Here is a 57231-nt window from a genome sequence, read left to right on the forward strand (position 1 = left end):
TTCGTTTCGATCCCGACATGAAGGCATTCTTCACGCGTCTCAAGCAGCAAGGAAAGCCCGGAAAGGTCGCACTTGTCGCCGTCATGCGTAAAATGATCATCATCCTAAATGCTAGAATGCGAGACGCCAACGCAACGGTGCTTGACGCCTAACACCGTTGCTTTTGTTTTTAGTCTTCGTCTGTCGCCATCTGGCTCAGCAATTCGCCTTTGCCGCGCTGGCGCATGATCATGGGGACGACGACTGCGGCAATCGCCAGTGCGATCAGCACAATCGATACCCAGGAATGGACCAGAGTCATCGGGTTTCCCTGGCTGATCTGCAAAGCCTGACGCAAGCTTTTTTCTGCCATCGGTCCGAGGATCAGGCCGACGACAACCGGCGCGATGGGATATGAGAAGCGTCGCAGCACATAGCCCAGCACACCGAATGCCAGAAGCAGGCCAAGCTCGAATGAGACCGGCAGGCCGAACAGCATGGAGGTGGAAGCATTTGCGCCGATTGTTCCAAGCGTTGCGAAAACCAGAATGCCTGCATAGAGCCAGTGGCGCGGGATGGTGAGCATCTTCACCCACAGGCCGATCAGCGGCAGGTTGAGAACCAGCAGCATCAGATTGGCGACGAGAAGGCTCGCCACCAGACCCCAGACCAGCGTGGCATTGGTCACGAACAGGAGGGGGCCGGGCTGCAGGCCGAACTGCTGGAAACCGGCGAGCATGATTGCAGCCGTCGCCGTGGTGGGCAGGCCGAGCGTCAGAAGCGGGACGAGCGTTCCGGCAGCGGAAGCATTGTTGGCTGCCTCTGGCCCTGCAACGCCTTCGATAGCGCCTTTACCGAATTCTTCCGGATGTTTCGAGAACTGTCGTTCCGCCGAATAGGAAAGGAAGCTAGATACATCAGCGCCGCCCGCAGGCATGGCCCCGATGGGAAAGCCGATGGCGGTACCGCGCAGCCACGGCATCCACGAGCGTTTCCAGTCGTTTTTGGTCATCCAGACGGAACCCTTGACGGCAATGACTTCATCTTCTGGCCGAAGCTTCTTCGACACGACCGCAAGGGTTTCACCGATGGCGAACAACGCGACTGCCAATGTGGTGACATTGATGCCATCGAGCAGGTTCGGCGTTCCCATGACAAGGCGTGCCTGACCGGTCAACTGGTCGATGCCGATCAGGCCGAGCCCCAATCCGATGAACAGGGATGTCAATCCGCGCAGCGTGGAATCGCCGAATGCGGCCGAGACCGTCATGAAAGCCAGAAGCATGAGCGCGAAATATTCGGAAGGCCCGAAGGACAAGGCGAATTTCACGACCCAAGGTGCTACGAAGGCGAGCGCCAGAGTGGCGATCAGGCCCGCAATGAACGAGCCGATGGCCGCCGTTGCAAGTGCTGGCCCGCCACGTCCGGCCCGAGCCATCTTGTTGCCCTCCAACGCGGTGACGATGGAGGCGCTTTCTCCCGGCGTATTCAGCAGGATCGATGTGGTTGAGCCGCCATACATGCCGCCGTAATAAATGCCCGCGAACATAATGAGGGAGCCGGACGGGTCCAGCTTGTAGGTAACGGGCAGAAGGAGCGCGACGGTGAGCGCCGGGCCAATGCCGGGCAGGACGCCAACGGCTGTACCGAGCGTGACGCCGATCAGCGCATAAAGAAGATTCGATGGTTCAAGCGCCACCAGAAGCCCGTTGGCGAGAAGTGCGACAGTATCCATGATGGCACTTAGCCTTTAAAGCATTTCCAGCAAAAACGCGAAGCGGCTTTGCGTAGGATAATGCGACAAAACAAGGACTTAGAGCATTTCCAATGTTTCAGTCAAAACTGGGAATGCTCTAAACGAATTGTTCGAGCCAGCCGGACGGCAGCGATAGCTGCAGGCCGCGCGCAAAGATGAACCAGATCACGAAGGCAAAGACGATGCCGACGGGAACGCTGATCCAGAATTTGCGATAGCCGAAGCCGCGTGCTGTTGCTGCGAAAAGCAGGCCGGTGGACAGGGAAAAGCCGACTGTCTTCATCGTCAGCATCTGGATAGCCAGGCCGCCGATGATCCATGCCATAGGGGCGATTTCCTGATGCTCACGCTCGGGGAAATCACCGCGAAGCGCTTCGAATACGGTCCATATGGCAAGGCCGAACAACCCGGCTGCAACGACATAGGGGACGGTTTTCGGGCCGACCGGCGAGTAGCTCGTCACGTCGTTGCCATAGGTTGTCGACCACGCAATGGCGATGGCGACAGCTGCAAGAACAAGGGCGATGACAAGAGCGGCGAAATCTGGCGCCGCCCCTTCCGGGCGGCGGTTTTCCTGCGGTTCTGATCCTGTCATTTGACGAGGCCGATTTCCTTGAGGATGGTCTCAGTCGCGGCGACGTCCTTGGCAAGCTGCTCCTTGAATGCCGGGCCAGCGAGATAGGTATCCGCCCAGCCCTTGTCTTTCAGGGCCTTCTGCCAGGATGCGGACTTCACCATTTTCTCGATATCGGCATTGATGGCAGCTTCCTGTTCGGCAGTGATGCCGGGAGCCGCACCCACCATGCGCCAGTTCTGGATCGAAACATCCACGCCGCCTTCCTTGAAGGTCGGTGCGTCGATGCCTTCCACGCGCTCGTCGCTCGAAATGCCGATGATGCGCAGCGTACCAGCCTTGATCTGGGCTTCGAATTCGCCGTAGCCGGAAATGCCAACGGTCACCTGATTGCCGAGAATGGCCGCCAGTGCTTCACCGCCGCCGGAGAAGGCGATGTAATTGACCTTGGTCGGGTCGACCCCTGCTGCCTTGGCAAAGAGGCCAGCGGTGATGTGATCGGTGCCACCTGCGGAACCGCCGCCCCACGAAACGGAGCCCGGATCAGCCTTCAGCTTCGCGGCAAGATCGCCAAGATTCTGGATGTCGGAAGATGCCGGTACGACGATGGCTTCATATTCACCTGTGAGGCGTGCAATCGGCGTGATGGCATCGAGTGTCACCGGCGACTTGTTGGTCAGGATAGCGCCGACCATGACATAGCCGCCGACGATGAGCTGGCTCGGGTCGCCCTTGTTCTGGTTTACAAACTGAGCGAGGCCGATGGTGCCGCCAGCGCCTGGAACGTTGATGACCTGAACGCTGCCGGAAATCTTTTCATCCTGAAGCGCGCTCTGCATCGTGCGTGCCGTTTGGTCCCAGCCGCCGCCCGGAGCCGCAGGCGCAAGCACCTTATAGTCTTCTGCGGAAGCAGAGCCTGCCATGGCCAACGCCGCCACCGACGTCAGGGCCAAAATAAATCTACGCATATGTCCTCCCAGATAGAATGTATGCCGCCTTCCGGCGGACCTCCCCAAAGTCCCGCTCCTCTAGCGGGAGTTGTCTACATGGATATTGCCAAAAACAAATTCAATAGGCCAGTATGTGCGACTATAGTTTGGCCGTAATTTAAGCGGCAGACTTTCGAATCACTTGAAATTGCAGGCCGAAACAGAGCGCGAGACGCGCTTGACGGCGGCGATATGCCAACGTAATAGTGTAACGACGGTTCCCCGACCGAGAGCGAAGGGGATTAATAGGGAACACGGTGAGGACGACCCGAAAAGGGGCCAAGACCGTGGCTGCCCCCGCAACTGTAAGCGGATTGCCGTTCATCCTAGTGACGTTCAAAGCGTCATGCCACTGTGCCGGAGAAGCGCGGGAAGGCAGATGAACAGCAGATATTCGTGAGCCAGGAGACCTGCCGTTTAGTGTTGTCCATTGTCACGGGCGGGGATGCCCGGAGCAGGAGCCGGTTATGACAGATTTCCGCGTCGCAGGACGCTTCCTCCCATCGTTATCGCATGATTTCGATATGTTCCCGGATATACCTGTTCGTCTTCCGCGCCGGACTTTATCCGCCGCCTGACAGGGCGTGTTTCTCTCATCATTTCGGGGACTTTCATGAATATTCTCGGCAAGATGCCGTTTCGCGCCGCCTTTTGCGCGGCTGCATTTTTTCTCGCAGGCGGTGTGGCCGCTCAGGCAGCGGAAACGCGATATCCGCTGACTCTGAAAAATTGCGGTCGTGACGTTACCTTCAAGCAGGCACCCGCCCGCGCGGTTGCAGTTGGCCAGAGCAGTACAGAAATTCTTTACAGCCTGGGTCTCGGCGACAAGGTCGTCGGCACGGCAGTGTGGTTCGGCCCTGTTCTCAAAGGCTTTGAAGAGGTGAATGCCAAGGTCAAGCGGCTTGCCGATAATGATCCGAGCTTTGAAAGCGTTCTGGCTCAGAAGCCGGATATCGTGACGGCAGATTTCCAGTGGCATGTCGGCCCGACAGGGATCGTGGCAAAGCCTGAACAGTTCGAGGAACTGGGCATTCCGGCCTATACTTCGCCATCCGATTGCGTTGGCAAGGACAATTCCGGCGGTGGCGACGGCGTTCGTACAGCGGCGTTCAAAATGGATATCGTCTATCAGGAAATTACCGAACTGGCGCAAATCTTTGATGTGCAGGACCGTGGCGAGAAACTCGTCGCCGACCTGAAGGCGCGCGAAGCGGCTGCGCGTGAAAAAATTGGGGCTGCGGACGGAAAGCTTTCGGCTGTCGTCTGGTTCTCCAGCACGCAGGTCGATGCCGATCCCTATGTCGCAGGCAAGTTCGGCGCGCCCGCCTATATTCTTTCGGCGCTCGGCATCAAGAATGTGATCGACAGCGAGGAAGAATGGCCGACGGTCGGATGGGAAACGATTGCAAAATCGAACCCTTCGATGATCGTGGCTGCAAAGCTGGATCGCCGTCGCTATCCGGCTGACGACATTGCCGTCAAGCACCAGTTCCTCGAGAACGATGCAGTTACGAAGCTGATGCCTGCGGTTAAGGACAAACATGTCTTCGACATGGATGCACAGTCGATGAGCACGTCGCTTCGCGTGATCGAAGGCATTGAAACGCTTGCTGCCGACATTGCCGCCTCGGGCCTGAACAAGTGACGGTTCGGGCGGCGACAACAGGCTTCAAACAGAAGGGAAGGGCACGCTCCGGCGTGTTCTTCCTGGCCTTTTCGCTTGTCCTGCTTCTTCTTGCTCTTTGGCTAGGAGCGGCGATAGGCGAAACAGCAATACCGCTCGATGTGGTTGCGAAGACCGTGGCCAATCGGGTGTGGAATGCCGGATATCCGCTCGAGCCCATCGATGAAGGGATCGTCTGGAGCTATCGCCTCAGCCGTGCGGTTATCGCGGCATGTTGCGGCGCGTCGCTCGCAATATCCGGTGTCATTCTGCAGTCGTTGCTCCGAAACTCGCTCGCCGATCCTTATATTCTGGGCATTTCCGCCGGCGCTTCGACGGGCGCGGTCGGCGTTGCCATTCTCGGCATAGGCGCTGGCGTGCTGACGCTTTCGCTGGGTGCGTTCATTGGCGCTATTGTTGCTTTCTGCCTTGTGTCCCTGCTGGCGTTGCGAGCCGGACGCGGCAGCAGCGCGATCATCCTCGCAGGCATTGCCGGTTCGCAGCTTTTCAATGCGCTGACATCATTCATCGTCACAAAAGCCGCAAATGCGGAGCAGGCGCGCGGCATCATGTTCTGGCTTTTGGGCAATCTTTCGGGCGTGCGCTGGCCTGATGTCACTCTTGCCCTGCCTGCCTGCCTGATCGGGCTTGCCATCTGCCTGTGGCATGCGCGTGCGCTTGATGCCTTTACCTTCGGAACCGAATCCGCCGCTTCGCTCGGCATACCGGTGCGTCGCGTCTATGCGGTGCTGATTGGTGTCAGCGCCATGATGACGGCGGTCATGGTTTCCATCGTCGGCTCTGTCGGCTTTATCGGTCTCGTCATTCCCCATGCGGCGCGCATGGTGGTCGGGGTCAGACACGGCAGGCTGTTGCCCGCGGCAGCACTCATAGGCGCGATCTTCATGATCGTCGCCGATATTCTGTCGCGTATCATCATTCCGGGGCAGGTTCTGCCAATCGGCGTCATCACGGCCTTGTTCGGGGCACCGGCCTTCGCCCTGTTGCTTGGACAAAGGAGGGCATCGTCATGATCCTCTCAGCACGCAATGTCGGCTGGTCGGCAGGCAATGTCGAAATTTTGCGCAATGTTTCGCTGGAAGTGGCGGAAGGTGAGTTTCTTGGCATCATCGGGCCGAACGGATCGGGAAAGACCAGCTTTCTCTCCCTGCTATCCGGCGTTCGCAGGTGCCGTGTCGGCGAAATCAATCTGTGCGGCGCGCCCATCGCCAGTTTCAGCCGCCGCGAGATCGCCCGGAAAATGGCGCTGGTCGAGCAGCAGGCAGGAACGGCAGAACGCATTACGGCGCGCCAGGCGGTCGAACTCGGGCGGACGCCCTATCTTGGCGCGCTGTCGCCATGGTCGGCAGAGGATGATGCTATCGTTGACCAGGCGCTGGTCAATGTCGATATGGCGCATCTGGCCGACCGCTGCTGGCATACGCTTTCCGGCGGTGAACGACAGCGCCTGCATATTGCCCGCGCTCTGGCGCAGGAACCGCAGATTTTGCTTCTGGACGAGCCGACCAATCATCTCGATATCGGGCACCAGATCGGGTTGCTCGATCTTGTCAGCCGCCAGAAACTGACGGTGGTGGCCGCCTTGCACGACCTGAACCACGCCGCAATGTTCTGCGACCGTATTGTGGTGATGGACAAGGGCAATCTCGTTGCGCTTGGCACGCCACGCGATGTTTTGCGGGCAGAGCGTATTGCCGAGGTTTTTGGCGTCGATGTCGATGTCGAATATCAGGGTATCAGCGGCTGTCACATCCGTTATCGGACGCCGAGCCGTCGCTCTCTGGAGCTCAGACATTCGGCGTGACCGATTATCTGCATTTCTTCTAATGAATTGGAAATAAATAGGACTATAAAATAGATATAGCTAATATAGATGCTATGAAATGTCGGGTAACGTTATGAGAATATGTAGTTCTTTCAAATTTTTCTCACAGTAATTTGAGCGGTTTTGTTGACAAACTGTTTCCGCCGCGTTGACGATTGGGTTATAAAAACTCAGCGCATCGGGACAGTGTACTCATCTGCAAGGCTGGGGCCTTTCTTGTTGAGTGCACCGCTGAAGGACAGAAGAGATCATTCTTTGATTTGTTCCGTCATTCACGGTCCTGATATGCGGGTCGTTCCGGTTTTCGGGAAGATCCGTTTTAAATAAAGAAACATTATTGGCATGTTCGCGTGAATGCGGTGTGCGGCGAATGCAGTTTTTTCAATGAATTACTATACTTATAAAGAGCGGCGGCTTTTCGTTTTGGAAAGCCGCCGTTGTTTTATCAAGGATATTGAGCGCCGGTGACGGTGAGATAGACCGCATAGAGCGACTTGGTCGCTGCAATGAACAGCCGGTTGCGGCGCGGACCGCCGAAAGTCACATTGGCGACCGTCTGCGGCGTCTTGATCTTGCCGAGAAGCGAGCCTTCCGGCGAGAAGCAGTGCACGCCGTCGCCAGCGCTGGTCCACAGATTGCCGTCAATATCGAAACGGAAGCCATCCGGCAGGCCGTTGTCGATGGTGCAGAATATGGCGCCGCCGGTAACCCGCTTGCCGCCGTCCACAACATCGAAGACACGGATGTGGCGCGGCGCATTCTCATCGTGGCTATAGGCGCTGTCGGCGACATAGAGCCGGGTTTCATCCGGCGAGAAGGCGAGGCCATTCGGCTGATGGAAGTCGGTTACGACGGCATTGATCTCGCCAGTCTTCGGGTCCAGCCGATAGACATTGCGCGACGGCTGTTCCGGCTCGGCCTTATAGCCTTCATAATCGGCCATGATGCCGTAGGTCGGATCGGTGAACCAGATTGTTCCGTCCGAGCGCACGATCACGTCGTTGGGCGCATTGAGCTTCTTGCCCTGATAACCGTCCGCCAGCACGGTGATGCTGCCATCCGGTTCCGTACGGGTGACGCGACGACCTCCATGCTCGCAGGTGACGAGGCGTCCCTCACGGTCGCGCGTGTTTCCATTGGAAAAATTGGACGGGCTGCGGAACACCGAAACGCTGCCGCCAACCGGGGCTTCCGGGACCCAGCGCAGGATGCGCTGGTTCGGAATGTCGCTCCACAGCAGGCAGTTCTGGTCACCGAACCACACCGGGCCTTCCGCCCAGCGGCAATCGCTGTAAAGTTCGTCCAGATCGGCGCTCGGCACGATCATCTGCTTGAAGCGCTCGTCGTGGATTTCGTAAATCGAAACAGTTTTTGACAAGGAAAGTTACTCCGAAGGAATTTAACGTTCGGCGCGTCGGCCACTGGCGAGGATAATCACCGCAATGATGGTGAGCCCGGTCAGGACAAGACGGACACCGGCGCCGAAGCCGTAGGTGTTGAGCATCGAAACTATGAGGAACATGAAGAGGGCGGCGCCCCAAATGCCGGGGATGTTGGAATCGCCGCCAGCAACCGCCGTGCCGCCGATAATGACAACGGCAATCGACATCAAAAGATATTCAGCACCCATGTTCAGCGCCGCACCGCCCGAGAAGCAGGCAAGCAGGAAGCCGCAGAGCGAAGCGAGCACTGCACAGAGCAGATAGGTGACGAAGCGCGTGCCATCGACCGGAACGCCCGCCATACGCGCTGCGAAGGGGTTCTGGCCGATTGCCGAAATCCAGCGTCCATAGATGCTTTTCTTCAGAAGCACCCAGCCGATGACCGACAGGATCAGCGCTACGATGGCGACGTTGGGAATGCCGAGCGTGGAGGATGTGGTGAACTGCGCGAGGCTTTCAGGCGGTTTTACGCGCAGGCCGCGATTGCTCCAGATGGCGGTGGACTGGATCAGGAAGCTCATCGACAAGGTGGCGATGATGGGCGGAATGCGTAGAAGCTTGATCAGCGCATAATTGCAGATGCCAATGGCAACACCAACCAGAATGGCAACGCCTAGCCCCGCCAGCACCATGCCGTCCTGGGTATCCATGAGCTTCAGCGCCAGCGTGGCGGCGAGCGTCATGTTGGCTGGGACAGACAGATCGATGTTGCCGGGGCCGAGCGTGATGACGAACATCTGCCCGAGGCCGACGATCACCGAGAAGGAGGCGAAAGTGAAAGCCGCGTGAGAGAGCCCATGTGCGCCTGCGCCCCCGGTAAAAAGGATGGTGATGATCCAGACGACGGCAGTGGCGATGAACGACCATATCCACGGGCGGTTGGTAAGGATAGCGAAACCGCTCATTGCTTTTTCTCCCTCTTTTCAAGGCGATTAAGGAAGAGGCGCAATGCCAGCACCACGATGAGAATGCCGCCTTGCGCGCCGATCTGCCAGTCTGGTGAAATGCGCATGAAGGAGAGGAAGGACCCGGCAAGCGTCAGAGTCAGTGCGCCGATAACGGCACCGATGGGGGAAACGCGTCCGCCGACGAATTCACCGCCGCCCAGAATGACGCCCGCGATGGAAAGAAGCGTATAGCGCAGTGCGATATTGGCATCTGCCGATGTGGTGAGGCCGACCAGCGCAATTCCTGCCAGCACTGCGAAGAAGGCAGCCAGTGCATAGGTTCCGGCGCGGATCATGGTGACAGACCAGCCTGCACGCTCGATGGAGCGGCTGTTACCGCCCGCGCCACGCATGAGCACGCCGAAGGTGGAGCGCATGACAATGAAATGCGTGACAACCGCGATCAGGATGCTGGCCACAATGGCCATGGGCATGAAAGGCGGCTTGGCGGTCATGACCCAGCGTGCCCAGTCCGGTGCCTGTCCGCCGGGCGAGGGCAGCAGCAGAACGGCAAACCCGCCCCAGACGAAGCTCATGCCAAGCGTGACGACGATGGAGGGCAGATTACGCAGGTGGATCAGCGCGCCAAGCGCAGCATAAGCTGCAATGGCTGCCACAAGGATCAATACCCCGATGACGGGCGTGGTGTTGAGATAGGTTGCGGCAACACAAACCACGAAACTCACGAAGGTGCCCATTGAGAGATCGAGATCGTTGACCGCCATGATGAGCATCTGGGCGATGGTCGCTAGCGCAATGGGGACGGCCAGATTGAACAACAGGTTCAGCCCGGTATAGCTCATGGCGCGCGGCTGCATGTAGAAGACGGCGGCAAGCAGCAAAACAAGCGAGAAAACCGGCGTCAGCAGGCGGATGGAGGAAGAGGAAAGGCGCATTATTCGTGACCTCCCTCAAAAGATGCTGCAAGCACGTTCTTTTCCGTAATGTCTTCGCCGGTCAGTTCCGCAACGATAGCGCCGTCGCGGAAAACATAGACACGGTCGCAAAGTTCTATTTCGTCCATTTCGGTGGAGTACCAGACGAATGTGCGCCCGTTTTCGGCCTCATGGCGCAGGATTTCATAGACTTCCTGCTTGGTGCCGACATCGACGCCACGCATCGGATCGTCCATCAAAATAGTGTTGGCGCTGGTTGCCAGTGCGCGGGCGAAAAGCACTTTCTGCTGGTTGCCGCCCGACAGCGACAGGATGCGGTTGCCCATATCCGGCGTGCGGATCTGGATGCGATCTTTCCAGTCACTGCCAAGGGCATCTTCCCGCTTCTGGTCGACGAGTTTCAGCGAAGACAGCCGGTCCAGCGAGCCGATGGTAAGATTGTGCAGGATGCTCCACAGCGGGAAAGTGCCGTTGAGGCTGCGATCGCCCGCAACGAAGGCGATTTCGCAATTGCGAGCCGGAACCCAGTTCGGCCGCCGTGCATAATAGAGATCGAGCAGCATCCTGGTCTGTCCGTGCCCGGCCAGACCGGCGAGGCCGATGACTTCGCCCTTGAAAGCCTCAAACGGCTTTATGTCGGTGGCGCGCTTGGCGAAGGACAGAACGGGCGTGCCGCTCGCATCGGTATTTGCGGTGCGGCGCGTGGCCTTTTCGCGCTCGACGCTGCCCATGGCTTCGACGAGGCTGCGGTTGGTGAAATCTTTTGCCGCGCGATTGGCGACCACCTTTCCGTCCTTCATCACCACGATGCGGTCGGAGGTTGAGAGAATTTCACCCAGCATATGCGAAATCAGGATAACGGCGCCGCCGGTGCCGACGAAACGGCGCACATAGGCCATCAGTTGCGCGGCAATGCCTGCATCAAGCGATGACGTCGGTTCATCGAGAATAACCAGTTTTGGCGCAGTGCCGGGCGCGGTAAAGTTGATGGCGATTTCGACCATCTGGCGCTCGGCAATGGAAAGCTCATCGATAGTCGCGGCGCAGTCGATCTTGTGGCCGGGAAAAATCTCGTCGAGCTTTTTGGAAATCAGTTCAACGGCCTTGCCGCGCCAGCCAGCGCCGGTCAGGTCGCGCTGCATGATGCGAACATTTTCGGCAATGGTCAGGTTCGGAAACAGCGACAATTCCTGAAAGACGCAACGCACGCCGTGCTTGCGTGCCATCGCCACGCCGTATCCTGTTTCCTCGTGATAGGAAACGCTGCCTTCATGCGGCGACAACCCGCCATTGATGACATTGACGATAGTGGATTTGCCTGCGCCATTGTGGCCGACAAGCCCGACACATTCACCTTCGCGGATCACGAGTTCGGCGCCATCCAGTGCTTTTACCGCACCGAACTGCACGCGGATGTTGCGCGCCGCGACGACCTCCCGTTTCTCTGCTGCTTCTGTCATATGCTCAACTGATTGCTGGAAATGCTGAAGAATAGGCGATGCAAAAAGGGCGGGAACGAAACCCGCCCCAATCGCTCGATTATGTGGACGCCCGGCTTATTTGGCGGCGTCGATGACCTTCTGCGCGTCTTCCAGCGAATATTCGACATTGGCGACGCCACCCTTCTGGGTGTTGGCGAGGTCCTTGTCGAGCGATTCCTGGCTGACGCTGAGGAACGGAACCACGAGGTCCTTCTTCACGTCCTTGCCGTCGAGAATCTGCTGGGCAACCCAGAAAGCAAGTGTGGAAACGCCAGGTGCAATCGAAACCGACATGGTTTCATAGCCGTTGGCGTCCTTTTGGCTCTTCCACCACTGCAGTTCGTCTTCACGGTTGCCCATGATGATGATCGGCGTTTCGCGCTTGGCAGCGGCGAAGGCCTGCGCAGCACCATAGCCGTCGCCGCCCTGCGTCACGACTGCGTCGATTTTCGGCAGGCTCGGGAGGATGCCAGCGACGGCACGCTGTGCCACGTCTGCGGCCCAATCGCCATTGACGGAGCCGACGACCTTGAACTTCGAATGCTTCTTCACACCTTCTTCGATACCGGCATGGATATTGTCATCAACCGAAACACCGGCAAGGCCGCGGATTTCAAGCAGATTGCCGCCATCGGGGAAGCGCTTTGCCAGATAGTCGATCTGGCCTTCGCCCATCGCCTTGAAATCGACCGCGATGCGCCATGCGCAAGGCTCCGTGACTGTGCCGTCAAAGGAAACGACCGTGATGCCTGCATCGCAGGCTTCCTTGATTGCGCCGTTCAAAGCGGTCGGCGAAGCGGCGTTGATGACGATGGCGTCATAGCCTTGCAGGATCATGTTCTGGATCTGGGCGGCCTGTTCTGTGGCCTGATTTTCAGCGGTCGTGAACGGGTCGGCAGCGGCCACCACACCAGCCTTCACGGCTTCCTTGGTGATCTTGTCCCAGCTCTCCAGCATGGCCTGGCGCCATGAGTTACCAGCATAATTGTTGGAGAATGCAATCTTCTTCGACGATGTGTCGGCGAATGCGCTGCCAGCGGCGAGAACGCCTGCCAGTGCTGCGGATGCGAAAAGGATTTTTGCGAGTTTCATTCATTCCTCCCGGTTGCCAGTATACGACCCGCAGCGCCCCGGCACTTCGGATCGTCTGAATTGATTGTGATGCGAGCCTCCCGCACCGCCGCTCCTCAACGGCACCAGTCTGCGCCTGACGCGATTTTACGCTCTTGTCTTGCGGGCAATTTTCTGGTGAAGCGAGGATGAAAGAAGAGAAGCCTTCTGTGAAGGCCGAATGAAGCAACTGTCTTGCGGGTTCCCGCAGCAAAATTGCGGGAACCCGCAAGACGCGCCAAGCATGTCACGGCGTATTATAGAGCTTCATGAGCAATTTGCGTTCTGGAGGAGAAGCGCTTGGCCGAACTCGCGCCCCAAAGGTTGCTCGACCACTATCTGAATATTTCCAGATTGCTGGCGGGACAGCTCGACTTCGATTCCATCATTCAGGCGGTGGCGGCGGAGATCACGCATATCGTGCCCTATGACCATCTGGACGTCTGCATCAAGATGCTGGATGGCAAGTTCCACATCGCCTATGAGAGCGGCATTTCGACGGCCTGGAGCCGCAATCCTCCCGCGCTGTTATCGGGCAGTCCCATCCGAACGGTGCTTTCCGGTGAGGTCGATCATCTTCTGACCGACGATGCGCGCACCGATCAGCGCTTTCATTTTGAAGGTTCCTTCTCCAGTCCGATCATCGAGCATGATCTGAAAGGCCGCCTGCATGTGCCCCTGAAAGCGCAGGGCGATATTATCGGCGCGCTCAGTTGTTCCAGCCTCATGCCCGCCTGCTACAAGCTGAGGGATGTGGAAAATGCTCAATCAATCGCTGATCTGCTTGCACCATACTTCTTTGCGATCCGCGCTGCGGAGCAGGCCAAGCGCTCCGCCATCGTGGAAACGGAAGCAAGAGCTCGCGAGGAGGGCTTGCGCTTCGGTGCGCTGAAACTGACTGAAGCCCTGGAGACCGAGCGCCATCGCATCGGTATGGATTTGCACGATCAGACGCTGGCCGACCTGACACGTCTTGCGCGTCATGTAGAACGGCTCACCCATGCCCCCGACCTCTCGGGCGAGCAGCTTGAACCGCTGTTTCGTGGGCTCCAGCATTGCATGCACGATCTCAGGCAAATCATTGAAGAAGCCAAGCCTTCGATCCTTCAGTTGTTCGGTTTTGTGCAAGCGACGGAAAACCATCTTGATCGCTCGGTGCGTGATAGCGGCTCATCCATCGAATGGACGCTGGATGATCACAGTGAGGGCATGGCTGACCGGCTGGAGGAAACGGTTGCGACTTCGCTGTTCCGCATCGTGCAGGAAGCGATCAACAATACGATCCGCCACGCCCATGCCAGCCGGTTGCGCGTAACGTTCCGCGACAAGGGCGGTCGCCTGCACGTCGAAGTCGCTGACAATGGCATCGGCATGGATCGCCAGGTGCAACGTTCCAGTGACGGGCATGGCGTCGGGCATGGGATCGACAATATGCGCACGCGCGCGCGGTTGATTTCTGCAAGTTTTGCTATCAGGAAAAATGGGGAAGGCGGTGGCACCAGCGTGACGATCCATCTGCCCGCGGAAATTTGCCGGGAGGCCGGAGAGTAAAATGCATGTTCTGATCGTGGAAGATGATCCGCTGCACCGCGCCTATCTTGGCGAGGCGGTGCGAGCCGCATTGCCTGAATGCAGCGATGTGCTGGAAGCCGACAACGGCTCGGCAGGTGAGAAGCTGGCCCGTCAGCACCGCGCAGCCCATATTGTCATGGACTTGCAGATGAGCGGGCGTAACGGCATTGAGGCGGCCCGTACCATTTGGAAGGAAAATCCCGAAACGCGCATCCTGTTCTGGTCGAATTACGCCGATGAAGCCTATGTGCGCGGCGTGTCGCGCATCGTGCCGGAAGGGGCGGCTTACGGCTATGTGTTGAAATCGGCTTCCGACGACAAGCTGCGGCTGGCATTGCGCAGCATCTTTGTCGAAGCGCAATGCGTTATCGACCGCGAGGTGCGCGGCTTGCAGCAAAAGAGCCTCGGTCATGCCAGTGGTTTCAGCGAAAGTGAATATGAAATTCTGGTCGATATCGCACTGGGGCTTACGGATCGTGTTATTGCGCGCCGCCGCAATCTGTCGCTGAGAAGCGTCCAGAACAGATTGCAGCAACTCTATGAAAAACTTGGCGTTTATCAGGAAAAGGGTGAGCCGGAAGAAGGGCGTTTCAACCTCCGGGCTCGTGCCGTGACGGTTGCGCTTTTGCGCAAACTACTGAACTACAGTGCGCTGGAACGCGCAGAAATCGAGCTGAACGAATGGCTTAGCCGACAGCTGCCTTCAAACGGTTCTGTGCGAGATTGAGGCCGAGTTCCGACGCGCGGGCAATGACCGGCGCGAAGCGGCGGCGCTTCTTTTCCTCATGGTTGGAAGCAATGTCTGCGATGCGGTGCTTGAGGAAGGGATTGAGAAACCGCTCCCGTACAGAAGCTACATAGGCTTCGGCCTGTTCGCCAAGGCCGTCCGCAGCAAATACCGGCAGGACTTCCTCACGCCAGACCGCTTCCAGCTCATTCCGGATCGTCTCGTCCTGCATGGCTTCCAGCACGATCTCGTCTTTCGGGCGGCTGCCGTTAAGCCATTGTTCCGCGATGAACGTATGGCCAAGGTTCAGCAAGTAGAGCTTCAGATGCTCATAGCGTGCAAGATCGTCGGTGACGACGATATCGTCGTGTTCGCAAGGGAGCGTCAGGCCATCGGCCTTCTCGATTGCCCAGAGCGCGTAGGGCTCGGCAACGGCGCCGATTGGCTCGATGGGTTCGGAAACGATGCGGTCGACAAGGCTGTTGGCGAACACGCACCGGGTTTGGATCCATTGCACGAAACCGTCCGGCAGTTTCCAGTCATGGGCCAGATCACTGAGGATCGAGCGCAGCTTGTCGCCATTGCGCGAGATCAGCTCGCAGGGAAAGAGCGACAATGGCGCATCGGGATTGTGCTGCCAGCGATGATACAAAAGCATCAGAAGCTTGGCCGGAAAACTCTTCGGCAATGCATCCGGATTGGCAATAAGTGAGCTGTCATCGCTTCTGTCGAGTTCATAGCCCTTGTCGCCGGTATTGGAGAGGATCACATCGACGCTGGCGCCAAGGTCGAGAATCGCTGCCCAGTCGTGATGTGCGGAATAGGCAACGGTAACGCCTTTGGCCTGATGTTCGGTCTCGGACGGCTTGCCGTCAACAAGCCCACGGATCATTACGGGATAGCTGCGGCTTTCGTTCAAAGCGGCAATGCGCTGGCTACTCTGCGGATTTGAAGTCGTCTGCACGACGGCAATTGTCCCGATGGCTTTCCCCTTTGAAAGTGCCTCCGAAACAAAGAAATCGGCATGAGCCAACAGAAAACGGCTGGTGCCGAACTGTAGGATCGCTGGCTTCTCGTGCATGACCTTCTCCCATAAATCGTTGGTTTTAACTAAGCGATGCACGGTAAATTGGTCAAGCCAGTAGGAATCTTTATCTAGGGATTGGTTCGGTTCCAGATGTGGAAATGTGCTTTTTGCCGCAATTCTTCGGGATTTTAAGCATATTGCGCTTCTATCCGGTTGGAAATATGGTAAGGCCAATTCGAGGAGAGGCGAATTTGGGAGCACAATGAGCGACTTTACGGCAACCGCGGAACCCCGCAGGCTTTATCAGCAGATTGCAGATCGGGTGAGAAGCCTTATCCAGGATGGCCAGTTTCCTGCTGGCAGCAGGCTGCCGGCTGAACGCGAGCTGGCGCAGCAACTTGGCGTGTCGCGGCCTTCGCTACGCGAGGCGCTGATTGCTCTCGAAATCGCCGGTAATGTCGAAATCCGCATGGGTTCCGGCATTTACGTCACGGCAGAGTCGGAAAAGCGTTCGCTTTCGCATGGCGCTTCCATCGGCGAGAGCCCACTTGAAATCATGCAGGCACGCGAAATGGTCGAAGGCAGCGTGGTCGTTACGGCCTGCGCGCGCATGACGCCTGAGACGCTGGCCGAATTGCGCGCAACGATTGATGCAATGAAGGTGAATGTCGATGCTGGGCGCAAGGCGATTGAGCTCGACAGGCAGTTTCATCTGCTCATTGCCGAGCAATCGGGAAATTCCGTGCTGGTGCGCATCGTGCGCGACCTTTTTGACGAGCGGCATAGTCCACTGACGTCGCATATCAGGACGCGCTTCGAGGATAACGATACATGGGCTCTGGCTCTGGCCGAGCACGAAGCCATCTATGCGGCGCTGGAAGCGAGGGATCCGCTTCAGGCGCAGGCAGCCATGCGAACGCATCTGGACCGATCCAAGCAGCGTTGGATGGATAACGAACCCAGCGAGTGATTAGCCGGGACGATTTGGGAGTGAGGTCAGACAAATGAATGAATCCGTTGAAACAGCGGTTGCGCCGGTTATTCTGCTGCATCCGTCGGATGATGTTGCGGTTGCGCGCATTTCGGTTCGTGCCGGTGATCCGATCGGCCTTGACGGGATCAAGGCCAGCGAGCTGATCGGACGCGGACACAAGGTTGCCATTCGCGATATTCCGGAAGGCAAGGAAGTCCTGAAATACGGTCAGGTGATCGGCGTTGCGACGAAGGATATTGCTCAGGGCGAGCATGTGCATTTGCAGAACCTCGCCATGCTGCCCTCCGAACACGAGCATCAGTTCTCCATCGATATCGATGAACGCGGTATGCTGCCCGAGGCGGAGCGTCGTCATTTCATGGGCTATGACCGGGGTGCTGGCGGTGTCGGCACGCGCAATTTCATCGGCGTGATTTCGTCGGTCAATTGCTCGGCTACGGTGTCGCGTTACATTGCGGATTATTTCAACCGCATGGGCGGTCTCGACGGTTTCGACAATGTCGATGGTGTCGTGGCGCTGACGCATGGCAGCGGTTGCGCGCTCAATACCAAGTCGGAAGGCTATCGTCTTTTGACACGCACTATTCAGGGCTATGCCAAGCATCCGAATTTCGGCGGCATATTGCTGATCGGGCTTGGCTGCGAAACCAACCAGATTGCGCCGATCCTCGAACATTATCGCATGGAGGAAGGCTCACGCCTGCGCACCATGACGATCCAGCAGCATGGCGGTACGCGCAAGACTATCGATCACGCGATTGCGGAGATCAAGGAAATGCTGCCGCTGGTCAATTCGGCGGTGCGCACCAAACAGCCTCTGTCGAAGCTGAAAGTGGCGCTGGAATGCGGCGGGTCGGATGGCTATTCCGGCATTTCGGCCAATCCGGCATTGGGTTATGCCTCTGACCTTATCGTGCGCAATGGCGGCACGACCGTTCTTTCGGAAACACCGGAAATCTACGGCGCTGAACATCTTTTGACCCGCCGCGCGGTAACGCCTGCGGTCGCCGAAAAGCTATTGCAGCGCATCGACTGGTGGCGTGATTACACGGCGCGCAATGGCGACGAGCTCAACAACAATCCGTCGCATGGCAACAAGCTCGGCGGGCTGACCACCATTCTGGAAAAGTCGCTCGGCGCCGTTGCCAAGGGAGGCTCCATGCCGCTCAAGGCCGTCTATGAATTCGCTGAAACCGTGACTGAACCCGGCTTCGTGTTCATGGACACGCCGGGTTACGATCCTGTCGCGGTAACCGGACAGGTGGCTGGCGGCTGCAACGTGATTTGTTTCACGACCGGACGCGGCTCGGTTTCCGGCTTCAAGCCTTCGCCTTGCATCAAGATCGCCACGAATTCCGAAATGTATGAACACATGAAGGAAGACATGGACATCAATTGCGGGGGTATCGTCACCGGCGACGAGACCATAGAGCAGTCCGGCACCCGCATTTTCGAACATATCATCGCGGTAGCATCCGGCGAGAAGACGTTGAGCGAAGTCTACGATTATGGCGACAACGAATTCGTGCCTTGGCAGGTCGGCGCCGTAACCTGATCCCCTTTCTCTAATGACGACTGACAGGAATAATTCGATGGTCAAAGCTCTGCGTATCGAGAGCGAAAACGTCACACGTTTTGCAGAAATCGACGAAGCGCCGTTGCAGGCCGGTCAAGTCCGTGTGCGGGTACGGCATGTGGGTCTGTGCGGCAGCGATCTGAACACCTTCAAGGGGCTTAATCCGCTGGTGCAACTGCCACGTATTCCGGGGCATGAAATCGGCGGCGAGATCATGGAAGCCGGAGAGGGCGTCAGTGCTGCCTACGCCAAAGGCAAGCGGGTCATCGTGCTACCCTATACGAATTGCGGTGAATGTTCGTCCTGTCGCAAAGGTCGGCTTAATGCGTGCCGTTATAACAAAACGCTTGGCGTTCAGCAAAATGGCGGCTTGGCTGACCAGATTGTTCTGCCTGCCGAAAAGCTGATCCTGAACGATACGCTGGCACCTCGTCATCTGGCGCTGGTCGAGCCGCTTTCGGTTGGCTTCCATGCCGTCGAGCGCGGACGCGTTCAGGCAGGCGATACGGTTGCTGTTCTCGGTTGCGGCATGATTGGCATGGGTGTTCTCATTGGCGCGCTTGCGCGCGGTGCGAAGGTTATCGCCATCGATCCCAGTGCTGAAAAGCGCGAACTGGCGCTGCAATTCGGCGCAACGCACGCTCTGCCAGGTGGTGAAGATGTCGTCGCAAAGGTTCAGGAACTGACCAACGACGACGGTGTGGATGTTGCTTTTGAAGCGGTCGGCCTGCCGATCACCTTCACGCAGGCTGTCGATCTGGCAGGCTTTGCAGGCCGCGTGGTTTATGTCGGCTATTCCAAGGCGCCGGTCACCTACCAGACACAGTTCTTCAACCTGAAGGAACTCGACATCATGGGATCGCGCAATGCGACGCTCACGGATTTCGAAGCCGTGATTGCGCATCTGGAAAAGCTTGGGGCGGATGCCGACAAGCTGATCTCGAAGGTATTTCCGTTCGATGAGGCTGAAGCGGCACTTCCCTATTGGGACGGTGATCGCAATGTTTTGAAGATCATCATCGAACACGACTAAAATCGAAGCAAATGTTCGGTGCCACTAAGGAAGGCATCGGACGCTAGTGGAGGAAACCGGCCAAAAGGCCAATTGTTTAATGACCCCATACGGGAGGACAAAGATGAAGAAACTCGTTACCGGCATGATCGCCGCCAGCATGTTGCTGGCAGGAAGCATGGCTGCATACGCCGCCAATGTGTCGATCAAGGTTGCCTATGAAAACAATCCTGGCGAGCCTTTCGATGAGGTAATGCATTACTGGAAAGATGATCTCGCCAAGCGCAGCAACGGCGAAATCACGCTCGAACTCTATCCAAGCTCGCAGCTTGGCTCCAAGAAGGATGTGACCGAGCAGGCCATGATGGGCCTCAATGTCGTGACTATTTCCGACGTTGGCTTTCTGGCCGAATATGACCCGGACCTCGGCGTGCTTTATGGTCCGTTCCTGACTGACGATCCGGCGCAGTTGTTCAAGGTTTATGACGGCCCCTGGTTCAAGGAAAAGAGCGAAGAGCTGAAGAAGAAGGGCATTCACATCGTAATGCCGAACTATCTCTATGGCATTCGTCAAATCATTTCCAAGAAGCCGATCCGCACGCCGGAAGACCTGAAGGGCATGAAGATCCGCGTGCCAAACAACGTCATGCAGATCAAGACCTTCGAGGCCATGGGCGCGACTCCGACCCCGATGCCGCTGGGCGAAACCTTCCCGGCGCTGGCGCAGGGCGTGATCGATGGCGTTGAGAACCCGATTTCGGTTCTTTACGGCCAGAAGTTCCAGGAAGAAGCCAAATATCTGAGCAAGGTCGGCTATCTGACCAACGTGGCGCTCATCGTCGGCGGCGAAGCCTTCTTCTCCACGCTGCCGGAAGATCAGCTCAAGATGATCCACGAGTCTGCCTATGATGCGGGCCTCTACAGCCAGAAGCTGACGATCGAAAAAGACAATGAAATGATCGAGAAGATGAAGGAAGCCGGTGTCGAGATCATCGACGTCGACCGTGCTCCTTTCAAGGCGCTTGCTGAAAAGGTCTACACCCAGTTCCCGGAATGGTCGCCAGGTCTTTACGACAAGATCAAAGCCGAACTGAACTGATTCATCCTTATTCGGATATTGCCATGTCGCGGCGTTGCTGCGGCATGGTTCGCTTATGGAATTCAATCCGATGAAACTGTTTGAAAAACTGATCGAATGGCTGGCTGCAGTACCGCTGTTCATCCTGCTTGCGATGTTCAACATCGCCGTCGTCATGCGCTATTGGATGCATCAGCCATTGCAATGGACCGAGGAAATGGCCGGTCTGTTGATGATCTGGATCGTGATGCTCGGCAGTGTCGCCGCAGAACGCAGCAACCAGCATCTTGCCATTCCAATGCTCGTGGATTTGCTGTCGGAAAAGGTGCGCGATGTCGTCAACGCCATCGTCTCCATCCTGTCGGGACTGTTCCTGCTTTACGTGTCCTATGCCGGTTACAAGCTTTCGGTTGCGGCTCAGTTCAAAGTGACTGACGTGCTGCGGGTTTCCTATTACTGGATCGATATCGCTGTGCCGGTCGGCTTCGTCATTATCGCTCTTTATATGTTTGCAGGCGCATTCAAATCCTTGCGTGCCGCTTTTGCGGGAGGCAAGGCATGAACCTGACAACTATCGTTCTCATCATGCTGGCGCTGATCGCGCTCAACATGCGCCTCTATGTGGCTATTCTGATTGCGGTCTTCACCTATTTCACCTTCTTCAACCAGATGCCGATAGCGATTGCCGTGCAGCGCTTCATCAGCCCGGCACAGAACACGTCGCTGCTCGCCATTCCGTTCTTCATCATGCTTGGCACGGTGATGTCACATACCGGTATTGCAGAACGTCTGATCAAGGTTGCGGAAATTCTGGTCGGTCGTATGCGTGGTGGCATGGCGCTCACCAACATCATGGTTTCCACTCTGATGGGTGGCGTCAGCGCTTCCAATCTGGCCGACAGCGCCATGCTCACCCGCATGATGGTGCCGGAGATGGTCAAGCGTGGCTATGACAAGGCATTTTCCTGCGCGGTGACGGCTGCGGGCTCGCTGATTACGCCCATCATTCCTCCAGGCATTGCGCTCATCATCTATGGTCTGATTGCGGATGTTTCCATCGGCAAGATGTTCATGGCCGGTGTCATTCCGGGCATTCTGGGCGCCGTTATCCTGATGATTGCGGCCTATGTCACATCGGTAAAGCGCGGCTACAAGCCAAGCCGTGAAAAGCGGATGAGCGGAGCCGAAGTTGTCTCGACACTCGCTTCGGCATGGCCTGCGGTGCTGCTGCTGTTCGCGATCATCGGCGGCATCCGCTTGAACATCTTCACCCCGACGGAAGCCGGTGCAGTTGCTGTCACGCTGGTTCTGATTATCGGCTTCGTGATCTATCGCGAAATGCGCATCTCGCATGTGGTGGATTCGCTGATCGAAACGGCGAAATCGACTGCGTCTGTCATGCTGGTCATCATGGCGTCGTCGGCGCTTGCCTGGGTGTTTTCGCTTGAACAGGCCGGCCAGTCGCTGATGCAGCTTATCTCGTCTTTCACCAGCAATCCTTATGCGTTCCTGCTGGCAGTCAACGTGATCCTACTGATTCTCGGTGCGCTGATCGAGGGTACGGCCCTGATGATCGTTCTGGTGCCGCTCTTGATGCCGACGGTAAAGGCTCTGGGCATTGATCCGGTACATTTCGGCATCATCGTGATTATCAACCTGTCGATTGGCACGCTGACACCGCCTGTCGGAACGGTCATGCTGATGGTCTGCAATATTGCGAAGGTGAGGGTGGGAGATTTCACCCGCCAGGCATTCAGTATGTATATGGCGCTGTTCATCCTGCTGGCGCTGGTTACTTACGTGCCGATTATCTCAACCTATCTGGCGCACTAGACTTGGCAGGTTGATCAAGGAGAAAAGCGCGGGAAATCCCGCGCTTTTTCATTTGGTCACCAAGGGTTTTCGACGCGCGGCCAGATGGCACGGCTGAGCTTGCGGTAATTGGTCGTGCGCGGATTACTCGGGTAGGAACTGGGCGCTGCAACATAGATGATCTCGGCAGCAATCGGCACAAAGCCTGCATGAAAATGATTGGTGGATTTGACCACCAATATGTCCTTCTTCATCGGGTCGATGCCGATATTTGAGAAGATATCCGGCTCGAATGTCTGCGTCCGGTTGGTGTTGAGAATGATGTCGATCTCGGTGCCTTCAATTCGTACCACCGCCGAGGCTCCAAGCGTCACGCGGCTTGGGCCAAAACTCTGCCAGCCTTCGGCAAGGGTCTTCATGACCGTCACACGCGCATCAATGGGCTCGCCGCCAAGCGGGCCAGACTTGCCGCCGAAACGCAGGTCGATCACCGCACCTTCGCCCGCCGCATGACAAAAGGTCACTGCGATGGGGTCCCAGATCGTGGCAAGGCCGATATTATCGATGCCGCGTTCGATCAGGCGGCGAAGGACATAGGTTCCATCTCCTGCAACGCCGCCGCCGGGATTGTCCCATACATCGGCAATCACCGCAGGTTTGGCAGGATTGGCTGCATGGGCGGCCAATGCCCTATCTATGCCCTGATCAGTGTCGAACATGGTCATCAGCGTCTGCTCGCGCAGGGCGATCAGTTCACGCCCGAGTTTCTCCGCAAGTGCTGCGCCCTTGGCCGGATCGTTGTCGGTGACGACGAGAATGCGGGTTCCCATTTCCGGCACATCGGCAGCCATGAAGCCATGAATGACGGAGATCGACAGAATCCCGTCCTTGCCGTGCATCGCCTTGATGCGGTCGACGAAGGAGCGCATCGGCTCTTTGCTTGTGGGAAACACACTGATCATATGACAGTCGAAAGTGGATATGACCGGCTTGATGTGACCTTTCAGGGCATCGAGCGCAAGGTCAACCACATGCTCGCCGCGCTCATAAAAATCCGTGTGAGGAAATTCGAGGAAAGACGCGAAAATATTGAGGTTTTCGACACGCTTCGGCGTCAGGTGACTATGCGGATCGAATTCGCTGGCAACCAGAATATCCGGCCCGACAATGGTGCGCACGCGCTCCAGAAGATCACCCTCGCAATCGTCATAGCCTTGGGCGACCATGGCGCCATGCAGGCCGAGAACGACTGCATCGACGGGCATTGCCGCCTTGAGCTGATCGAGAATTTCATCGCGCAATTCCTCGAAAGCCTGTCGCTGCAACAAACCGCCAGGTTCTGCCCAGGTGGCAGTGCCTTCGATGACGGTCAGCCCTTCCGCTGCCGCACGCTTGCGCAATGCGACAATGGGCGAAGAGCAAAGCGTGGGCGTTTCCGGATGCTTGCCCGGCGCGGCATAGAAGGCCATTTCGAACGAGGCTCTATCGGTTGGAACCGGCGAAAACGTATTGGTTTCTGTCGCAAGCGATGCGGTGAAAATGCGCATGGAAATACTCTGTGCGGGGAAGTGACGTGCTTATTTCTGCGGTGCGTAGGCGATGGCCTCGACTTCGATCTTGATGTCGATCATCAGGCGGGATTCGACAGTGGTACGCGCTGGAGGCTCTTTTGGAAAATAGGTGCCGTAAACGGCATTCATGCGCCCGAAATCCCGCGCATCTTCCAGCCAGATGGTGGTTTTGACCACATCTTCCATTGTGGCGCCTGCAAGTGCCAATGCGGCCTTGACGTTTTCGAGCACCTGTTTCGTCTGCGCTTCAATGCCGCCCTCAACGATCTGGCCGTTTGGTCCGACTGGCACCTGACCCGAAATATAGACTGTGTCGCCTGCGCGAACAGCGGGGGAAAGAGGCACATGCGATGCGCCGAAGACCTGTTTTTTGGACATGATTTTCTCCGGTTATTTGACTGCTCCAAGGGCCAGTCCCTTGATGAGATAGCGCTGGAGCCAGATGAAAAGGATGGCGACCGGCAGCGTGGCGAGGAAGGTCGCCGCCATGACATAATGCCATTCGACGGTGTAGCGCCCCGCTACCAGCGAGAAGACCTGAATGGGCAGGGTGTAGCTCTCCTGCCTGCGTAGCATGGTCAACGCCACGACGAATTCGTTCCACGCATTGATGAAGGTGAAGATTGCCGTGACAGCAATGGCAGGCAGGCAAAGAGGCAGGAACACTTTTATCAGTGTCTTGCCGCGCCCGGCGCCTTCCATCCACGAGGCTTCTTCCAGATCACGCGGTATGGTGTCGAAATAGCTCTGCAGCATCCACACGGTAAAGGCGATGTTGAAGGCCATGTAGACTGCACCGACCGCGGAGACACTTTCAATCAATCCATAGGCGGCGAGCAGCCGGAAAAGACCCAGCACCAGAACGATAGGCGAGATCATCTGCGAAATGAGCAGGAATTGCCGGAATGCACCATGGCCTGCAAAGCGGAAGCGCGACATGGCATAGGCGGCAGGAATGGAGACGATGATGGCGCCGACGGAAGCAATGATCGAGACGTAAAGCGAGTTCAGAAGTGCCTGCCCGAATTTGGTCTGGACCCACATTTCCGAAAAATTCTGCCAGCGGAAGCTGCTTGGCCACCAAGTTGGAGACAGGACTTCCTGTGGCGGCTTGACGGCGGTGAAAAACATCACCGCGAAGGGAAACAGTGTCAGCACGATAAGCGGCGACAGAACGGCCCAGGCAATGATTGTGCGTTTCAGCTTTGAGCCGGTCATGAGCGTTCTCCCCGCATTGCAAGGCGGATATAGATCGCCGTGAAGACGAGGAGTATTGCCAGCATGATAAGCGATACGGCGGAGGCTTCTCCCAGCTTTCCGAGGCGGAAAGCGAGCTTGTAGAGATGCGTCACCAGAATATCGGTGGAGTTTGCCGGTCCGCCCTGCGTCATGACCCAGATGATCGGGAAAGAATTGAAGACATAAATTGTATTGAGCACGATGGCGATATTCACGAAGGGCTTGAGCAGCGGAAAGGTGATTTCGCGAAACTGCTGCCACAGGCTGGCACCTTCCAGCGACGATGCTTCGTAGAGATCCTCCGGGATGGATGACAGTCCGCCGAGAAAGATCGTGGTCGTGAAAGGCACCGTGACCAGAATACCGACCAGTATCTGCATGGGAAAGGCGGTAGCTGCGCTCGCCAACCATTGAATATTGCTGTCGATGATGCCGAGATTGCGCAGTGCGGAATTGAGCATTCCGCTTTCGCCGTTGAGCGCCCAACGCCAGACAATGGCAGTCATGGTGAGTGAAACCGCCCAGGGTAGCATGACGATGACGCGCGCTACCGAGCGGCCATAGAAATCCATGTTGAGGATGATGGCCACCGGAATGGAAACGATCAGCGCGCCGCCAACCACGGCGACGGTCCAAAGTGCGGTGCGCCAGAGTGCATTGAGAAAATCGGGCGTTGCGAAAAGTGCGGTGAAATTTGCGCCGTCATTGAAATCGCGTAGCTGCCCGAAGCGGTTCACGTCATGGCTGGCAATTTCAACGAGATGCACCACGGGCCAGAAGATCACCACCGCAGCCAGAAGCAGGCTCGGCAGGATCAGGAGATAGGGCAGGGTGCGGCTTTGCATCGGCAATCAAAATCCTGAAAAGAAAAAAGCCCGGCAGAGCGAGGGCACTGCCGGGCAGGCGGGGAGTGTTACTTCTTCAGGATCGCGTCCGCCTTGGCGGCGGCGTCCTTCAGCACGGCATCAGGTTCGCCCTTGCCGAGATAAATGCTCTGCATGGCATTGGACGTGATGTCGGCAATTTCTTCCCAACCCGGAATGATCGGTGCAAAGCGGGCATCCGGCAGCAGTGCGGTGAAGGCGGCGAGATCGGCATTATTGACGTAATAATCCATCTTCGCTTCTTCCTTGTTGACCGGAAGGAAGCCTTCGCCCTGCGTGAACTTGGCGCGCCATTCGGTCTGGAACAGGAAGTCGAGCACCTTCCAGGCTTCCTCCTTGTTCTTGGAATTCTGGAACATGATGACGGAATCGGTCACGCCATAGGTGCCACGCGCGCCTGTCGGTCCGGCAGGAATGGCTGCAACGCCATATTTGAGGTTCGGCGCTTCTTCCTTGATCTGGTTGGAAAGGAAAGGCGCGGTAATCATCATGCCGACCTTGCCCTGCTTGAAGAGATTCTGAACGTCTTCACGGGCATAGGAAGTGACGCCAGGCTGGGTCAGGCCATCGTCGATCAGCGACTTGTAAAGCTTCGCGGCTTCAAGTGCGCCCGGTGTGCTGAGGCCCGACGTGCCGTCCTTGTTGAGGATTTCTGTTCCATAGGACCACATGCCGTAATAGTAATAAACGTCGGTCTCGATTTCCTTGCCCTGTAAGCCGAAACCGTAATTCTCTCCGCCAAGCGCCTTGATCTTGGTGGCGGCGGCTTTCAGTTCGTCCCAGGTTGCGGGCGGGTTTTCGACACCTGCCTTGGCCAGCAGATCCTTGTTGTAATACATGGCGCGGGCAGAGGCTGCGATCGGCAGACCGTAGGTCTTGCCCTCAAGGACGGACGGAGACAGGAAAGTCTCAATGAAGCGGCCCTTGAACTCATCGTTCATGTAACCGTCGAGGGGTTCGGCGATGCCCTGCTGCACGAAGTCGATCAGCCAGCGTGTGCCGATGATCGAAAGGTCTGCATTGGTGCCTGCTGAAATGTCGGTGGTCAGTTTCTGCAGAAGCACATCCCACGGAACAATTTCGAAATTGAGCGTAATGCCGGGGTTGGCAGCTTCAAACGCCTTCTTGACCTCTTCGAAATAGGGGCCGGTCTTGGAGCTATACTCCGCGACCGTCATGCGCACTTCGCCTGCATTCGCAACCGACGACAGCGCCAGAATGCTCAATCCGGCCAGAAGGCCAGCCTTCCATTTATTGATAGACATCTTCCCGTTCCCTTGTTTTGCCCCGCATTGGTGCGATGACGATCTATTTTTGTTATTTTCTTACATTATCGGCTTAATTGGTACTTTCAAGCAAAAAGTTTTGTTGCAAACTTACATTTTGACTTTTACGCTGGTGGGAATAAACAGGTGCAGAAAGCTGCCGCATAAAAGGGGAATAGCGTGGAGCAAGCAGGCGAATTTGCCGGAAAGTCGGTGCTGGTTACCGGGGCCGGTGGCGGTGTTGGAAGCGCGCTGGTCAAGCTGTTCTCTGAACGCGGCGCCCGCGTGATCGGTTGCGATACCACACTGGAGGCAATGACCGGCGATGATTTTCATGCGCGTCATGCCTTTGATCTGCTTGATCGTGAGGGGCTGGAGCTGGCTGCAGAGCGGATCATAGCGGAATTGGGCTTGCCTGACATTGTCATCAACAATGCGGGCTGGACCCGTGCCGAGACCTTCGATGGGCTGAGGCAGGGCAATATCGACTCTGAGATCGACCTCAACCTGACTGCGGTTGCCGGATTTTCCAATGTCATGGCACAGGCCATGGCGGCGCGCGGACACGGCGTTTTTGTCTTCATTTCCTCGGTCAACGGTCTCCTGCATTTCGGAAACCCGGCTTATGCGGCTGCCAAAGCCGGAATCAATGCTTTTGCGCGCGGTATTGCGGTTGAGTTCGGAAGGAAGGGCGTGCGCGCCAATGTCGTCTGTCCGGGGTCGATAAGAACGCCTGCATGGGATCATCGTATCGCGCAGGATGTAAGCGTGCTGGACCGCCTGCAGCGCTTTTATCCGTTGGGGCGTATCGTTGACACGCGTGAAGTGGCGGAAACGGTCGCATTTTTGGCGTCGGATCGTGCTTCGGGCATTACCGGCGCGATCCTTCCGGTCGATGCCGGTCTGACTGCGGGCTGCCGTCCTTTCATCGAAGATATTCTCGGAGGCAACTGAGCGATGAAAGAGGTTTCGCTGCGCGGTATCACCAAAACCTTCGGACAATTGACTGTTCTCGACCGTGTCGATCTCGATATTCAAAGCGGGGAATTCCTTGTGCTGGTCGGTCCTTCCGGTTGCGGAAAATCCACGCTTTTACGGATGGTGGCCGGGCTTGAGCCCATTTCCGGCGGCGACCTTCTGATTGGTGGGGAACGCGCTAATGAGCTACCACCGCAAAAGCGTAATATCGCGATGGTGTTTCAATCCTATGCGCTGTTTCCGCATATGACGGCGCGTGAAAATATCGGTTTTGGCCCACGCATTCGCGGCGAGAAGTCGGAAGAAACAGCCGCGAAGGTCGACAGGGCGGCGTCCATCCTCAATCTCCATTCCTATCTTGATCGCTATCCGCGTCAGCTTTCGGGCGGGCAGCGCCAGCGCGTCGCCATGGGGCGCGCCATTGTTCGCGAACCATCGGTGTTTCTGTTCGACGAACCGCTTTCCAATCTCGATGCGCAGTTGCGTGTGCAGATGCGCACGGAGATCAAGGCCCTGCATCAGCGGCTGAAATCGACGGTGATCTATGTCACCCACGATCAGATCGAGGCCATGACCATGGCCGACCGGATCGTGGTTATGAATCAGGGCAAGATTCAACAGATCGGTGCGCCGCTGGATCTTTACGACCGTCCCGCCAACAAGTTTGTTGCGAGCTTTATCGGTTCACCGTCCATGAGCTTCATTCCGGGCACGGTGTCGGGCGGAATATTCCGTACTGGCGAGGGTGAGGAAATCGCCGTTGGTGCAGGAATATCCGATACCCGACAGGCGGAAGCTGGTATTAGGCCTGAAAATTTTACGGTCGCGCCGGATGGCAAGGGGCTGACGCTCACTGTGGAGGTGATTGAGCCGACGGGTCCTGAAACCCATATTTATGGCCGGATTGCCGGACAGCCCATACGAGCTGTGTTTCGCGAGCGCATACATCTTGCGCCGGGCGAGCAAGTGCCTGTAACTGCAAAGAGCGAACATATACATCTTTTCGATAAGGATAGCGGTCTCCCGCTTTGAACTTCCGATGAGCAAGGTTGCCGACATCATCACGCGGCTGCATGTCGTAGCGCAGGACGGATCGAAATCCGACCGGCGGCTGGCTGCGCTCGTGCTGGCTGATCCCGATTACGCCTCCAAGGCGGCGATCTCGGAGATTGCGACCAGAGCAGGTGTCAGCGAACCCACAGTGACCCGCTTCTGCCGCGCGCTCGGCTGTGATGGGGTTCGCGATTTCAAGTTCTTTCTGGCACAGGCGCTGGCCATTGGTGGCCAGTATCTGACGGCGGAAATACCCGCCCGCGATGTGCGTGAAAGCCGTATAGCCACGGCTGTGACCGATGCGGCGGTTGCCGCTATCCAACGCGCCAGCGACGGGCTTGATATGAGCGTGTTGATGAAAGTGGCGGAACGGCTTGCCGCCGGTGGCCCTGTGCTATGTCTGGGGTCTGGCGGCATCTCGTCCATGCTGGCAACAGAAATGCAGAACAGATTGTTCCGCCTGGGGATTCCGGTCAGTGCGCAAGTGGATGGGCAGTTGCAGCGCATGTATGCCGCCGTCACCACGCATGAAACGACGGTGATCGCTTTCTCCGTCTCCGGCTTTGCGCGTTCGGTGGTAGAGGCTGTGCTGGTCGCGCGGCAATATGGAGCGCAGACAGTCGCGATCACGCCTGCCGGTTCCGATCTTGCCAAGGCGGCGGACGTGCTCATCCCTTATCAGGCCAATGAAGACGGCAATATCTACAAGCCGACATCATCACGCTTCGCGCTGCTCGCCATTCTCGATATGATCGCTACGGCGACAGCGGAAGCGCGTGGCCCAAAGGTGCTGGAAAGCCTGCGTCGCATCAAGCATAGCCTCAATACGCTCACCATAGATGATCCGCGCTTGCCGTTGGGAGACTAATTCATGACCAGACCGAAAACCGTTCACGAGGTGGATACACCCGCTATCCTCATCGACATTGATCGTGTGAAAGCGAATATCGCCAAGGCGCAAGCTCATGCGGATTCAGTGGGTGTTAAACTGCGCCCGCACATCAAGACGCATAAACTGCCGCTCTTTGCCAAAATGCAGGTGGAGGCGGGCGCGACCGGGATTACCTGCCAGAAGCTCGGCGAGGCAGAAGTCATGGCCGATGCTGGAATGACGGACATTTTCCTGCCCTACAATATTCTGGGACAGGAAAAGCTTGACCGTCTGCATGCGCTGCATCAACGCATCACCCTGGCAGTGACGGTTGATAATGGAACCTCACTTGCGGGGTTGGCGGCACGTTTTACCGATGAAAAACACCCGTTGAAAGTGCTGGTCGAATGTGACACCGGTATGGGGCGCTGTGGCGTGCAGACGCCAGCCGAAGCATTGGAACTGGCGCGGATCATTGATCAAAGTGCAGGTCTTCGTTTCGGCGGTCTGATGACCTATCCCGCAGCGGGCAAGCCGGACGAGGCTGAACAATGGCTTTATTCGGCGCGTGAGCTGCTGGAAGCAAACGGTCTTCCTTGTGAGACAATTTCGAGCGGCGGCACGCCCGATATGTGGCGCAAACCCAGTGACAGTGTTGTCACCGAATATCGTCCCGGCACCTATATCTATTTCGACCGTTATCAGGTCGAGAAGGGGGCTGCGACAGTGGATGACTGCGCTTTTACGGTGCTTTCAACAGTCGTCAGCCATCCGACCTCCGGACGTGCGATCATCGATGCCGGGTCCAAGGCACTGTCCAGCGATACACTTGGGCTGAGCGATTTTGGTGAAGTGATGGGCCGCCCCGATGCACGTGTTATCGGTCTGAGTGAGGAGCACGGCAAGCTGACCGGTGACGTCGCCAGCTTGAAGGTTGGCGAACGGGTCCGGATTATTCCGGATCACGTCTGCGTCGTATCCAATCTCTTTGATGAGGTCCATCTTGTTTCAGGTGAGGATGTTGTCGATATCCTGCCGGTCGCCGCACGTGGAAAATTAAGATAATCAGGAGGATAGAATGAAGGCTGCGGCCAATCCGTTTGCTGGCGACAAGGATCGTGAGCAGATTTGGGAGATGCTTGTACAGCGCGATATTGAAGCTTTCGTATCGCAGGACTGGTCCTTGGTGGCCGATGATTTCGATGAAGCACGCTTTCTTGGCATTCATGCGCATAATGATCGCGATCCCGACAAATGGGATGCCGGATTTCCGACGCTCGCAAGTTATCGCGACGAATGGCTCCGACAGGCGGCGGAAAGTGCGGCGGTCGAATACGCCGAACCTCTGGCAGACGGTATCTTTCGTGCGACCAACCTGCGTGTGATCGATATTACGGGCGATGTTGCCGTCGCGCGGAAAAAATTCGATGGAACGATAGCCAGGAGGGACGGAACAGTTGATCGTCTCAACTGGCAAACGCTTTATTTTTGTCGTCGCGACGGCGCACGCTGGAAGATCACCGGCTTTGTCGGATACCTGGCGTATCGCTGAGATATCTGGCTTTTGAGGCATTAATCACGGCGCGGATTAATCAGTCTGCGCCTCATTCCGCAGGGGTAAGCACTCTGCAATAATGAATGCAAAGTAAAATATAATATAGATATGATTTTAATTGGTATTATTGTGAATAATAATGTTGATATATTTAACGATTCAGTATATTATTGGAAATAATAACTAAATAATATAATTCAAAATTTGAAATATAATAAACATGTAATATATTCTTACTTAATATTCCAAAATTTTGAAGCTATGGTTCTTCTCCATGCGAGGAGATGTACTATGGCAAAAATAGTCGGCACAACCAATTCAGACAATATCGTCGGTTCTGACGAGAATGACCGTATATGGGGTCTAACTGGAAATGATTTTATCGATGGAGGTCGCGGCAGCGACATTCTCGATGGGGGCGCGGGCGATGACGTTCTGACCACTACCGGGGGAGATGCCTCCGGATTTGATGAACTTACGGGAGGAGCCGGTGATGACCGTCTCGTCTTCAATTTCGTTGGCGGGGCTGCACGAGGTGGGGAAGGAATTGATACGCTTGTAGCCGATCTGTCGAACCAGCAAGACGCCGTTGTGTTCAGTGCGGCGCAAGGGCACGCTTACTGGGCAGATCCAGCGGTCAGTGACAACCACCTCTATTTCACTGATGTCGAACGTCTGAATCTTCAGACGGGTGCAGGCAACGATGTCATCGATGCGTCAGGTTTTGCCTTTGCAAACATTCACGCGGGTGCCGGCAACGATAAGATTGTGGCTGGAGCCGGGAATGATCAGATTTCCGGCGGTGCCGGACATGATCATATCTGGGGTGGAGGCGGTGCCGATGAAATCCGCGGCGGCAGCGGCAATGACATCATCGACGGCGGCAATGGCGACGACAATATCTCCGGCGATGAAGGAAATGATACGCTGCTGGGAGGCCGGGGGAACGATATCCTGAATGGTGGTGACGGCGACGACACTCTCAACGGCGGCGACGGTAATGACATTCTCTACGGAGGACCAGGCACGGACACCTTGATCGGTGGCGCGGGTAATGACACGTTCATCAGTTACAACGCAGATAGCGACATCATGATTGGTGGCGATGGCAATGACAGTTTTTCGGCCGGTGTGCAGGATAGCTACTATGCCGGATACTGGTTTCAGATGTCTGGCGGCGCCGGTGACGACACGTTCTCGATTTATAGTGACGGCAACCTCGGCAGTATTGATGGCGGTGAAGGAACCGACACGCTCTCGGTGAATTTTGACGACGTTGCCCGTGGCTTTACTTTCGATGCCGCATCTTACACCACGATAGAGAAATTCAACCTCGATGTTCGCTCGGCGACCATGGGGGCTCAAATTTTCGGCGGCGACGGAGATGATCGTATCACCAGCTCGGAGACGTTTCGGGAAGGGTTTAGCGGGAATGACACCTATGATGGCCGTGGGGGCAATGATTATATCTACGGTGCAAGCGGTTCCGACAATCTCCTTGGTGGGGATGGTGACGACGAACTGAATGGTGGCGAGGGTTCGGACCGGTTGTTGGGCGGAGCAGGTTCCGACATTCTGACCGGTGGCAGCGGTGCCGATACATTTATCTGGGACGATGAATCTGTTCAGTCCGGAGGTCTCGATCGCGTAACTGATTTCAACGTAGATGGCGGAGATGTCCTCCTGTTCCGAGGCGTAGATGCCATCACAAACTTCGACAGCTTTGTTGCCGCATCTGTCGATACGTCCGAAGGCGTTTTCGTGAGCATTGATGGTAGTGCAAACGGAATCATTATCGAAAATGTTACGCTTGCCGAATTGTCGGAAAATGATGTCACTTTTGCCTGAGCCTAAGCGATCATTATAAAGCAATCCGATAATGTACCTTGTCTCTCCCGGCGAATTCCGGGAGAGCATTTTGGGGAGCTGATCCACTCATGCTAAAATGGCGTGCTTCCTTGCGGTCTCTGGCGTCTCTTTAAGCCTGGCTCTGGTTAATTCTGGTTCATAGTATAATCATACTATTTTTCTGTAATTATATTCGTTTCAGTCTCGAATTATACTAATTCGAATGATGTCGCAGCTGATTGCATATTTGTCGCAGGCCGTTCCAGTAATTGATTGGAACGGGACTACTATTGTCTTCAAGCTGGTCGATTGACACCTGCTTTAAGCAGTGTCGAACAGTCCTCTGAGTTTGTCGCGCAACCCTTCAAAAAAAACATTCAAGGGGACGGTTGTTGGACGGAACATTTAGATGAATTCACGGCTGTGGGTGGACATGTCGGGAAATGACCTATATAGAATCAAGAAATCTATCGATAATCATTCCATGCGGACCGTTTGCGGAACGCAGATCGCGTGTGGGCACTTTGCGCTGGAATGAAGTTCTGTCAATGTTAAAAAGGAGATTAAGTCCGCCAGCACAGCGGGGTTAAACTTAATGCATGGTATTTTATACAAGGAAGAAAGTATGAAGTCGCCGGCTGAGATGAAAATAAGCTTGAAGAGCGTTTTTAAAGTCTTCGGCGATGACCCGGAGCGTGCAATGAAAGAATTGCGCGCAGGTAAATCAAAAACCCAGATTCACAGCGAACTTGGCGCAACAATCGGCGTCGATGATGCGACCTTCGACATCTATGAAGGCGAAGTATTCGTTATTATGGGCCTCTCTGGCTCGGGCAAATCCACGCTTCTGCGTCTGCTCAATCGCTTGATCGAACCGACTGCCGGTTCCATCGAAGTGGACGGCCGCGATATCGTCAAAATGACGAAGCGCGAGCTGATCGATCTTCGTCGTCGCGATATGAGCATGGTGTTTCAGTCTTTTGCGCTCCTGCCCAACCGTTCGGTTCTGAACAACGCATCCTTCGGTCTTGAAGTGGCTGGAATGGGTGAGGCGGAGCGTCACCAGAAAGCGCTGAAGGCACTCGCTGCCGTCGGGCTGGAGCCTTATGCCCATAGCATGCCGGACCAGCTTTCCGGCGGCATGAAACAGCGTGTCGGACTGGCGCGTGCTCTGGCAAGCGAGCCGACCATTCTTCTGATGGACGAAGCCTTTTCCGCCCTCGATCCGCTGATCCGCACCGAAATGCAGGACGAATTGAAGCGGCTTCAGGCAGAGCATAGCCGGACGATCATTTTCGTCAGCCATGATCTGGACGAAGCCATGCGCATCGGTGACCGTATCTGCATCATGCAGCACGGCAAGGTCGTGCAGGTGGGAACGCCGAACGAAATCGTGTCCGCACCGGCCAATGATTATGTCCGTTCCTTCTTCCGCAATGTCGATGTGTCCCGCGTTTTCAAGGCCGCCGATGTGGCACGCGAGGACGAACTGATCGTCTTCGAACCCGAACAGTTGGCAACAGCGCTCGAACGTTTTGATGCGAGCGGGAAGACATTCGGTGTGTTAATCGATGCAGACCGCACATATCGCGGCATGGTCAGTCGTGACGCTCTGGCAAAGGGTATCGCAGTGCAAGGCGGCGAGAGACTGGATAGTGTCTCTGCCATCGAAGCCGAAGCACCGCTTTCCGGATTGCTGACGCAGGTGGCGGAAAGCCCCTGGCCGGTTCCGGTTACTGATCACCAGAACCGTTATGTCGGTGCTATCAGCAAATCGGCCTTGCTTGAAACGCTTGGTCGCGCGGGTTGAGACCTGCGCGCCAACGGCCTTTTGCCTGATGAAGGCAGAATTGGTCCAATCCAGAAGAAATACGGAAATGGACGGTAAAACATGGATTTGAATTTCAGTGTCGGCGGATGGGCGGATGTCGTGGTCAACTACATTCTCGACCACTTTACGCCCGCGCTCGATATGATCGCAGCCGCCATCGGTTTTGTGACTGACGGTATTCAAAACGCTCTTCTCGCTGTCCCGCCGTTAGGTGGGGTTGCAATTCTCACGCTGCTCGCGCTGTGGCGTGTGGGGTGGAAGTTCGCGATATTCACGGCTCTCGCATTGGGGCTCATCATCCACATGGAATTGTGGACGGGCACGATGGAAAGCCTCTCTCTCGTACTGGCATCGACAGTAATCGCTGTCGTTATCGGCATTCCGCTCGGCATCGCCATGGCTCGTAGCGATACAGTCGCTTCGATCGTGCGCCCGGTGCTCGACCTCATGCAGACGATGCCTGCATTTGTCTATCTCATTCCAGCGGCAATGTTTTTTGGCCTCGGTGCCGTGCCCGGAACGATTGCGACGGTGATTTTTGCGATGCCCCCGGTTGTGCGTCTGACCAATCTCGGTATCCGGCAGGTGCATGCGGAGTTCGTTGAAGCGGGGCTTGCCTTCGGCTGTACATCCCGGCAGCTTCTGTTCAAGGTGCAGCTCCCAAACGCCATGCCATCGATCATGGCCGGCATCAACCAGACGATCATGCTGTCGCTTTCGATGGTGGTGATCGCGTCGATGATCGGTGCGGGTGGCCTCGGCAATACTGTGTTGACCGGCATCCAGCGCCTCAATGTGGGCCTCGGCTTTGAAGGTGGTCTCGCAGTAGTCATTCTGGCGGTCATTCTCGACCGCATTACCCAGAGCTTCGGCAAGGGCGGAACTGGACTTTTCAAGCGGCTAGCATCTTTGGGAAAGGCGGCGGACGCTCAGTCCGCCTCGTCCTTTCGCAAGCAGGAAGCATGAAACAAGCAAAAATAATAACCAAGAATAACAACGGGAACTGATACCAATCGAAAAGGAGAAGCTATGTTAGGCAAACTAACCAAATTCGGTCTGGCGGCAGTTGTGGCGGGAACGATGACCATGGGCGCAGCATTTGCGCAGGACGGCAAGCCGGTAAAAATCGGCTGGGCACCTTGGTCGGATGCCGAATTCGTCACCAAACTCGCCAAGAAGCTGATCGAAGACAATCTCGGCCAGAAGGTTGAGCTGGTTCAGACAGACGTGGCCCCACTTTATCAGGGCGTGAGCCGTGGCGATATCGACGCCATGATGATGGCCTGGTTGCCGGAAACGCATGCTGATTACTATGCGCGCGTGAAGGACAAGGTCGAAGACCTCGGCCCGCTCTATGAAGGCGCGAAGCTTGGCTGGATCGTTCCCGCTTACATTCCGGAAAGCGAGATCAGTTCCATTGAAGATCTGAAGAAGCCGGAAGTTCGCGAGAAGCTGAAGGGTGAAATTCAAGGCATCGATCCGGGCGCAGGTCTCACGCGTCTATCGCAGGAAGCGATCAAGAAATACGGGCTGGACTACAAGCTCAATATTTCGAGTGAAGCGGCCATGTTGACGACGGTTGATCGTGCCACGCGTTCTGATGGCTGGTTCGTGGCAACGTCGTGGAGCCCGCATTGGATGTTCGGCAAGTACAAGCTGCGTTACATTGCCGATCCTGAAGGCGCACTCGGCGGGGCCGAACATATCGACGCCATCGCGCGCAAGGGCTTCAAGGAAGACAATCCGAAGGTTGCTTCGCTGCTGACCAAGATGAGCATTCCGATCAGCGAGCTCGAAGCTGCGATGTTCGATGCGCAGGAAACGTCCTATGAGAAGGCCGTCGATAAATATATCGCGGACCACCCCGACCGCATCAAGGAATGGCTGGCTGAATAATCAGCTCGGTAAGAAAGCCCCGGTTTTCCGGGGCTTTTTCATATCCTATCCTCTTCGAGCAATCAGAATCCCCGATATCACGATGATACCGCCCAGAGCCTGTAACATGCCGATGGGTTCCGACAGGATAGTCCAGGCAAGAAACGCCGCGACGACCGGTTGTAGAAGCAGGGTGAGTGACGAAAATGATGCCGGAAGATAGGCGAGGGCATAAGCGATCATGCTCTGGCCTGCGGCATGGGTTACCCATGCGAGGCCTGCGAGAATAAGCCAGCCATAGAGCGTAGCAGGCAGTATCTGACCTTCCATGAAATACGCAACCGGCAGCGAAAAGACGGCGGCAATTGCGCTGCTCCACAGCATGATGCGCATGGTGGAAAAGCGGCTGCGCAAGCGGCCAACCGAAAGGATGTAACCGGCATAGAAGACTGCGGCCAGAAGCGCCATCGCATCGCCGGACGATTGGGACTGGAGAAGCTCGCCCGGACCACCCTTTAGCACGACGACGCCAATGACAGCGACGGCAAGGCCGATCATGAAGGACGTGCTCACGCGCGATTTGAAAAGCAACCAAGCGCCCAATGTCACGAAAATCGGCGCCATGTTGGCAAGCAGCGTGGCATTTGCAACGGATGTCATGTGCAGCGACAAGTGCCACGCGCCGAGATCGAAGGCGATGAACAGACCGGGCAGGGCGAGGCGCAAACAGTCGGACAGCGTGAGCGGGGTAGTATCCTTTTCGTCGCGCCGTTCGCGACCATCCATGAGCAGAAGCGGTAATACTGCGAGTGCAAGACGCCAGAAGCCTGTTGCGAGCGGACCCACCTCGGAAAGCCGGACAAAGATCGGCGAGCTGCCAATAGCGATTCCGCCAACGATCAGAGCGGTCATCGCCAGACGTTGCGCATTGGTAGGAGCGGGGCTTGTGGCGGTGGTATGCGACATTTTCAAACTCAAAGTTACGCCGAAAATGTTCCGCTGCCCGCGCAATGCACGCAGCTAAAGAACGACTGTCGGCTTTGGACTGAACTGGTCATGGAGAATGTCGAGCACATTTCTTCCACTATCCGCGTTCCGAATATTGTTCTTCATGTCGCAAAAGAATGGGAATAGAGAAAATTTTACCCGCGACATTGATATGACGCGGGCTTGCTTATTCCTCTTTGAGGGAGGCGTCCAGCATTGGGTTATGGCAGAAACCGGAAATTTCATCACGTTCTGTTCAATAGATCGCAAATTCCATGAAAAAGCGCCCTTGAGGGGCGCTTTCCAATTATCAGCGAGAATAGGGCGAATAGCACTGTCTGCGCGGCCCGTTATAGGGCTGGAATGTATTGTCGGACGAGCGATAGGACCGGTAGCGGTTATAGCACCATTGTACATGCGCATTTGACATCCGCGGTGCGCGATAAACAGGGCGAGGCTGGCTTATTGCGCCGCCAATGATCGCCCCTGCACCGAACGCGGCCAGTGGATACCACCACCCATCGCTATGGCGACGATAGCCGTGGCGATAATGCCGATAGCCGCGATGTCCGTTCCAATGTCCCGGCCGGTTGGGCCTGTGGCCATGATAATGACGCGGCGGGCGGCGATGGTCGCGCACCTGTTCGACATTCTGGTTGAGGGCCGGGCGATCCAGATTCATAGGGGCAGCCATCGTCGGTGCGATGGACGTTGCTCCAAAGATCAAAGCGAACGCCCCGACACAGCTTTGCTTGAAGATATTCACGTGCAGCCCTCCGTCTTAAATGATCAGGGTAAACGCTTGAAATATCGCTTTGTTCCCGCTTATTTAAGAACCCAAAAGCCGGGCTTTCACAGTTCCGGGCGGGGTTGGACAATCCCCAAAATGAAAGGGAGCAGGCTCCTCCCCAAGAACCTGCCCCCCAATGCATCGCCCCCCGCCATAGGTGGTGCGATGCTTACCTCTCGTGGCTTTTGCCATGTCTGAATTCAGCGTGTCAGACCTTACCTTCGAGTGCAGCATTTAGCAACTTCAACGCGCGTTCTTTTGTCAATTCAATCGGGTTGCCGCCAGCGGTTGGATCGACGATAGCCATCTCGGCAATCAGGTCCTTCCGCGCATTGTCCATTTCGAGACCCTTGATGAATTCAGGGAGTGTGTTGGGGACGCCCAATTCGGTACGCAACTTCATGATAGCTGCCAGAAATCCGTCAAAGCCGCCCTTGATGCCGAGATAATCGGCAAGCCGTTTTATACGCTTTTCGATGGCGGATCGGTTCTGGAGCAGGACATAGGGCATGAAAACCGCATTCGTCATGCCATGATGGGTATCATAGAGGGCACCGATGGGATGCGACAGCGAATGAATTGCGCCGAGCCCTTTTTGGAAGGCTGTTGCACCCATCGCCGCCGCCGCCATCATGTTCGCGCGCGCTTCAATATTCTTGCCATCGGCATAGGCGGTAGGAAGGTTTTCAAAAACCAGACGGATACCTTCCACCGCGATGCCATCAGCCATTGGATGAAATCCCGGAGCACAATAGGCTTCAAGGCAGTGCGCCAGCGCATCCATGCCTGTACCTGCGGTGATGAAGGGCGGCATCCCGGTGGAAAGCTCAGGATCGGCAATGACTGTGACCGGCAGCATCTTCGGGTGGAAAATGACCTTCTTGGTATGGGTCGCTTCGTTGGTCAAAACGCCTGCGCGGCCAACTTCTGATCCGGTGCCAGCAGTGGTGGGCACGGCAATGATCGGTGCAATTGCTTTGCTGTCGGCGCGGGTCCACCAGTCACCAATGTCTTCGAAGTCCCAGACCGGTCGCGTCTGTCCTGCCTGAAAGGCGATCAGCTTGCCAAGATCCAGCGCCGAGCCGCCGCCAAAGGCGATGACGCCATCATGCTTGCCGCTTTTGAAGACCTCAACGCCTGCATAGAGATTGCTTTCGACCGGGTTTGGCTTCACGTCGGAGAAAACCCCATGCTTCACACCGGCTTCGTTCAGAATAGCAAGCGTGGACGCCACCACAGGAAGTTTTGCCAGGCCGGGGTCAGTCACAAAGAGCGGGTTCTGAATGCCAGCGGCCTTGAGGACAGCAGGCAATTCCTTGATGCGGCCTGGGCCAAAAAGCACGGTGGTGGGGAAATTCCATTTGGCAGTCAAAGTGGTCATGTCGATTGCTTTCCAGAAATTCAATTCAGATCAGATTTTCTCACGCAGGTGGAAGGATTTCGGGCGCGTGAGATTGTTGTAGCCGATGGGTGACAGGGCAGCCCCCTTGCCAGTGTCTTTCACCCCGGTCCAGACAAGTGCGGGATCGAGATAATCACAACGGTTCATGAAAACCGTGCCTGTTTCGATATGATCGCCGAGAGTAGCGGCGTGGTCCGTGTCTGCCGTCCAGAGCGAAGCTGTCAGGCCATAGATACTGTCGTTCATCAGCGCGAGGGCTTCCTCGTCGTTGCGCACTTTCATGATGCCGACGATGGGGCCGAAGCTTTCTTCACGCATGACGCTCATCTGGTGATCGACATTGGTGAGCACTTCCGGCGCGACATAGGGCGAACCTGCGCGGTCGTTCTCGACGCTCATGTTGACGTGGGCCTTCGCACCCTTGCGCAAGGCTTCCGCTTTCTGCTCGCGGATAAGATCGGCAAAGCGCGCCTGTGCCATTGGGCCGAGCGTCGTTGAACTATCCAGCGGATTGCCGACGACATACTGCTTCGTCAGGTCGATGAAACCATCGACGAAGCGGTCATAGACTGCTTCATGAACATAGATGCGCTCGATCCCGCAGCAGCACTGGCCGGAATTGAAGAAGGCGCCATCGACCAGATTGGCGACGGCATGGTCCAGATTGACATCGGGCAGCACATAGGCCGGGTCCTTGCCGCCAAGCTCCAGCCCGAGCGTCATGAAGGTGCCTGCGGCAGCCTTTTCGATGGCGCGCCCCCCGCCGACCGAGCCGGTGAAATTCACATGGTCGATCGTGCCCGATGCGAGCAGCTTTTCCGTCGATGCGTGATCGAGAACGATGTTCTGGAAGACACTCTTGGGAAGCCCGGCCTTTTCAAACGCTTTTGCAAAGCGTTCACCGGCCAGAAGCGTCTGCGTTGCGTGCTTGAGGATCACGGTGTTCCCGGCCATAAGTGCGGGAATGATTGTGTTGACAGCCGTTAGATAGGGATAATTCCACGGCGCAATCACCAGAACAATGCCGAGCGGCACGTGCTTCACATACCGGCGGAAGCCATCCTTTTGCATAGGCATATAGGGTTTCAGCGCTTCTTCGGCGATATCGATCATATATTGACCGCGTTCCTGCACGCCGCCGTTCTCGCCGCCATAGCGCGTTGGCCGTCCCATCTGCCATGCGATTTCAGGGGTAATTTCGTCCTGCATCCCGGCGAGTGCATCCAGCGCGGCCCGGCAATAGTGCGCGCGCTCATTGATACTCAGTTGAGCCCAGCCGGTTTGCGCATCGCGTGCAGCCGCCACCACCGAGGCGATTGCAGCCTCGCTTAAAAAAGGACGCTCGGCATAAACCGAGCCGTCTATCGGAGAGATGATCTTGGCCGTGCCGCTCATCTGCAATTTCCTTTGAAGTCTGGCATTGCGTTATTCATTTCGGGATTGGTTGCGCGGGTCAATAGCGCTCGAACCCGCGATGCAACTCCCAGTCGGTTACGCGCCGATCATATTCGATCTGTTCCCAATGGGCGGTGTGGACGTAGTGGTTGACGACTGCTTCTCCGAGAGCCTCCTTGAGGAACGCGGAGTTTTTGAGCGCCTGTGCGGCTTCGCGCAGCGTATACGGAATTTCCTTCAGTTTTACCGCACTATAAGCATCGCCGACGAAAGGCTCGTCGAGTTCCAATTGTTCATCGATGCCCTGCAGGCCCGATGCGATGAGCGCTGCAAAAGCCAGATATGGATTGAGGTCAGCGCCGCCGATGCGGCATTCGATGCGGATGCCTTTCGTTCCTTCACCGCAAAGGCGGAAACCTGCAGTGCGGTTATCCTGGCTCCACATGATTTTCGTTGGCGCAAAGGTTCCCGCCTGAAAGCGCTTGTAGGAATTGATGTAGGGCGCCAGGAAATAGGTATAGTCGGTGGCGTATTTGAGCTGTCCGGCCACCCAGGAACGCATCAGCGGTGTCATGGTATAGGGCGCTTTCGGATCGAAGAAGAGCGGCTCCTTGCCGTCGGCGCTCCAGATGGAATTGTGCACATGGCTTGAGCTTCCAGCCTTGCTGTAATCATACTTGGCCATGAAGGTGATGCATTTGCCGTGCGCTTCAGCGATTTCCTTCATTGCGTTCTTCATGATGACATGGCGGTCCGCCATTTCGAGCGCTTCGGCGTAACGTACATTCAGCTCTTCCTGTCCCGGCCCCCATTCGCCCTTGGAGTTTTCGACCGGGATGCCGGCTGCTGCAAGCTGGTTGCGCATTGCGCGCAGGACCGGCTCCTCCTTGGTGGTCAGGTGGATGACATAATCCTGCACATAAGGCGAAGCCGTTTCCATATCCTGCCAGTGCTTGGCGCGGGCCGTCTTGTAAGTCTCGTCGAAGAGGTAGAATTCAAGCTCGGACGCGAAATAAGCGCGATAGCCGCGCTCGTGCAGGCGTGCGAGCTGCTTCTTGAGGATAGCGCGCGGGGAATGCGCCAGATCCTGATGATCGTGGTGATCGAGCACGTCACAAAGCACGATGACGGTCTTTTCCAGCCATGTGGCGACACGCAGGGTCGAAAGGTCTGGCTTGATGACAAAATCACCATAGCCCTTGTCCCATCCGGCGGCCTCATAGCCTGGCACAGGCTCCATATCGATATCGTCGGCGAGGAGATAGTTGCAGCCATGGGTCTCGTCGTAACCAGATTCCACGAAGAACTGTCCGTAGAAGCGTTTGCCGATCAGGCGTCCCTGCATGTCCACAAAACATGCGAGCACCGTATCGATTTCATCGTTTGCAACGGCTCTTTTCAATGCATCGAAAGTCAACTGTTCGGCCATTTATGCTCGCTCCAGAACGGAAAAAAGTGATGGACGCGGCACAGTGTGCCGCGTCCAAAATTCTCATGCGTAGCGGTAAGGCGCACCCGCACCTCGCATGGTTTCTTGATATTTTTTCAGGATCGCGACGACTTTGGCGTTGCGTTCGCTCTTCTGTGCGATGTCGTCCCAGAATTCCTGTGCAGCATCTTCGATCTGCTTCCATTCCGATTCCGGAATAGTCGTCAGTTCCAGCTTCCCGCCAGTGGTGCGATAATGAGCCTCGCCCCACCAGTACCAGTGCTGGCGGTAATAGTGCGATGAATCCATCGCCAGCTTGAACAGGGTCTTCAGGTGATCCGGCACGGCTTCCCATTTCTCCGTATTCGCGAAATAGGAACCAGCCCATGCACCGTTGATGTTGTTGGTCAGATAGTACTTGTTGATGTCGGCCCAGCCGACCGTATAGGCCTCGGTCGCACCACACCATGCAACGCCGTCGAGTTCGCCCGTCTGGATGGCAACTTCAATATCTTCCCATGGCAGCGTGACGGGCACGACGCCGAATTTGGTCAGGAAGCGACCGCCGGTCGGGAAAGTGAAGACGCGAAGTCCTTGCAGGTCCGCGACGCTGCGGATCGGTTTGGTGGTCACGAAGTTGCAGGGGTCCCAGGAACCGGCGCTAAGCCATGTAACTCCTGGAATCTCCTTATAGGCTTCTTCCCAGATTTCATTGAGCCCATACCAGTTGAACAGGGCGGGCACATCGAGGCTGTAGCGTGATGCGAAGGGGAAGTAAGCCCCGAACACTGCGACATCGACTGGAGACGCCATGGAGTCGTCGTCGCTTTGCGCGGCGTCGATTGTGCCGGACTGAACGGCACGGAACAACTCACCCTGCGGCACGAGTTGGTCGGCAGTATAAAGTTCGATCACCATGTCGCCATTGGCAGCCTTGTTGAAGGCGTCGATAGACGGCTTGATGACGTGCTCTGCAAGTGCCGGACCCGCATAGGTCTGGAGCCGCCATTTGATCGGGCTTTGTGCCCTGACATACGGCGTTGCAAGTGTACTTGCACCCAGCGCGCCAACGGTCGTCAGCCCGGCTTTCTTGAGAAAATCGCGTTTGTTAAGCTTGCTATTCTCACTCATGCCCATTCTCCCACTCTTGTTTGAGTTCACCCTTTATTTGTCCCGGTCTGGCCCTTCGGGCTCTTGTCACCGGCTTATGCGTATTCTCCCGTAATTATCGTCATCGTCCTGTGTACCAGTTGGGCAACCACATCGCGATCTGCGGAAAGATCATCAGGATAATGATGGTCAACACCATGAGGAAGAAGAACGGCACGATTGAACGATAGATGTCTATCAATGTGACTTCCTTCGGCGCCAAGGCCCGCATCATGAACAGATTGTATCCGAAAGGCGGCGTGATATATGCGATTTGGCAGGTGATCGTGTAGAGCACGCCGAACCAGATGGCGTTAAAGCCGAGGCTCTTGACCAGCGGTATGTAAAGCGGCGCCACGATGACCAGCATTGCCGTGTCATCAAGGAACATGCCCAGTATGATGAACGAAAACAGCATCAATATCAGGATTGTCCACGGCGACAGATCGAAGGTATGGAGCAATACGCTTTCGATCGCTTTCACCGCTCCGAGACCATCATAGACGGAAGAGAAGCAGAGTGCGGCCAGAATGATCCAGAGGAACATGCAGGTGACGGTGAGACTGTTCCGTGTCGTGGTTTCCCAGACAATCTTGTTGAGGCGTCCGGTGAAAAGCGCGGCAAGTGTCGCGAGCAACGCGCCGACGGCGGAGCTTTCCACAAGGCTGGTAACGCCTGTGAGGAACAATCCCATCATTGCGCCGAAAACCACGAGCGGAAGAATGCCCGCGCGTAGCGCGACAAAACGGTCGTGCCATGTGATCCTGTCCAGTTCTTCCTGCGGCAAAGTCGGTCCGAGTTCGGGCTGGATGCGGCAGCGTATGTAGATATAGATCGCAAAGAGCGCGGCCATGAGAAGGCCGGGACCAATCCCTGCGAGCCAGAGCTGCAGAACCGGCTGCCGGGCAATCATTGCGTAGAGAACCAGCACCACGCTTGGCGGAATGAGAATGCCGAGCGAGCTGCCAGCCTGAATGACGCCCGTTACCATAACCTTGTTGTAGCCACGCTTGAGAAGCTCCGGCAGAGCTACGGTCGCGCCAATGGCCATGCCCGCAACACTCAGGCCGTTCATGCAGGAAATGATGACCATCAGGCCGATCGTGCCCAGTGCCAGACCGCCGCGAATGCCGCCGAACCACACGTGGAACATGCGGTAGAGATTGCTGGCAATCCCCGATTCCGAGAGCATGTAACCCATGAAGACAAAGAACGGCACTGTGATAAGCGGATACCAGTTCAACACCGCAAAGGTGGCATTGTACGGCATCTCGAACGAGCCTTTGCCCCAAAGCAGGAGCGCGGCGAGCGAGCCGACAAAACCGATCACGCCGAATACGCGCTGCCCGGTCATGAGCAGCACCATCATGGTTGCAAACATGAAGAGCGTTATGAATTCCGAACTCATATGTGATGCCCTTCCTCAATGGTGGGACCCGCAATGGTGCTGATTGGCTTTCCACGCAGGGAGGCCCAGTCCTTGAAGAAATTGGAGACGCATTGCAGTAGCAGCAGCAAAATACCGACGGTCATGATGAGCTTGATCGGCCATAGAAGCGGAGCCCAGGCAGTATAGTTTTTCTGGTTGTAAACGATGGCGTAGTTGGTCGATGAAATGCCGCCGGCGACCATCACACCGAGATAGAAGATGATGAACAGGATGGTGATCATGTCGGTGATCATTTTCCTGCGCGGTGAAAGACGGTCGAAGAACAGGTCCATACGTACATGCGCGCCTTGCTGCATGGCGTAGGCGCCGCCGAGCAGATAATAGGCAGAGAGCAAAAACTGGGACATTTCCAAGACCCAGTTGACCGGCACGCCGAGAACCACGCGTGAAAAAGTCGAATATAGAAGGCAGGCACCGAGCACGAAGAAGAGATACATCGCAAAGCGCCCGACGTAGTAATTCACTGCATCAACATATTTGACGAACAGTCTGATCGGCTTCGGCATTTTCCGCTCCTTCAGGCTTTCTGTTCCGTGTTGTGGGGGCCAATTGCTTTCGCAATGTCCTTCAATATCGTTGCGAGTTTTTCGGCCCAGTCGGCCTGCGCCGGACCATCGGCAATCTCATTGTTGCGAAGTTCGATCATCACGCAGGGCGCATTGCGCGGGCGGGCGTGCCGCTCCAGCGTGTAATAGACGCGGTCCGCCGGCGAATAGGGCTCGTTGACACCGACATTGAGGTTTAAGTCTTTCTGCAGCGCGGCAATCAGCGGTTTGCCAATCCGGTCATCTTCATCGTGTATGATACCGATTTGCCAGGGGCGGGGGATGTCGCGATAGACGGGCGTGAAGGAATGGATCGTCACGATCCAGGATGACAGTCCTCGTCGCGCACGATCTGCAATTACGTGTTCGACAGTAGTGTGGAATGGACGATGCGAAAGATCGATACGCGCCAAATGTTCCATGGAATTGAGCGCGTGATTTCCGGGGACCACGGTCGTCTCGCTGATTTCCGGAATGAGGTCGTGAGCGTCGAGTGGACGATTGCAATCGATCAACAGTCGCGAAAGCTGGCTTTCGACGAGAGGCGCATTAAGAGACGTAGCGAGATGTCTTGCGACTTCCACCGCGCCGGGGTCCCAGGCGATATGAGCCTGCAATGCATCGGCGTTCAGTCCGAGCCCGTCGAAAGTCTCGGGAATGAAATTGGATGCGTGCTCGCAGACAAGAAGATAGGGACTTTCCCCATCCTTGTTGAAGACAGAAACAGGCTCGCACGAAGCCGTGCGATGTTCTCGCTCGTCCGTCATTCTGTTTGTTCCCCGCGCTGTAACTTATGTTACGTTTTTTCCAATTATGCGCTATTGCGGATTATTTGATACGTCCTATGATTATTTGTCAAACACAATTTCGCCCAAATTCAAAAAGGGCGTTCAGGAACGGAAAGTGCTGTGCCGGTGCATGCAAGCGTTGCGGAGCTGATCAATGAGCGGATCGATACAATGCCGGCAGGCGAGCGCAGTGCCGCACAGACGCTGATCGCCAACTACCCGATGCTGGGGCTAAAAACCGTCGCGGAGTTTTCTGCTTTGGCCGGTGTCAGCTCCCCTACGATCTTGCGCTTTGTCAACAGGCTCGGGTTTCAAAGCTATCCTGATTTTCAGGCGCGATTACAGGATGAGCTCGCAGCCCAGTTGCAATCGCCGCACCATCGGAACGAACAGCCGGGAACAGGGCCAGACACAGCCTATCCGGCTGTGGAGCACACGCTGGAGAATATCCGTGAAAGCTTTCGGCACCTCGGTGAAAAGCAACTGCGCCAGGCCGTGTCCGCTTTGAGCGACGGGAGAGGAAATGTCTATCTCATTGGTGGACGCTTCACCGATCCCATTGCGCAGTATATGGCGGCGCATATGACTGTCATTCGTCCGCACGTCTTTCATTTGGGCGGACAGGAGAGCGTGTGGCGTGACCGTCTTCTCGATATGGGGAAGCGCGACGTTCTGGTGGTTTTCGATATTCGTCGTTATCAGGACAGCCTTCTGAAGCTCTCTGAGAAGGCGCGGGCGCGAGGGGTAGAAGTCATCCTTGTGACCGACCAGTGGCTTTCGCCGATTGCACGCGTGGCGCGGCATGTTCTGGCAGGACGTACAGCCGTGCCGTCAGCCTGGGATTCGTCGGCAGCACTCTTTGTACTGGCAGAAACGGTCATTCGCGAAATGACCAGAATGCTGGAAAAGGACAGCGCGGCCCGCATTGCGGAACTTGAAGGGCTACGTTGATACGAGGTTTCAGTACGCAGTTTATTCCAGCCCGCAGGCCCGCAGAAACAGCGCCGAAACTTCCTTCTCGATCCGTTCAATGTCGAGCGGTTCGTCCTTGTCGAGTTCCATCATGCTGCGGACCTGTGCTTCAAAGTCGGCATAATGCTGGGTAACAGCCCATATATGCATTTGAAACAGTAGGGGATCGACAGGCTTGATGCGGCCGTCATCCACCCATGACTGGATAAGTTTCACCGCATTATGGGTGGCAGAGACATGTTTTTTCCAATGGCGGCTCAGATATGGAGCGCCATTGGCAATTTCGGTGGTGAAAAGGCGTGAAGCCTTGGGATTCTTCTGACTATACTCGAGCTTAGCACGGATATATTGCCGGATCACTTTGGCAGGATCATCCTCAGTATTGGCGCCGAGGAATATCTCTTCCCACTCGTCGAGAATATAGACGATGATATCCTCGTAAAGCTCTTCCTTGCTCGAAATATAGTAGTGCAGTTGAGGCTTGGTGAGACCGGCGCGATGCGCAATGCCTTGCGTGGATGCCCCCGCAAGACCTTTTTCGGCAAATTCGTCAATCGCAGCAGCCCGTATTGCGCCGAGAATGCGCCGCCTGCGTCCGAGAACCTTGTCCCGTCCGGTCAGTTCGGTGTGACCATTCTCGTCGCCGTTGCTCATCCATACCTGCCGCGATTGAGGTGGGGTTATTGGCCCAGCTTCTTCTTGATGTCGAGTCCCACGCCCTTGTTTACGAAGGCATCGGTCGCGACCTTGCTCATGTCGAGTTCGTCGCCGCTGACAATCCCTGCCTTACGGGCGAGTTCGTAGAACGCCTTGACGCGATCCATCGAGATTGCGCCAATTCCCTTTTCAAGCGTGTCGCCGCTATCGATGAGCTGAAGGTTCTTGATCCGCTCCAGTTCCGCATCGAGCGTTTCCTTGCTCATGTCCGGATTATCTTTCAGGATCAGTTCATAGGCTTTGCTGCGGTCGCCATAGAGGAAATTGGTCCAGCCCTCGATGGAAGCACTGACGAAGCGCTGTACCAGGTCGGGGTTCTTTTCGATCAGATCCTGACGGGTTTCGATCGTGTTGCCGTAGGTGCTGTAGCCGTAGTCGGCGAGGAGATAGGTCGTAACCTTCGCGCCTTCTTTTTCGGCATAGATCGGCTCAGCGGTCGCATAGGCCTGCTGCACGACTTTCTTGTCATTGAGGAACTGGGCGAGGCTATAGCCATAAGGGCGCAGCTGTTCGTCCTTGAAGCCAAAGTCCTTGACGAGCCATGGCCAGAATGAGAACTGGCCGTCCTTCGAAATCAGGATCGTTTCGGCATTGGTCAGATCCTTGAAATCCTTGTACGCACCTTCATGTGCCATCAATGCCTGCGGGTCTTTCTGGTAAAACGCGGCAACAACCGTCGTTGGTACGCCGTTAGCGACGTTGTTGAACGACAGAAGCAGATTTCCGGTCAGCAGGAAGTCGAGACGGCCTGCGGCAAGCATCGGGCGATTGTTGACCTGCGGTCCGCCCATTTCGATTTGCACGTCGAGGCCGTATTTCTCATAGGTGCCATCGGCAAGGGCCTGATAAAAGCCGCCGTGACCGGCTTGTGCGAGCCAGTTGGTGCCGAGTGTCACCTTGTCAAGCGCATAGGCCATCTGTGCGGAAAGGCCCATGGAAAGTGCGGCCAGCGCCGCAACCAGTGTCTTTTTCATATTGGTTCCCCTTGTTTTAATCAGTCAAAGCCATGTCGGCGGTCCAGCCGCGCGTTTTGCCCGGATTGAGCAGGCCGTACGGGTCGGCCAGTTTTTTGAATTCGATCTGGACGCTGTCGATCTCTTTCATGCCGCCATCCTCGATGGTGTAGGCATGCGGATCGTAGATGTCGCAGCCGTCAACCTGCTCCAGTTCCTTGATCAGGCGGTACATCTCGTCACGGCCTTCAAAGCGGACAAGCGGAAGCGCGAAAATCTGCACTTCTCCTTCAAGGCGCGCCATTTCATGATGCATATATTGTGTTTCGCCGTAGCGCTCGATCTGGCGTGTCACTACATCGACGTCAAACGGACGCGGATAGGCGACCTGCAGATAGGTCCAGCCTTCCTCGGCTTTCAGCGCCTGCAAGGTTGTGTGGTTCCAGCCGCACTCATAAGCAGGCTGCAAACCATTCTTGTGCAATTCATCCAGTGTCATGGCGAAGGAAATCTTGCCGCCAAATTCAGTGGCGAGCGCTTCGAAACGAGCCATTTCTTCCGGGGCAATCATGGCAAAAACCGCATCCTTGTCGGATGGGAACAGATCGCCGAACTTGGTGTAAAAGCGTGCAAAACGGCGATCAACTGTGGTCAGAAGATAGCAGTCAAGATTGTCTTCCAGTGCCTTGAGGCAGAAGTTGAGCGTTGCCTCGTAACTATCGAACAAGGCAGCAGTATGTATCCAGTCGGTCGCCTTGGTAAGACCGATTTCCAACTCCAGAATGATGCCGTTGGTGCCATAGGCATGCTGGACTTTATGAATGTCGCGTCCGCTCAATTCGATAATTTTCGGCTCCGGTTCGACAGTCAGAACCTTGACCGAATAGACATTGCCATCGTCGCGCAACATGCCGTGACGCAGTGAGCCGATGCCGCCTGAACCGCCTGAGAAAAAGCCGCCAATCGTGGCGATGCGGCGGGTCGACGGATACATCAACAGTTCCTGACCGGTTTCGCGCACGGCATCGTCAAGACGCGAAATGCGTGCCCCGCCTTCAACGCGCACCTTGCCCGGCTCGATGGCGATGATGCGGTCGATCTTGGTCATGTCGAGAATGACACCGCCTTCAAGGGGCACGCACTGGCCGTAATTGCCGGTGCCGCCGCCGCGAACCGTGATCGGAATGCGCAGTTTCGCAGCTGCTGCCGCCACGCGGCGCACTTCGTCCTGATCCTTCGGAATAACGACGAGGTCACCGACATAGTGGCCGATATCTTCGGTCAGGATCGGGCTGTACCAGAAGTAATCGCGCGAGCGCAGTTCGACCTGCTTTGGGTCGTCGTATGTGCGAATTCCGTCGATTTCGGCGCGGAATGCGGCCCAGTCGTAGATGCGCTGTGGAGCGGCAGAATTCATGTGGCTCTCCCGTTGATTTGAGTTGTGGCAACGCCATCGCGCCAGACGACGCGGCGGGCCTGCGGGCGGCTGATGAGATCGTTCAGGTCTACTGCATCGTGCCAGACAAAACTGGCCACGCCACCTGCCTGCGGTTGCTGCACGTTTTCGCTGCCAATAAGGCGGGCGGGCAGGGTGGTGATGCTGTCGAGCCAGTCCTGCGGCTCGACGTGGCAGACCGGCGCGGCAAGGCGGAGTATGGCAAGCGGATCATAATCGCCGTAAGGATAGAATGCATCGCGGACATTGTCGGAACCGAGCATGACATTCATTCCCGCTGCGCGCGCTTCCTTAAGCGGGGCAACACCGCGCAGGCGCGGAGACTTCCCGCCGATCCGATCTTGCAGATAGAGGTTTGTCGTGGGCAGCGAAACGAGTGCCGTGCCTGCATCTGCGGCAGCGCCTAGGATGTGCTGCAGTTCGTCCGGCATGCGCAATGATAGCGAGCAGGCATGGCCGCATAGCACCCGGCCAGCCATGTCATGGAGTTTGGTCGCCGATACGATCAGCGAAAACCCGTTTGCTTCGACATCCAGACCTTCATCGACATGGAAGTCGAGGTTGAGATCATGCTGCACGGCGAGGCGGAACATTTCTTCAATTTTGGCTTCAAGATCGGCGTTGCGATAGAAGAACGCGCCGAACACGCCGCTGTCTTTTGCGACACGGGTCGCGATTTGCGAGCCTGCATCAAGCACCAGATCACCGTGGACAAGTGCCGCCAGCTGAAGGTCGATCCGGTCTTCCCATTCGTGGCGCAGTTCGTTCAGAACAGGCCATGCAACGGGAACTTCCGGCGTCGTCCAGTCCACATGGCTACGCATTGCGCCGACGCCTTGTTCGAACGCTGCTTCAAGGCCTTTGCTAGCGCGGATACGGATATCTTCCGCGCTCCAGTTCCTCCGGTCCGTGCTCATCAGGTCTATGGCGTCGAACAGGCAATCCACTCTGGCGCTGCCGTTTTCCGCAATGCGCTGGATCGTGAACGTCTTGTCGAGATGGACGTGGACATCCGCGAAAAGTGGAGTGACAAGTCCGCCACCCACAACTTGCGACGGCAAAAGCGAGGCGATGCGATCACCGCCGATCTTGATGTCGTAGTGCCCGGAAAGTCCGGCTATGGCGACGCCAGCCAGCATTTTAGCGCTCACGACGGATTTCGCTTTCATGCCAACGCCCGAGGACGAGGCGCGACAGCCAGCTTGTGATAAGGAAAATCACGATGCCGAGCAGCGAAACGAGGAAAAGCGCGGCAAACATGCGCGGAATTTCGTTGCGGAAGCTCGATTCCAGAATACGCGAGGCAAGACCTGTGCTTTGGCCTGCCGTACCGGCAACGAACTCAGCCACAACTGCACCGATCAGTGACAGGCCACCGGCGATTTTCAGTGCGGCCATGAAATAGGGCAATGCGCTCGGCGCTAGCAGATAGCGCAAGCGCTGCCATGGAGAAGCGCGGTAGAGTTTGAACAGATCGCGCAGATTATGGTCGGCGCTGCGCAATCCAATCACCGTGTTGGAAAGGATCGGGAAGAACGCCACGATCCAGGCGCAGATCAACAAGGCTGAAAATGTATCGCGCACATAGATAAGGATGAGCGGTGCGATAGCGATGACCGGTGTGACCTGAAGGATAACGGCAAAGGGAAAGAACGCCATTTCAATCGGGCGCGACAGGGCGAAGATCATGCCGAGCAGAACGCCGCCAATAATGGCGCAGGCCAGTGAGATCAGCGTCAGCTTGACCGTGAACCACATGGAGGCCATCAGGGACGGACCATCCTTGTAGAGCGTTTCCGCGACCAGGGAGGGGGCAGGGATCAGGTAATGCGGCACCTGATAATAACGGACGAGACCCTCCCATATGCCGAGCGCGATGATGATTGCCATTGTCGGCATGACAATGCGCAAGGTGCGATCACGTCGGGCTAGGCGATCCTGTTCGGAATTGAGAACGGGCAGTTCGTTTTGCATCTGGTTCATTTGCATGTCCTCAGTGATCAATATCTTCAGAGGAAAGCGTCGCGGTCAGCGCATCGGAAACCTTGGCGCAATATTTCGCATATGCATCTGTCGTGCGGTAATTTTCAGAGCGGGGGTAGGAGCCGATGATCGGTATATCGGCAACCACGCGGCCCGGCCTTGCCGCCATGACGATAACGCGGTTGGACAGATAGACCGACTCGTAAACGCTGTGGGTAACGAAGATAACCGTCAGGCCGTGTTCCTGCCAAAGACGCAGCACGTCATTGTTGAGCTTGAAGCGCGTCATTTCATCGAGCGCTGCAAAAGGTTCATCCATCAAGAGAAGACGCGGACGTGTAACCAGCGCGCGGGCGATGGAAACGCGCATTTTCATGCCGCCTGAGAGCTCTCGCGGAAAAGCCTTGGCAAAGCGTGACAGGCCAACTTGTGCCAGAGCTTCTTCAACGCGCGGGGTCGCTTCCTTGCGGGAAATACCAGTGAGACGCAGCGGCAGATAGACATTGTCGAAGACGCTGGCCCAAGGCATCAGCGTCGGCTCCTGAAAAACGAAGCCTATATCCTGAGCGCCGATAGGTCCCTTGCCGGGAGCGTGGCCGTTAACGCGGATATCACCGGCGGAAATCGATTCCAAACCGGCGATCATGCGCAGCGCAGTGCTCTTGCCGCAGCCCGAGGGGCCAAGAAAGCTGACGAACTGGCCTTGCTCGATCTTGAGCGACATGTCGCTCACAGCCATCACGCCGGTGCCATATTGCTTGTAGACGCCGTCAATCTCGATCAGAGAGGACGGAGCTTGCGAGTTGGGGGACACGCTCATTATCCTTACCAGGCTGGTTGATTGTCGAGCCAGGAAAGCGGCGCTCGTTCGATCTCCGCCAGCACCTCGACCAAACGCTCAGCGGCAAAATCGATGGTCGCTCGACCTTTTTCGGCAGTCGCGAGCGTTGCGTCGCCAGCGGCGCCATAAGGATTGATATCCTGAATCTGCCAGGCAGGCTTTGCACCGCCGCTCAGTGAAAGATGCTTGAAATCACTTGCAAAAGTTTCCGTAAGTGTACGGAAATCCTGTGCTTTCGACATGTCGACAAGATCGGGATGCATTTCCAGCATCACCGAGGTTTCCATGTCCCCGGCATGAATGCCATGCTTAGCGTCGTGGTCGCTGTAGACACCTTCCGGCATTCCAAGGCCGAACCAGTTTATGCTCACCACCATCATATTGTGGCGAATGCGAAGCTCTCGTGCGACGATATCCATGACACTGATCTGGCCGCCATGGCTGTTGAGAAGCGCCATTTTGCGGACGCCGCTTGCTGCCACGCAGCCACCGATTTCGCACCACATTCGTATGATCGTCTCTGCCGAGAACGTCAATGTGCCGGGGTAAAGGCTGTGCTCGTTGCTCTTGCCGATGGCCTGCGTCGGCAGGAAAAGCGCGTGGCTTGTTTCAGGCAGGCGGGCGATTGTTTCCTTCACCATACCATCGACAATAGCAGCATCGACCGCCAGCGGCAGGTGAGGTCCGTGCTGTTCGATTGCGCCGACGGGCAGAACCGCCACAAGCTTCTCGCGATCGAGGCGGGAGAATGCCTCGCTCGTATAATCGGACCAATATCGTTTCAAGATTGCAACTCCTACACGCTCGGGCCAAGGGCGTTAGAGCGCATCCCGAAAAGTGTGAAACGGTTTTCGGAACAAGATGCGCGTCAAACCAGATTTGATGCATCCTACTAAACAATCTGACCGATCGGTCAAACTAAATGTTTTAAATATTCAGATTGCGTGCAATTAAGGTGTGAATCCGTGGCTATTTGGTCACGTGACGGGCCGCGACACGTTTATGATGTGCGGAAATTTCCGGAGGTCCTATGGACGACAGATGCATTATCATTGGGGCTGGCCATGCCGGTTCGCAGGCTGCTATCAGTCTTCGGCAGGAAGGCTATGCAGGCGAAATCATTCTCATCAACGACGAAACCGATATTCCCTACCATAAGCCGCCGCTCTCCAAATCCTATCTGAAAGCTCCGGAAGGCGGCGGTCTGGTGCTGCGTCCAGAAGCAACTTATCGCGATAATAATATCGAGATGCTGTTCGGCCATCACGTCGAAAACGTATCGATTGCAGACAAGACAGTCGCGCTTGATGATGGACGCGTGTTGAACTGGTCTGAACTGATCTTCGCAACCGGCGCACGCGCGCGCATTCCCAATGTATCGGGCGTCGAGCTTGAAGGTGTCTTCACGCTGCGCCGGATGGAAGATGCACGTCGCATCGCAGCAGCAATGCCGAATGTCGAGAACGTCGTCATTATCGGCGGCGGTTTCATTGGCCTTGAAATGGCCCATAGTGCAATCGCACTTGGCAAAAAGACGGTTCTGATCGAGGCCGCGCCTCGTGTGCTGGGCCGTTCGGTTGCAACGCATATCTCCGCCCATGTGGAAGAACGCAGCCGCGCCGCCAACATCACACTTTTGACCGGTCTCGGTGTCACGGCAATCGAGGGTGAAAATAACCGTGTTACCGGCGTGAAAGCGGCGGACGGCATGATATTCCCGGCGGATATGGTCGTGATCGGCACTGGCGCGGTGCCAAATGTCGAGCTTGCGGTAACGGCGGGACTTGCAATCGACAACGGCATTGTTGTCGACGAGAACCTGCGTACGTCTGCCAGCCATGTTTATGCCATTGGCGACTGCGTGAGTTACGATCACTTTCATGCCGGTCGCCGGGTGCGGCTGGAATCGGTGCAAAACGCGACCGATCAGGCAAAGCATGTGGCGCGCACCATTGTCGGGCGCGGAACGCCGTTTCGGGAAGTCGCCTGGTTCTGGTCCGATCAGGGCGATATGAAGTTGCAGACGGCAGGACTTTCCTTCGATGCTGATCGGCATATCCTTTCGGGGAACCCGGAAGAAAATGCGTTCTCCATCTTCCATTTTGCCGGTGACAGGCTTGTGGCTGTCGATTCCATCAACCGCCCCGCGGACCATATGATTGCGCGCCGTCTGCTGGCCGCAGGTATTAATCCGACCGAGGCTGATATTGCAGCCGGAGCCGCACGGCTGAAAGAAATGCTGGCTGCAGCGCCGAAATCTTGAGGAATCACTATGAACAGTTTGAAACATCTGCTGCCCGCCGACATGGCGGCGCCCTTTGCCGCCTACAGTCATGGCGTGAAAGTTAAAGCCAATGCTGAAATGATTTTCTGTTCCGGCCAACTGGGTATCGCGCCCGATGCAAGCGTGCCGGAAGATGCAGGCACTCAGGCCGAACTCTGTTTCGAGAATATTCGCCGTATTCTGCGCGATGGCGGCATGGAGCTCTCCGATGTCGTGCGTATCAATGCTTACGTCACGGATCGGGTTTACATGCGTCCTTATATGGATGTTCGCGACAGGCTGTTTCCCCAGCCAGCGCCAGCCTCAACGCTGATGATCGTTTCCGGTTTCACGCGTGAGGAATTCAAGGTCGAAATCGAGGTGGTTGCGGCCAGATAGTCACTTGCCGCTGAGCCGTCAAAGCGCCGCAGCAAGGCGTATCGCCTTTGCCTGAAAGGAGTGGTAGGGTTGTCCGACATCCTCCATTCCCTTCAGGCCCATTCATGTCCAAAATTCAACCTTCGGCTTCATCGCCGGAAATTTCGCCGCGTTCGTCTGCACGATTGGCGGAACTGGCGCTTGCCATCGGCGGCTTCGGTATAGGCACCGGTGAATTCGCGATTATGGCGCTGCTGCCCGATATCGCTCGCGATCTTAATG

The 57231-nt window shown here is 56.3% G+C and carries 54 protein-coding genes, 1 pseudogene and 1 riboswitch (1 of these 56 only partly in view); of the genes and pseudogenes, 25 read left to right on the forward strand and 30 right to left on the reverse strand.

Translation table 11 applies throughout. The features are described from left to right. Window positions 1–152 (forward strand): annotated as a pseudogene (locus F9K91_RS26345) (IS110 family transposase); the annotation flags it as partial. A gap of 17 nt (window positions 153–169) precedes the next feature. Here F9K91_RS26345 and F9K91_RS15465 read toward each other — a convergent pair. From F9K91_RS15465 to F9K91_RS15475, 3 genes are all read right to left on the reverse strand, one after another. Next, the gene (locus F9K91_RS15465; RefSeq protein ID WP_151650974.1) at window positions 170–1714 is read right to left on the reverse strand and encodes a tripartite tricarboxylate transporter permease; all 1545 of its coding nucleotides are present in this window, start codon (window positions 1712–1714) and stop codon (window positions 170–172) included. 118 nt (window positions 1715–1832) lie between these two features. Next, window positions 1833–2330: a tripartite tricarboxylate transporter TctB family protein gene (locus F9K91_RS15470; protein WP_151678148.1), complete on the reverse strand. Its 498-nt coding sequence runs from the start codon at window positions 2328–2330 to the stop codon at window positions 1833–1835. Next, a complete protein-coding gene (locus F9K91_RS15475; RefSeq protein ID WP_151554439.1) occupies window positions 2327–3277 on the reverse strand; it encodes a Bug family tripartite tricarboxylate transporter substrate binding protein in 951 nt (316 codons plus the stop codon). Before F9K91_RS15475 ends, F9K91_RS15470 begins: the two co-directional genes overlap by 4 nt. A 223-nt stretch (window positions 3278–3500) precedes the next feature. Then, a riboswitch (cobalamin riboswitch) is annotated at window positions 3501–3730 on the forward strand. A gap of 181 nt (window positions 3731–3911) precedes the next feature. On the opposite strand from F9K91_RS15475, the gene F9K91_RS15480 reads away from it, so the two are divergent. The 3 genes from F9K91_RS15480 to F9K91_RS15490 are packed head-to-tail and all read left to right on the forward strand — an operon-like array spanning window position 3912 to window position 6786. Next, window positions 3912–4943: an ABC transporter substrate-binding protein gene (locus F9K91_RS15480; protein ID WP_151554440.1), complete on the forward strand. Its 1032-nt coding sequence runs from the start codon at window positions 3912–3914 to the stop codon at window positions 4941–4943. Continuing rightward, window positions 4940–5995, forward strand: a complete 1056-nt coding sequence (locus F9K91_RS15485) for a FecCD family ABC transporter permease (protein WP_151554441.1) — start codon at window positions 4940–4942, stop codon at window positions 5993–5995. The genes F9K91_RS15480 and F9K91_RS15485 overlap by 4 nt, the downstream gene beginning before the upstream one ends. Further along, window positions 5992–6786 (forward strand): ABC transporter ATP-binding protein, encoded by a 795-nt coding sequence (locus tag F9K91_RS15490; protein WP_151554442.1) that lies wholly within the window; start codon window positions 5992–5994, stop codon window positions 6784–6786. Before F9K91_RS15485 ends, F9K91_RS15490 begins: the two co-directional genes overlap by 4 nt. A gap of 466 nt (window positions 6787–7252) precedes the next feature. On the opposite strand, the gene F9K91_RS15495 is transcribed toward F9K91_RS15490, so the two are convergent. From F9K91_RS15495 to F9K91_RS15515, 5 genes are all read right to left on the reverse strand, one after another. After that, window positions 7253–8134 (reverse strand): SMP-30/gluconolactonase/LRE family protein, encoded by an 882-nt coding sequence (locus F9K91_RS15495; protein WP_151678189.1) that lies wholly within the window; start codon window positions 8132–8134, stop codon window positions 7253–7255. A gap of 72 nt (window positions 8135–8206) precedes the next feature. Then, complete coding sequence (locus F9K91_RS15500) at window positions 8207–9154, reverse strand: ABC transporter permease (RefSeq protein WP_151554443.1); 948 nt, start codon at window positions 9152–9154, stop codon at window positions 8207–8209. Beyond that, window positions 9151–10092: an ABC transporter permease gene (locus F9K91_RS15505; RefSeq protein ID WP_151554444.1), complete on the reverse strand. Its 942-nt coding sequence runs from the start codon at window positions 10090–10092 to the stop codon at window positions 9151–9153. The genes F9K91_RS15500 and F9K91_RS15505 overlap by 4 nt, the downstream gene beginning before the upstream one ends. Then, window positions 10092–11552 (reverse strand): ATP-binding cassette domain-containing protein, encoded by a 1461-nt coding sequence (locus F9K91_RS15510; protein ID WP_151678149.1) that lies wholly within the window; start codon window positions 11550–11552, stop codon window positions 10092–10094. The genes F9K91_RS15505 and F9K91_RS15510 overlap by 1 nt, the downstream gene beginning before the upstream one ends. Before the next feature lie 96 nt (window positions 11553–11648). Further along, complete coding sequence (locus F9K91_RS15515; RefSeq protein WP_151554446.1) at window positions 11649–12665, reverse strand: ABC transporter substrate-binding protein; 1017 nt, start codon at window positions 12663–12665, stop codon at window positions 11649–11651. 318 nt (window positions 12666–12983) lie between these two features. Here F9K91_RS15515 and F9K91_RS15520 point away from each other — a divergent pair, with 318 nt between their 5' ends. Further along, window positions 12984–14234 carry a GAF domain-containing sensor histidine kinase gene (locus F9K91_RS15520; RefSeq protein ID WP_151554447.1) on the forward strand — a complete coding sequence of 417 codons (1251 nt, stop codon included), beginning with the start codon at window positions 12984–12986 and terminating at the stop codon, window positions 14232–14234. Between the two features lies 1 nt (window position 14235). Continuing rightward, window positions 14236–14982, forward strand: a complete 747-nt coding sequence (locus tag F9K91_RS15525; protein ID WP_010659092.1) for a response regulator transcription factor — start codon at window positions 14236–14238, stop codon at window positions 14980–14982. Here F9K91_RS15525 and F9K91_RS15530 read toward each other — a convergent pair. Then, window positions 14942–16063, reverse strand: coding sequence for a mannitol dehydrogenase family protein (locus F9K91_RS15530; protein ID WP_151678150.1), 1122 nt, complete (start codon window positions 16061–16063; stop codon window positions 14942–14944). The genes F9K91_RS15525 and F9K91_RS15530 overlap by 41 nt on opposite strands. A 208-nt stretch (window positions 16064–16271) precedes the next feature. Between F9K91_RS15530 and F9K91_RS15535 the strand changes: the two genes are divergently transcribed. The 6 genes from F9K91_RS15535 (at window position 16272) to F9K91_RS15560 (ending at window position 22502) form a co-directional block, all read left to right on the forward strand. Beyond that, window positions 16272–16979 (forward strand): FadR/GntR family transcriptional regulator, encoded by a 708-nt coding sequence (locus tag F9K91_RS15535; protein ID WP_061346972.1) that lies wholly within the window; start codon window positions 16272–16274, stop codon window positions 16977–16979. 34 nt (window positions 16980–17013) lie between these two features. Continuing rightward, window positions 17014–18558, forward strand: coding sequence for a UxaA family hydrolase (locus tag F9K91_RS15540; protein ID WP_151554449.1), 1545 nt, complete (start codon window positions 17014–17016; stop codon window positions 18556–18558). Between the two features lie 37 nt (window positions 18559–18595). Then, window positions 18596–19612: a zinc-binding alcohol dehydrogenase family protein gene (locus F9K91_RS15545; RefSeq protein WP_151650981.1), complete on the forward strand. Its 1017-nt coding sequence runs from the start codon at window positions 18596–18598 to the stop codon at window positions 19610–19612. A gap of 103 nt (window positions 19613–19715) precedes the next feature. Continuing rightward, entirely contained in the window at window positions 19716–20690 is a 975-nt protein-coding gene (locus F9K91_RS15550) for a C4-dicarboxylate TRAP transporter substrate-binding protein (RefSeq protein ID WP_012093254.1), read from the forward strand. A 70-nt stretch (window positions 20691–20760) separates the two neighbouring features. Further along, window positions 20761–21231: a TRAP transporter small permease gene (locus F9K91_RS15555; RefSeq protein WP_192800747.1), complete on the forward strand. Its 471-nt coding sequence runs from the start codon at window positions 20761–20763 to the stop codon at window positions 21229–21231. Further along, on the forward strand, window positions 21228–22502 hold the full coding sequence (locus F9K91_RS15560; RefSeq protein WP_061346976.1) for a TRAP transporter large permease: 1275 nt from the start codon (window positions 21228–21230) through the stop codon (window positions 22500–22502). Before F9K91_RS15555 ends, F9K91_RS15560 begins: the two co-directional genes overlap by 4 nt. A 56-nt stretch (window positions 22503–22558) precedes the next feature. On the opposite strand, the gene F9K91_RS15565 is transcribed toward F9K91_RS15560, so the two are convergent. From F9K91_RS15565 to F9K91_RS15585, 5 genes are all read right to left on the reverse strand, one after another. Then, on the reverse strand, window positions 22559–24028 hold the full coding sequence (locus tag F9K91_RS15565; RefSeq protein ID WP_151678151.1) for a M81 family metallopeptidase: 1470 nt from the start codon (window positions 24026–24028) through the stop codon (window positions 22559–22561). Between the two features lie 30 nt (window positions 24029–24058). Beyond that, window positions 24059–24430 carry a RidA family protein gene (locus F9K91_RS15570; RefSeq protein WP_151678152.1) on the reverse strand — a complete coding sequence of 124 codons (372 nt, stop codon included), beginning with the start codon at window positions 24428–24430 and terminating at the stop codon, window positions 24059–24061. Between the two features lie 12 nt (window positions 24431–24442). Beyond that, window positions 24443–25270, reverse strand: coding sequence for a carbohydrate ABC transporter permease (locus F9K91_RS15575; protein WP_151554454.1), 828 nt, complete (start codon window positions 25268–25270; stop codon window positions 24443–24445). After that, window positions 25267–26136 (reverse strand): carbohydrate ABC transporter permease, encoded by an 870-nt coding sequence (locus F9K91_RS15580; RefSeq protein ID WP_151554455.1) that lies wholly within the window; start codon window positions 26134–26136, stop codon window positions 25267–25269. Before F9K91_RS15580 ends, F9K91_RS15575 begins: the two co-directional genes overlap by 4 nt. A 68-nt stretch (window positions 26137–26204) precedes the next feature. After that, window positions 26205–27440, reverse strand: coding sequence for an ABC transporter substrate-binding protein (locus F9K91_RS15585; protein ID WP_061346979.1), 1236 nt, complete (start codon window positions 27438–27440; stop codon window positions 26205–26207). A 180-nt stretch (window positions 27441–27620) separates the two neighbouring features. Between F9K91_RS15585 and F9K91_RS15590 the strand changes: the two genes are divergently transcribed. From F9K91_RS15590 to F9K91_RS15630, 9 genes are all read left to right on the forward strand, one after another. Then, complete coding sequence (locus tag F9K91_RS15590) at window positions 27621–28394, forward strand: SDR family oxidoreductase (RefSeq protein ID WP_151554457.1); 774 nt, start codon at window positions 27621–27623, stop codon at window positions 28392–28394. Window positions 28395–28397: 3 nt separating this feature from the next. Continuing rightward, entirely contained in the window at window positions 28398–29450 is a 1053-nt protein-coding gene (locus F9K91_RS15595) for an ABC transporter ATP-binding protein (protein ID WP_151554458.1), read from the forward strand. A 7-nt stretch (window positions 29451–29457) separates the two neighbouring features. Next, window positions 29458–30339 (forward strand): MurR/RpiR family transcriptional regulator, encoded by an 882-nt coding sequence (locus tag F9K91_RS15600; RefSeq protein ID WP_151554459.1) that lies wholly within the window; start codon window positions 29458–29460, stop codon window positions 30337–30339. Window positions 30340–30342: 3 nt separating this feature from the next. Then, window positions 30343–31407 carry a D-TA family PLP-dependent enzyme gene (locus tag F9K91_RS15605; protein WP_061346983.1) on the forward strand — a complete coding sequence of 355 codons (1065 nt, stop codon included), beginning with the start codon at window positions 30343–30345 and terminating at the stop codon, window positions 31405–31407. 13 nt (window positions 31408–31420) lie between these two features. After that, window positions 31421–31894, forward strand: coding sequence for a hypothetical protein (locus F9K91_RS15610; RefSeq protein WP_151678153.1), 474 nt, complete (start codon window positions 31421–31423; stop codon window positions 31892–31894). A gap of 294 nt (window positions 31895–32188) precedes the next feature. Further along, complete coding sequence (locus F9K91_RS26645) at window positions 32189–33745, forward strand: calcium-binding protein (RefSeq protein ID WP_151678154.1); 1557 nt, start codon at window positions 32189–32191, stop codon at window positions 33743–33745. A gap of 625 nt (window positions 33746–34370) precedes the next feature. Then, window positions 34371–35555, forward strand: coding sequence for a glycine betaine/L-proline ABC transporter ATP-binding protein ProV (proV, locus tag F9K91_RS15620; RefSeq protein WP_151554463.1), 1185 nt, complete (start codon window positions 34371–34373; stop codon window positions 35553–35555). A gap of 81 nt (window positions 35556–35636) precedes the next feature. Beyond that, window positions 35637–36542 (forward strand): ABC transporter permease, encoded by a 906-nt coding sequence (locus F9K91_RS15625; protein WP_151554464.1) that lies wholly within the window; start codon window positions 35637–35639, stop codon window positions 36540–36542. Between the two features lie 63 nt (window positions 36543–36605). Continuing rightward, window positions 36606–37472, forward strand: a complete 867-nt coding sequence (locus F9K91_RS15630; RefSeq protein WP_010659072.1) for a glycine betaine ABC transporter substrate-binding protein — start codon at window positions 36606–36608, stop codon at window positions 37470–37472. A gap of 45 nt (window positions 37473–37517) precedes the next feature. On the opposite strand, the gene F9K91_RS15635 is transcribed toward F9K91_RS15630, so the two are convergent. The 9 genes from F9K91_RS15635 to F9K91_RS15680 form a co-directional block, all read right to left on the reverse strand. After that, window positions 37518–38417: a DMT family transporter gene (locus F9K91_RS15635; protein ID WP_151650990.1), complete on the reverse strand. Its 900-nt coding sequence runs from the start codon at window positions 38415–38417 to the stop codon at window positions 37518–37520. A 331-nt stretch (window positions 38418–38748) separates the two neighbouring features. Continuing rightward, window positions 38749–39132 carry a BA14K family protein gene (locus F9K91_RS15645; protein ID WP_412842170.1) on the reverse strand — a complete coding sequence of 128 codons (384 nt, stop codon included), beginning with the start codon at window positions 39130–39132 and terminating at the stop codon, window positions 38749–38751. Window positions 39133–39436: 304 nt separating this feature from the next. Continuing rightward, on the reverse strand, window positions 39437–40609 hold the full coding sequence (locus tag F9K91_RS15650; RefSeq protein WP_151678156.1) for an iron-containing alcohol dehydrogenase: 1173 nt from the start codon (window positions 40607–40609) through the stop codon (window positions 39437–39439). Window positions 40610–40639: 30 nt separating this feature from the next. Further along, the gene (locus tag F9K91_RS15655; RefSeq protein ID WP_151678157.1) at window positions 40640–42025 is read right to left on the reverse strand and encodes an aldehyde dehydrogenase family protein; all 1386 of its coding nucleotides are present in this window, start codon (window positions 42023–42025) and stop codon (window positions 40640–40642) included. A gap of 58 nt (window positions 42026–42083) precedes the next feature. After that, window positions 42084–43454: a glutamine synthetase family protein gene (locus F9K91_RS15660; RefSeq protein WP_151554470.1), complete on the reverse strand. Its 1371-nt coding sequence runs from the start codon at window positions 43452–43454 to the stop codon at window positions 42084–42086. Between the two features lie 63 nt (window positions 43455–43517). Continuing rightward, a complete protein-coding gene (locus F9K91_RS15665) occupies window positions 43518–44585 on the reverse strand; it encodes a TRAP transporter substrate-binding protein (RefSeq protein WP_061346993.1) in 1068 nt (355 codons plus the stop codon). A 100-nt stretch (window positions 44586–44685) separates the two neighbouring features. Continuing rightward, a complete protein-coding gene (locus tag F9K91_RS15670; RefSeq protein ID WP_151554471.1) occupies window positions 44686–46011 on the reverse strand; it encodes a TRAP transporter large permease in 1326 nt (441 codons plus the stop codon). Further along, the gene (locus tag F9K91_RS15675) at window positions 46008–46559 is read right to left on the reverse strand and encodes a TRAP transporter small permease subunit (RefSeq protein ID WP_151554472.1); all 552 of its coding nucleotides are present in this window, start codon (window positions 46557–46559) and stop codon (window positions 46008–46010) included. The genes F9K91_RS15670 and F9K91_RS15675 overlap by 4 nt, the downstream gene beginning before the upstream one ends. Window positions 46560–46570: 11 nt before the next feature. Next, the gene (locus tag F9K91_RS15680; RefSeq protein WP_151554473.1) at window positions 46571–47365 is read right to left on the reverse strand and encodes an N-formylglutamate amidohydrolase; all 795 of its coding nucleotides are present in this window, start codon (window positions 47363–47365) and stop codon (window positions 46571–46573) included. 192 nt (window positions 47366–47557) lie between these two features. On the opposite strand from F9K91_RS15680, the gene F9K91_RS15685 reads away from it, so the two are divergent. Continuing rightward, entirely contained in the window at window positions 47558–48337 is a 780-nt protein-coding gene (locus tag F9K91_RS15685; RefSeq protein WP_235913094.1) for a MurR/RpiR family transcriptional regulator, read from the forward strand. 21 nt (window positions 48338–48358) lie between these two features. Here the strand turns inward: F9K91_RS15685 and F9K91_RS15690 are convergent, their stop codons facing one another. The 7 genes from F9K91_RS15690 to F9K91_RS15720 are packed head-to-tail and all read right to left on the reverse strand — an operon-like array spanning window position 48359 to window position 55093. Then, window positions 48359–49012 (reverse strand): TetR family transcriptional regulator C-terminal domain-containing protein, encoded by a 654-nt coding sequence (locus F9K91_RS15690; protein WP_151554474.1) that lies wholly within the window; start codon window positions 49010–49012, stop codon window positions 48359–48361. A gap of 26 nt (window positions 49013–49038) precedes the next feature. After that, entirely contained in the window at window positions 49039–50049 is a 1011-nt protein-coding gene (locus F9K91_RS15695) for an ABC transporter substrate-binding protein (protein ID WP_151678158.1), read from the reverse strand. A gap of 16 nt (window positions 50050–50065) precedes the next feature. Beyond that, window positions 50066–51445, reverse strand: a complete 1380-nt coding sequence (locus F9K91_RS15700) for an FAD-binding oxidoreductase (protein ID WP_151678159.1) — start codon at window positions 51443–51445, stop codon at window positions 50066–50068. Beyond that, window positions 51442–52653: an amidohydrolase family protein gene (locus tag F9K91_RS15705; RefSeq protein WP_235913084.1), complete on the reverse strand. Its 1212-nt coding sequence runs from the start codon at window positions 52651–52653 to the stop codon at window positions 51442–51444. The genes F9K91_RS15700 and F9K91_RS15705 overlap by 4 nt, the downstream gene beginning before the upstream one ends. Continuing rightward, window positions 52625–53467, reverse strand: coding sequence for an ABC transporter permease (locus F9K91_RS15710; protein WP_192799196.1), 843 nt, complete (start codon window positions 53465–53467; stop codon window positions 52625–52627). The genes F9K91_RS15705 and F9K91_RS15710 overlap by 29 nt, the downstream gene beginning before the upstream one ends. A gap of 10 nt (window positions 53468–53477) precedes the next feature. After that, entirely contained in the window at window positions 53478–54287 is an 810-nt protein-coding gene (locus F9K91_RS15715; protein WP_151678160.1) for an ABC transporter ATP-binding protein, read from the reverse strand. A gap of 5 nt (window positions 54288–54292) precedes the next feature. Next, window positions 54293–55093 (reverse strand): creatininase family protein, encoded by an 801-nt coding sequence (locus F9K91_RS15720; RefSeq protein WP_151678161.1) that lies wholly within the window; start codon window positions 55091–55093, stop codon window positions 54293–54295. Between the two features lie 245 nt (window positions 55094–55338). Between F9K91_RS15720 and F9K91_RS15725 the strand changes: the two genes are divergently transcribed. From F9K91_RS15725 to F9K91_RS15735, 3 genes are all read left to right on the forward strand, one after another. Further along, entirely contained in the window at window positions 55339–56571 is a 1233-nt protein-coding gene (locus F9K91_RS15725) for an NAD(P)/FAD-dependent oxidoreductase (protein ID WP_151678162.1), read from the forward strand. Window positions 56572–56580: 9 nt separating this feature from the next. After that, window positions 56581–56970 carry a RidA family protein gene (locus F9K91_RS15730; protein WP_151554480.1) on the forward strand — a complete coding sequence of 130 codons (390 nt, stop codon included), beginning with the start codon at window positions 56581–56583 and terminating at the stop codon, window positions 56968–56970. Window positions 56971–57074: 104 nt separating this feature from the next. Continuing rightward, window positions 57075–57231 carry the beginning of an MFS transporter gene (locus tag F9K91_RS15735; protein WP_151678163.1) on the forward strand. The gene runs 1067 nt beyond the window's last position, so only the first 157 of its 1224 coding nucleotides appear in the window; its start codon is at window positions 57075–57077; its stop codon lies off the right edge, out of view.

The sequence above is a fragment of the Brucella tritici genome, from assembly GCF_008932295.1.
Classification (GTDB): Bacteria; Pseudomonadota; Alphaproteobacteria; order Rhizobiales; family Rhizobiaceae; genus Brucella; species Brucella tritici.

Excerpts from the sequence above, each read along its gene's own strand:
- F9K91_RS15490 (WP_151554442.1), top strand. The coding sequence starts at position 5,992 with ATGATCCTCTCAGCACGCAATGTCGGCTGGTCGGCAGGCAATGTCGAA.
- F9K91_RS15505 (WP_151554444.1), bottom strand. The coding sequence starts at position 10,092 with ATGCGCCTTTCCTCTTCCTCCATCCGCCTGCTGACGCCGGTTTTCTCG.
- F9K91_RS15665 (WP_061346993.1), bottom strand. The coding sequence starts at position 44,585 with ATGAGTGAGAATAGCAAGCTTAACAAACGCGATTTTCTCAAGAAAGCC.
- F9K91_RS15475 (WP_151554439.1), bottom strand. The coding sequence starts at position 3,277 with ATGCGTAGATTTATTTTGGCCCTGACGTCGGTGGCGGCGTTGGCCATG.
- F9K91_RS15540 (WP_151554449.1), top strand. The coding sequence starts at position 17,014 with ATGAATGAATCCGTTGAAACAGCGGTTGCGCCGGTTATTCTGCTGCAT.
- F9K91_RS15670 (WP_151554471.1), bottom strand. The coding sequence starts at position 46,011 with ATGAGTTCGGAATTCATAACGCTCTTCATGTTTGCAACCATGATGGTG.
- F9K91_RS15695 (WP_151678158.1), bottom strand. The coding sequence starts at position 50,049 with ATGAAAAAGACACTGGTTGCGGCGCTGGCCGCACTTTCCATGGGCCTT.
- F9K91_RS15565 (WP_151678151.1), bottom strand. The coding sequence starts at position 24,028 with ATGCGCATTTTCACCGCATCGCTTGCGACAGAAACCAATACGTTTTCG.
- F9K91_RS15690 (WP_151554474.1), bottom strand. The coding sequence starts at position 49,012 with ATGAGCAACGGCGACGAGAATGGTCACACCGAACTGACCGGACGGGAC.
- F9K91_RS15495 (WP_151678189.1), bottom strand. The coding sequence starts at position 8,134 with ATGATCGTGCCGAGCGCCGATCTGGACGAACTTTACAGCGATTGCCGC.
- F9K91_RS15585 (WP_061346979.1), bottom strand. The coding sequence starts at position 27,440 with ATGTCTATCAATAAATGGAAGGCTGGCCTTCTGGCCGGATTGAGCATT.
- proV (WP_151554463.1), top strand. The coding sequence starts at position 34,371 with ATGAAGTCGCCGGCTGAGATGAAAATAAGCTTGAAGAGCGTTTTTAAA.
- F9K91_RS15680 (WP_151554473.1), bottom strand. The coding sequence starts at position 47,365 with ATGACGGACGAGCGAGAACATCGCACGGCTTCGTGCGAGCCTGTTTCT.
- F9K91_RS15510 (WP_151678149.1), bottom strand. The coding sequence starts at position 11,552 with ATGACAGAAGCAGCAGAGAAACGGGAGGTCGTCGCGGCGCGCAACATC.
- F9K91_RS15535 (WP_061346972.1), top strand. The coding sequence starts at position 16,272 with ATGAGCGACTTTACGGCAACCGCGGAACCCCGCAGGCTTTATCAGCAG.
- F9K91_RS15500 (WP_151554443.1), bottom strand. The coding sequence starts at position 9,154 with ATGAGCGGTTTCGCTATCCTTACCAACCGCCCGTGGATATGGTCGTTC.
- F9K91_RS15560 (WP_061346976.1), top strand. The coding sequence starts at position 21,228 with ATGAACCTGACAACTATCGTTCTCATCATGCTGGCGCTGATCGCGCTC.
- F9K91_RS15545 (WP_151650981.1), top strand. The coding sequence starts at position 18,596 with ATGGTCAAAGCTCTGCGTATCGAGAGCGAAAACGTCACACGTTTTGCA.
- F9K91_RS26645 (WP_151678154.1), top strand. The coding sequence starts at position 32,189 with ATGGCAAAAATAGTCGGCACAACCAATTCAGACAATATCGTCGGTTCT.
- F9K91_RS15655 (WP_151678157.1), bottom strand. The coding sequence starts at position 42,025 with ATGAGCGGCACGGCCAAGATCATCTCTCCGATAGACGGCTCGGTTTAT.
- F9K91_RS15575 (WP_151554454.1), bottom strand. The coding sequence starts at position 25,270 with ATGACCGGCTCAAAGCTGAAACGCACAATCATTGCCTGGGCCGTTCTG.
- F9K91_RS15675 (WP_151554472.1), bottom strand. The coding sequence starts at position 46,559 with ATGCCGAAGCCGATCAGACTGTTCGTCAAATATGTTGATGCAGTGAAT.
- F9K91_RS15605 (WP_061346983.1), top strand. The coding sequence starts at position 30,343 with ATGACCAGACCGAAAACCGTTCACGAGGTGGATACACCCGCTATCCTC.
- F9K91_RS15550 (WP_012093254.1), top strand. The coding sequence starts at position 19,716 with ATGAAGAAACTCGTTACCGGCATGATCGCCGCCAGCATGTTGCTGGCA.
- F9K91_RS15570 (WP_151678152.1), bottom strand. The coding sequence starts at position 24,430 with ATGTCCAAAAAACAGGTCTTCGGCGCATCGCATGTGCCTCTTTCCCCC.
- F9K91_RS15515 (WP_151554446.1), bottom strand. The coding sequence starts at position 12,665 with ATGAAACTCGCAAAAATCCTTTTCGCATCCGCAGCACTGGCAGGCGTT.
- F9K91_RS15660 (WP_151554470.1), bottom strand. The coding sequence starts at position 43,454 with ATGGCCGAACAGTTGACTTTCGATGCATTGAAAAGAGCCGTTGCAAAC.
- F9K91_RS15525 (WP_010659092.1), top strand. The coding sequence starts at position 14,236 with ATGCATGTTCTGATCGTGGAAGATGATCCGCTGCACCGCGCCTATCTT.
- F9K91_RS15725 (WP_151678162.1), top strand. The coding sequence starts at position 55,339 with ATGGACGACAGATGCATTATCATTGGGGCTGGCCATGCCGGTTCGCAG.
- F9K91_RS15625 (WP_151554464.1), top strand. The coding sequence starts at position 35,637 with ATGGATTTGAATTTCAGTGTCGGCGGATGGGCGGATGTCGTGGTCAAC.
- F9K91_RS15555 (WP_192800747.1), top strand. The coding sequence starts at position 20,761 with ATGAAACTGTTTGAAAAACTGATCGAATGGCTGGCTGCAGTACCGCTG.
- F9K91_RS15480 (WP_151554440.1), top strand. The coding sequence starts at position 3,912 with ATGAATATTCTCGGCAAGATGCCGTTTCGCGCCGCCTTTTGCGCGGCT.
- F9K91_RS15635 (WP_151650990.1), bottom strand. The coding sequence starts at position 38,417 with ATGTCGCATACCACCGCCACAAGCCCCGCTCCTACCAATGCGCAACGT.
- F9K91_RS15470 (WP_151678148.1), bottom strand. The coding sequence starts at position 2,330 with ATGACAGGATCAGAACCGCAGGAAAACCGCCGCCCGGAAGGGGCGGCG.
- F9K91_RS15685 (WP_235913094.1), top strand. The coding sequence starts at position 47,558 with ATGCCGGCAGGCGAGCGCAGTGCCGCACAGACGCTGATCGCCAACTAC.
- F9K91_RS15650 (WP_151678156.1), bottom strand. The coding sequence starts at position 40,609 with ATGACCACTTTGACTGCCAAATGGAATTTCCCCACCACCGTGCTTTTT.
- F9K91_RS15610 (WP_151678153.1), top strand. The coding sequence starts at position 31,421 with ATGAAGGCTGCGGCCAATCCGTTTGCTGGCGACAAGGATCGTGAGCAG.
- F9K91_RS15715 (WP_151678160.1), bottom strand. The coding sequence starts at position 54,287 with ATGAGCGTGTCCCCCAACTCGCAAGCTCCGTCCTCTCTGATCGAGATT.
- F9K91_RS15645 (WP_412842170.1), bottom strand. The coding sequence starts at position 39,132 with ATGGCTGCCCCTATGAATCTGGATCGCCCGGCCCTCAACCAGAATGTC.
- F9K91_RS15530 (WP_151678150.1), bottom strand. The coding sequence starts at position 16,063 with ATGCACGAGAAGCCAGCGATCCTACAGTTCGGCACCAGCCGTTTTCTG.
- F9K91_RS15730 (WP_151554480.1), top strand. The coding sequence starts at position 56,581 with ATGAACAGTTTGAAACATCTGCTGCCCGCCGACATGGCGGCGCCCTTT.
- F9K91_RS15710 (WP_192799196.1), bottom strand. The coding sequence starts at position 53,467 with ATGAACCAGATGCAAAACGAACTGCCCGTTCTCAATTCCGAACAGGAT.
- F9K91_RS15580 (WP_151554455.1), bottom strand. The coding sequence starts at position 26,136 with ATGCAAAGCCGCACCCTGCCCTATCTCCTGATCCTGCCGAGCCTGCTT.
- F9K91_RS15595 (WP_151554458.1), top strand. The coding sequence starts at position 28,398 with ATGAAAGAGGTTTCGCTGCGCGGTATCACCAAAACCTTCGGACAATTG.
- F9K91_RS15700 (WP_151678159.1), bottom strand. The coding sequence starts at position 51,445 with ATGAATTCTGCCGCTCCACAGCGCATCTACGACTGGGCCGCATTCCGC.
- F9K91_RS15600 (WP_151554459.1), top strand. The coding sequence starts at position 29,458 with ATGAGCAAGGTTGCCGACATCATCACGCGGCTGCATGTCGTAGCGCAG.
- F9K91_RS15705 (WP_235913084.1), bottom strand. The coding sequence starts at position 52,653 with ATGAAAGCGAAATCCGTCGTGAGCGCTAAAATGCTGGCTGGCGTCGCC.
- F9K91_RS15630 (WP_010659072.1), top strand. The coding sequence starts at position 36,606 with ATGTTAGGCAAACTAACCAAATTCGGTCTGGCGGCAGTTGTGGCGGGA.
- F9K91_RS15465 (WP_151650974.1), bottom strand. The coding sequence starts at position 1,714 with ATGGATACTGTCGCACTTCTCGCCAACGGGCTTCTGGTGGCGCTTGAA.